This window comes from Pedobacter terrestris, from assembly GCF_052343045.1.
Classification (GTDB): Bacteria; Bacteroidota; Bacteroidia; order Sphingobacteriales; family Sphingobacteriaceae; genus Pedobacter.
Genome location: NZ_CP180264.1, coordinates 4092816 through 4150486 on the forward strand (window position 1 = coordinate 4092816; position 57671 = coordinate 4150486).

Sequence of the window (57671 nt, forward strand, 5' to 3'; positions counted from 1 at the left end):
CTTCAAAAACAACACATTCATCTGGTTTAAAACCTAATAATTCTGCACCTTTTAAAAATACTTCTGGATCTGGTTTGGATTTGCTCACCATATTTCCATCCACAATTTCATCAAAAAAATGTGCGAGATTGGTACGCTCAAGAATAATGGCCGAGTTTTTACTTGCAGAACCCAAGGCAAGTTTATAACCAGCGTGATGGATAGCGGTTAAAAAATCTACTGTTCCGGGCAGTACTTCTGCCGGTGTCATTTTTGTAATCATATCTACGTACCAGCTGTTTTTAAGTGTGGCCAGTTCGTCTTTTTCGGCATCGGTTTTTTCTACATTTCCCCAAGCCAGAATTTTATTGAGACTTTCTACGCGACTAACGCCTTTAAGTTGTTCGTTTTGTTCTTCTGTAAAATCGAAACCCATGGTGTTGGCCAAACGTTTCCAGGCTTGATAATGATAAACTGCGGTATCTACCAGAACACCATCAAGATCAAAAAGACAAGCTTTTATGTGCGATTGCGGAGTTAACGTATTTGTTGTTTGTTGCATTGTGTATTTTCTTGCGGATAAATCCGGTTTATTCTAGTTTAATTCCAGCACCAAAGTGGTTTTAGCCGGTACTTTAATATTTTCTACAGAAATGGTTTCGTTCGTCATGATATTTCTGGCAGATTTTAAACCTTCAATACTTTCAGCAAACCGATCTGTTGATAGGCTCTTCTCCTTATCTGCGGTATTGGTAATAACCATTACCGTGCCTTTTGCATTTTCGGTAAAGCGGAAGTACACATAGATATCATCCTGAGGTACATATTGCATCAGCTTTCCTTCTTGTAAAGCTGCGCTTTTTTTCCTGAAATTTGCCAATGTCTTTACATAATTAAATGCCTCATTTTCTTGCACATTACGGCCGTTGGCAATGAATTTATTTTCATGATCGCCATTCCATCCTCCAGGGAAATCTGCACGTACCAAACCATCGGGATTGGAATAGTTTTTCATCAGAATTTCTGTTCCGTAATACATTTGAGGAATACCTCTTGTAGTTAGTAAAATGGCCAATCCCATTTTATATTTGCTGAAATCTTCATTAACCATAGAGTAAAAACGACTCATATCGTGGTTATCTAAAAATATGCAATTGTTATTTGGATTTTTATACAGAAAATCTTGAGCTAAGGTTGCATACAATCGGTTGATGCCATCAGTCCAACCTGTTTTTCCATTTAGTGCTTCGAAAATGGCGTCTTTTAAAACGGCGTCAGTTACACCGGGCAAATGGGTATCAAAACCCCGGTTTACGGTATTTCCGCCAGTGAAGAACGCCTGACTCGCTACTGATGAAACCAATGTTTCGCCAAAAATAGACAGGTGTGGAAATTCATCATGCAATTTGATTGCCCAATCTGCCATGTAAGCGCCGTCATTGTAAGGATAAGTATCCAAACGAAGTCCGTCTATACCTGCATATTCAATCCACCAGATGTGGTTTTGCGTTAAATAGTTCTGAACATAAGGATTGGTTTGGTTCAAATCTGGCATAGATGGAACAAACCATCCATCTAACATTTGTTTTTTATCGCTGGCAGATGCATGCGGGTCCATAACCGGCTGATCGCGATAGCTGGTTTGTGTATATTTTGGCCATTGGTTTAACCAACTTTTCATTGGTAGATCTTTATAAAACCAATGTCCGGTGCCAATATGATTGTGCACAATATCTTTAATAACCTTCATCCCTTTGGCATGTACGGCATCTACATATTTTTTGTAAAGTTCATTGGTGCCATAACGCGGATCAATTTTGTAATGATCAGTTACGGCATAACCGTGATAAGAAGCATGCGGCATATCATTTTCGATTTCTGGAGTCATCCACACTGTGGTAACGCCCATTTCTTTCAAATAATCGAGGTGATTGATAACGCCTTGAATGTCTCCGCCGTGGCGGTAATACATGCTGTCGCGGTTTAAGGTTTTTTCGGCTAAGCCTTTTACAATATCGTTGCTTTTATCGCCATTCGAAAAACGATCTGGCATTAAAAGATAAATAAAATCTTTGTTGGATACACCCTGGATTCTGTCTGCGCTATTGTCGCGGTTTTTCAAGGTGTAGTTGTAGTTTGCAATTTTCTTCCCGTTTACACTGAAATTAATCGGGAACGTTCCCGCTTTTGCGGATGAAGAAATTTCTAAATCGAGAAACAAATAATTAGGATTTTCAACTTTGTTGATGTTAACCAATTTAACCCCTGGATAGATTAAGCTTACTGCTGAGGCGGCAATATTTTCGCCATGAATCAGCAATTGTAATTTTGGATTGTGCATTCCGGTAAACCAGAACATCGGCTCTATGCGTTCTAACTTTTGAGCAGAAAGTTTTGTAACACTTACGAGCAAAAAAAGAACGAGTAAAACTTTATCTATCCCGACAAAAGTCTTTAACAGATTTGTTTGAACATTTTTAAAAGAAGAACTGAGCATATTGAAAGGGTTTTGGAATTGCATCATGCTAAACATGTTTAATGATAAAACCCCGCAGGAAAAAATTCCTGCAGGGTAAAATATAAGGATTAGTTTTTAACCATTGTATAGCTACCGCCCGTAACCTTGCTGGTGTTGGTTGCATCTCCGTGAAGTACAGTTAAGGTGATGGTATATGTACCTGCTGTAGTTACTTTAATGTTATCGCCACCCAATGAAAGCGTTGCACCGCCACCTAAGTTAACATCCCAGGCATGGCCAAATCTGAATTTGAATTCACCAACACCAAGTGTAGTTTTTAAGCTGTATGTGGTGTACTTTCCATCATTTACGCCTTTCATATCGGTATCTGCTGTCCAACCACCTGCTGTAGCATCCCCAATTAGAGACCATTCTAAAGGAGCCGCAATGGTAAATGTTTTGGTATTCAGGTTTACAGTAACTTGTTTTACTACCGCTGTTCCTGCATTTAAGTTTCCGCCGGTTGTACTTAACGTACCAGAACCGCCATCGCCATAAGAAAGATCCCAGTTTTTAGCCGGTGTAATTTTGAACTCCAGGTTTCCAGCTGTGAAAGCAATCATACCTGTATAAATTCCATTACTCGATAATGATATTAAACTATCTGCAGTTGCAGGGGTCCAGCCCTGATATGCACCAGGTGCGTAAATCCATGCCGAAGCCAAATATGGTTTTACTGTTAACGTGAGTACATTAGAATAGGTTAAAGCGTTTACCGCGGCACCAGATTTTAAGCGTACTTCCAATTGAGCAGTTTCTCCAACTTTAGCACCAAGAGCTAAAGCCATCACATTAAGTTCACTCACTGTTGGTGCATAAGTGGTTTTAGACACCACAATTTCTCTTGCTGTAGTAAAGTTTTTCCCTTTTAAGTCTATTTGCAAGGTGGTGGTTACCGGTATCACATAACCTGTTGAAGTAGCCAAAGGATAAGTGAAAGTTACCGCAGCATTTGCGCCTGTAGCTTGTGTAAGGGTTAGCGTTGTTGCAGATGCGGTAAGTGTTCCTGCAGGTGCAACATTACTTACCACCTGGGTTTCATCTTTCTTGCAAGACCAAAGCGAAGTGCTCATTAGCCCGATAACAAGTGTTTTGTAAAATATAGATTTCATCTGATTTATAATCTAAAAATTAATAACCTGTGTTTTGTACCAAATTCGGGTTGGCAATTAAATCTGCCTGCGGAATTGGGTATAAGTTGCGGTATGCCGGCACATTTGCTCCTGCTTTTACGCCCCCTTTAAATGCCCATAAATACGTTGAACCGGTAAATTTTCCGTAACGGATTAAATCTGTACGGCGATGACCTTCCCAATACAACTCGCGGCCACGCTCATCTAAATAAAAATCTGTAGTTAAAGCCGCAGCAACAACGTTACCAGATGTATTTCCGTAAGCACGGGTACGTAAAGCATTAACATACGTTAAAGCTAAAGCAGCGCTACCGCCAGAACCGCCGCGTGCAACAGCTTCTCCATAAATTAAATACTGCTCTGCCAAACGGAAAATTGCAAAATCCAAAGAACTGAACGTTCCGTTTAAAGATGCTGAAGTAACACCTGCCGAAGTTTTGTTTTTAAATTTAGTTACTTTCAAACCATCTGCCGGATCAGTAACATCATCAATTGCAGCTTTAGATCCGAAGAATACACCGCGTTTATCTAAAGTACCTGTTGTATTTGGAAACAGGGCAGGCAAATTTGCACGTGTACGGTTTCCGGTCCAGCCGCCACTTGGCACACCATAATCTGCCGCTACCATACCTTGACTGGCAAAAATTGCCGCATTAATCAAGAAAGTTGTACCACCATAATTGGTTCCATTTACACCATCATAATTGATGGTCAGGATGTTTTCTGTATTGTTCAGATTGTTATCCGAACGGAATAAATTGTCATAGCTGTTGTTCAAGCTATAGCTTGAAGAAATTACTTTGCTTGAATACGTAATTGCATCTGTATAACGTGCAGTACCTGTATATACTTGTGCATTCAGATACATTCTGGCCAATAAAGACCAATCTGCTGCTTTATCTGCACGGCCATAATCGTTTTGTCTGGCATCAGCCAAATCTGGCTCAATTGCTTTTAGTTCAGATTCTATATAGGTAAACAAAGCTGCACGTGTGGTTTGTTTTGGATTTACTTTACCAATATTGTCATCTTCGGTTACAAATGGCGGATTACCAAAAGCATCCATCAATACCCAATATTGATAAGCACGTAAAAAACGTGCTTCTGCACGGTATCTGGTAATATTTGCAGCATCCGTTCCGGTAATGTTCCTTGAAGCCAGTTTTTCTGGCGTACTCTCGCGAAGAAATTCGTTGCAGATTGTAATTTGAAGTAAACTTCTTGAATACAAACCTCTCAAAAATTGATTATCTACTGCCCACGTTGAATTGTTTAATTCCGGAATCCCAGTATCTCCCCATGCACAAACGGCTTCGTCTGTAGGAAGTTCCTGCGATGTCCAAAACAAACGCAAAAAGTCTGCAAAGCCAGCGTTTAAACCGCCTACATCGCTATTATCTGAACCACTCGGACTGGTTAATGCATAAGTTGCATACAATTTAACCAGAGCCGATTTATAACCCGCTGGCGTTGCGTACACAACATCTGCAGTAACATCATTTGTTGGCGTTAAATTCAATGCATCTTTTTTGCAAGAATTTAGCGACACCATTAAAAGTGCCGATGCCAATATTGTTTTAAATGAACTTTTCATTTTAATATTTTTCTTTAGGAGATATAAAGCAGTTGATTTCCGATTTATATCACACATCATCATTTAACTAAAAGCCAACATTAACACCCAATGAATATGTTCTTGGGCGAGGATACAAACTATAATCAATACCTGAAGTTAGCTCAGGATCTAAACCTTTGTATTTAGACACCACAAATACATTCTGGCAGTTTAAGGACATACGGATATTGGTGTTCGAAGTTTTTGAAATCCGGCCGAAATCGTATGCAATACCCAAATTATCCATTTTTAAGAATGAAGCGTTTTTGATATAATAATCGCTCAGATACTGAGTTGTGGTAAATCCAGTATTTAATAAATCTGCACTTGCATTATTGGTAATACCTTGTGAACTTAAAATATTTGATCTTACGCCGAAGTTTGAAGCTACGTTATCATAGATATAATTCCCTAAGTTGGCACGCAATACCGTATTGACTGACCATTTTTTGTAAGAGAAAGAGGTTGTAAAACCAAAAGTGAAATTTGGATCTGGCGATTTATAAAAATACTGATCGCTTGTATTCACCACTCCATCTCCGTTCAAATCTGCATAAACACCTTCAAGCGGTTTTCCAGAGGCATCATACACTTGTTTGTATACAAAGAACGAACCCGGAATTTGGTTTACTGCATTATATTTCAAGGTAATACCTGTACCGCCAGTAATGTCTCCTGCGCTAACTTTTGATCCCGGATCAGGATTTAATGTAAGATTGGTTACTTTTCTTTTATTGTAAGCCATATTTACGCCAAAATCCCAATGAACATTCTCCGTACTGATTGCGCTGAAATTTAAACTGGCTTCTAAACCACGTACATCCATATTTCCTACGTTTGTGGTTAACAAATTGCTAAAGTTTGTTCCTACCGGAATATTTACTGTACTCAACAAATCTTTAGTTTTTTTGTAATACACATCTACGCTACCATAAATTCTGCCTTTCATAAAACCATAATCTAAACCTGCATTGTAGGTTGTAGTTGTTTCCCATTTCAAGTCAGGATCATAAGCCGCCGGACTGTAGTAGTTATAAAATGTGTTACCAATCTGATATTGACCTGTATTGGTGTTAGCATAATATTTAGACAAATAATCGTAGTTTCCGATACCGTCTTTATTTCCGGTTTGTCCGTAGCTCAAACGAAGTTTCAAATCAGAAAGTACTTTACTGTCTTTCAAGAAATTTTCGCCAATGGCTCTCCAGGTAAAACCTACAGATGGGAAATATCCCCAGCGGTTATTTTCTGCAAACTTAGACGATGCATCTGCGCGCATAGTTCCTGATAAAATATATTTATCGGCCAATGTATAATTGAATCTTCCGTAGTAAGACAACAATTTATTACGCTCTACAGAAAAAGGGAATACTGGCGTAACCAATGCGATGCCTGTACCTGTGTAATTTGTGAAATTATAACCTGTTGTAGCGTTGTCATAGTAACCGTAACCTGCAGTTACATCAAATTTACTTCTGATGCTGGCAGCTGTATGCGAATAGTTTAGATAGAACTCTGAGAATTTATCCGATTCTTTACTTAAAGATCTGGAGAATGAGCCATTGGTTGATGCACTTTGCGCTGCAAATGTTGGTACCCTTACACTGCCGTAGCCTTTAGATACATCGTAACCTAAGTTTAAGTTGGCATGCAACTCTGGTAAGAAATGGAAAGAATAATCAAACTTAATGTTACCTACACTTCTTTCTGCCTGGCCGTTGTTATCATTCAATTCCAACAAAGCTAATGGATTACGCGGTGCATTTGGGTTTGGTACAATTGCATCTCCAGTTCCCTGAAGCCACTCAAAATAGTTTCCGTATTTATTTTGTGCATAAATAGGCTGTGTTGGATCAAATTGAATAGCTGCGCCAATTGCACCTTGATTTGCAAAATGTGATTGTGTAATCGCACCTTTCAAATTCAAATCTACTTTCAGGTGATCGTCAAAGAATTTAGGAGAAATAGTAATTGCGCCCGTTCCTCTTTTTAGTTTATCCGTTTTTAACAAACCGTCTTGATCCAAGTAGCCTGCAGAAACGCGATATGGCACACCATGAAATGAACCAGCTAAGCTCAAATTATTGTCTGTAGTGAAGGCATTTTGATAAATTGCATCTTGCCAGTCTGTATTTGCAGTTCCTAACAATGCGCGTTGTGCGGCAGATCCATTTGCATTCACGTAATCGCGAACCTGATCTGCAGAAAGTACATTTACCTTACGTGCAACTGTTGCAATGGAATTTGTGGTACTGAAATTAATTACTGGAGCACCCGAAGAACCTTTTTTGGTTGTAATCAAAATTACACCGTTCGATGCTCTTGAACCGTAAATTGCAGTCGCATTTGCATCTTTTAATACTGTAAAGGTCTCAATATCATTCGGATTGATTAATGATAAAGGGCTTGGTGCATTGTTAATCGTATTTCCACTAAAAGGAACCCCATCAATAACGATTAATGGATCGTTACTTGCATTTAAAGAAGCCCCACCGCGAATACGAATGGTAGAACCTACACCAGGCTGGCCGCTATTTGATGTGATGTTCACACCCGCAACTTTTCCTTGGATCAATTGATCTGGCGTTGTGATTACACCTTTTTGAAAATCTTTAGCACTTACTGTTGTGATAGATCCGGTTAAATTTTTCTTTTCGGCTGTACCGTAACCAATTACGACAACCTCATTTAGTTTTTGTGCATCTGGCACCAGACTCACATTTGCTACCGCGTTTGCAGATACAGCAACTGTTTGTTCTAAGGTTTGGTAACCAATAAAGCTCACAACAATCGTTATAGAGCCATTTTGCAAACTTGCAATCTTGTACATTCCACTTACATCGGTTGATGTACTTCTGGTGGTACCTTTCACCATAACAGAAGCGCCGGGTAAGGGTTGCCCGGTTTCATCAAGCACCTTACCAGACACCGATCCGGTTTGGGCTTTTACGATTAACGCTGCAAAAACCAACAGCACTAAAAGTCCCTGTTTTAACAGGTAAAATACTTTCATATTCGAAGCTCTTTTAAGTATAAAAATTTGGTTAAATATTATTGTGATTTACACATAGGACTAATTTACAGCAGGAAATTATATTTCAAAATTTATTTAAAAAATAAATTTTGAAAGCAAAATCAATCTCCACTTTTAACGAAAATTTAACATGAAACGCAAAAAAATCGGCATTTAAAAAAGCCCATAAAAACAAACAAAGCACTGTTTTTTAACAAATTACAAATAAAAAGCAATATATTTAAGTGTATTTTTTACACTAAGTCAAATTTATCCGGTTTTTCGGGAACGTTCCCGAAAAAAAGCAATCGAAATCAATCGAAATTTCGGGAACGTTCCCGAAATGAAGGGCAAATTCTGCGTATTTTACACTAAGTGAAGGAATTTTTTGAAAATTTTTAAGCGAAAAAACAGTCGGTTTTTTGCCCTTTGTCCTACCTATTTTTCAGACCTGAAAGTAGAATTTCTGGGGATAATCCGCGACGATAAAACCAATTCTTTTCCGCGGTTTTTATCGGCTGCGCCGTCCAAAATTTCGAACAACATTTTTGCCGCAGCTTCGCCTAATGCAGTTGCAGGTTGCGTGATGGTTGTAAGCGAAGGATTAAGTAATGGTGCAATCTCCAAACTGGAAAAACTAATGACTTTCAAATCGTCCGGAATAGAAATATTCAGTTCGTAGCACGCGTAATAGGTAGCGAAGGCCAAACGTTCTACAGAAGTAAATACACCATCTGGTTTCAATTCCGTTAACGCCTGTTTAATAATCATGCTGTTTTCTTCATAACTATTGCTACAGTCTACAATCAGGTTCTCCTGAAAAGCAATTCCATGTGCAGCGAGGGCATCAATATAACCTTGCATGCGGGTTTTACCAATAGAAAGGCTCTTGTTCACCACAAGATATGCGATTTCACGGCAACCTTGTTCTATCAAATGTGCGGTTGCGGCATAACTACTATCGTAGTCATTTGTAATTACGCGTGGTGTTTCAATATCCTCATAAACCCTATCAAAGAAAACTAAGGGAAGTCTTTTCGTCCCAAATTTATTCAGGTAATTGTGGTCGTTGGCTTCACCAGATACAGACATAATAATTCCATCGGCTCTGCCATTATGCAGTAAACGAATAAAATTTACTTCTTTTTTATAATCGTCGTCTGTTACGTAAATCAGAATGTGATAACCATGCTCACGGGCTACACGCTCAATTCCATGAATGGCCTGTGAAAAATAGTTGTTGGCCAACTCAGGTACAATGATGGCGATGGTTTTACTTTTCTGCTCGCGCAGGTTACTGGCGTAGTGGTTGGGTTGGTAATTAAGTTCTTTGGCTTTAGCTAAAATCCTTTCTTTGGTTGATGGATTAATGTCACTATTGTCCCTGAACGCACGCGAAATGGTTGATGTAGATAAGCGTAACGCTTCCGCTAATTTCTTAATATTGATGCTATCCATTACCGTACAACCAGAGGCTTTAATTGGCCGCTAATATAAGCGATATAACTTTGATATAGGAAAAACAAATTTTCTAAATACATAAAAGATTAAAAACCAATTAGAAGTCTGCTTTGTTGTACAAAGCAAAAATTGCTTTTACGCTCGGAAAAGAATTATTTTTTTTGAAACAAAAAGGGCGAATTGCGTATTTATACTGATATACAAATGACCATCTTTGCTTCAAACAATTAGAACAGCTTATGGCTTAGACTTTACTTTTACGATGAATAAAAAAATACTCATTGCCGATGATGACGAAGGGATTGTTGATGCAGTTACAATGATTTTAGAAGTTATGGGCTACCATGTCGATTTTACGTACGATGGCGGAACTGTACTCGAAGCCGTTAAAAATAAACCCGATTTAATTCTTTTGGATATTTGGATGAGCGGGCACGATGGGCGCGATATTTGCCGCCTTTTGAAAAATGACCCTACATATCGCGAAATTCCGGTGCTGATGATTTCTGCAAGTAAAGACATCAGACAATCTGCAATGGACGCTGGAGCGAATGATTTTATGGAAAAACCTTTTGAAATGGAATCTCTCTTAAATAAAGTAGACCACTTGCTCAACTAATTTTGGTTTAAGGTTTTTTAAAATAGATTTTCTCTGGTATAGATTTAAATACAAACGCTGTAACGTGGCACAACCACAATTTGTGTTTTTTAATTTCGCCCTGGTAATATTCTAGCAGATAGTCGCCGCCACCGCCGAGATTTTCTTCACGGACGTAAACCAATTCCAAAACATCTGCATCTTCCAAATGTTCATCGGCCATTATAAGTTCGCATTTTTCGCCATTTTTCGATACCCAATCCAGCAATATATCTGCGCCTTCTACCATTTGCAAATCAGCCTCATCGCCGCCCCATTCCGGAATATCGGCATACCATTCTCCTTTTGTATTTTTATAAAAGCGGATAGATCTCGTCATACTGTAAAGAAAAAAATTCTTCTTCAATAATGAGGATAAAAATGACGAAATTTATTTTTCTAACATGCCTGACATCCCAAAAAACATTCACAGAAAAATTATCCACGTAGATATGGATGCATTTTATGCATCTGTAGAACAGCGAGATTTCCCTGAATACCGCGGAAAACCGCTGGTGGTTGGCGGGAAACCGGATAGTCGTGGCGTTGTGGCAACAGCAAGTTATGAAGCTCGGCAGTTTGGAATCCGCTCCGCCATGTCTAGCAATAAGGCGTATCAGCTTTGTCCGTCTGCGATATTTGTATATCCGCGGTTTGATGCATATTCTACCGCGTCAAAAGCCATTAGAGAAATTTTTAGCAGATATACAGATTTGATTGAGCCCTTATCTCTTGATGAAGCTTTTCTGGATGTTACCGAAGATAAACTGGGCATTGGCTCTGCAATAGAAATTGCGCAATCTATTAAAGATACCATCAAAAACGAACTGAATCTAACTGCATCGGCTGGGGTTTCGATCAATAAATTTGTAGCAAAAGTAGCATCTGATATGAATAAACCGGATGGTTTAACCTTTATTGGCCCGTCAAAAATTAAATCTTTCATGGAGAAACTTCCGGTTGAAAAATTTTTCGGTGTAGGTAAAGTTACTGCGGCAAAAATGAAGGCGATGCAGATTTTTACAGGTGCCGATCTCAAAAAACTGACAGAAGACCAACTTATTGCACAATTCGGCAAATCGGGTACATTTTATTATCGAATTGTACGTGGAATTGATGAAAGACCAGTTCGAGCCAATCGAGAAGCAAAATCTGTGGGCGCAGAAGATACCATGTCTGAAGATACAAATGATCTGGGCACAATGCATCAGTTGCTGATGCAAATTAGCAATACCGTGGCACAGCGATTAAAAAAACACCAATTGGCCGGAAAAACCATCACGCTCAAAATCAAATTTGCTGATTTTAAAATTATCACCAGAAGCAAATCTTTTCCTCAGCCCATGGATGACCAGGAAAGCATTTTTAAAGAAGCGGTACAATTGCTGGAAGATTCAAACCTTGGCCATGCGGAAGTGCGCTTACTCGGCATTACTTTATCGCGTTTCTACGACGACCTAAAAACGGACATTGCAAGCAGCCAGCAACTCGAATTTGATTTCTAGGCAAACGCATTAATTTTCTTTTGCCACAAGATACATCGGATCTTCCTCTATATTAACTTCGATAATGCTTTCGGCATCTTTCAGTAAACGTTTGCAGTCGTTACTCAGATGCTTCAACACAAGTTTTTTACCCGATTGGCTGTATTTTTCTGTGAGCCTGTTTAGTGCGTCAATACCAGACATATCAAAAACCCGACTGTCTTTAAAATCAATCACAACCTCCGCGGGATCGTTCTGAATATCAAAAAGATCATTAAAATTTTTCACCGATCCAAAAAATAATGGCCCCGATAAAGCATAAATTTTTAAACCATCTGGCAAGATGTTTTGGTTTACCCGAATATGTTTAGCGCTTTCCCAAGCGAAAATTAAGGCTGAAATAATAATTCCAATTAAAACAGCAAGTGCCAAATTGTGCAACCAAACCGTAATAACCGCAACCAAAATGCCCGTTATGATATCTTTTAAAGGCATTTTATTGATGACTTTAAAACTCATCCACTCAAAAGTACCAATGGCAACCATCATCATTACACCAACTAAAGCCGCCATGGGCACACGTTCTATTACGGGTGCACCTATTAAAATAATGGCTAATATGGTTATTGCAGCCACAATGCCCGATAATCTTGCTCTTGCTCCGGCAGATAAGTTGACTAATGTTTGTGCAATCATCGGGCATCCGCCCATACCGCCAAAAAACCCATTTAAGGTGTTTGCAATACCTTGTGCTATACTTTCCCGGTTTCCATTTCCTTTGGTCTGGGTAATTTCATCAACCAGATTTAAAGTAAGTAAACCTTCGGTAAGGCCAACGCCGGCCATAATCAATCCGTACGGAAGTACAATTATAAATGCATCAGTTGTGAAGGGAATTTGTGGCAAGTGAAATGACGGAAAGCCGCCGCTTACCGCAGCAATATCGCGCACGAGTTTGGTGTGGATACCAAATACAAAAACAACTAAAAAAACAACTATAATGGCAACCAGCGATGCAGGAATGGCTTTTGTAAACTTTGGTAAAACCACTACAATGGCAATAGTTAAAGCCACCAACGCAAGCATAATATACAACGTACTTCCGCTAATCCATTCTACTTGACCGTTAACAATGGTTTTAAACTGTTCAAGCTGCGACATGAATATAATGACCGCCAAACCATTTACAAAACCAAACATTACCGGTTGCGGCACCAGCCGAATGAAGCGTGCCAGTTTAAAAATGCCTACTAAAACCTGAATGGCACCTGCAACGGCAACCGCCGCAAATACATATTCAATGCCGTGACTTTTCATTAGCGCAATCAGCACAACAACAGTTGCACCGGCTCCGCCAGAAACCAAGCCTGGCCGCCCACCCAAAACTGCAGTTACCAAACCCATAATAAAGGCTGCGTACAAACCTACCAATGGAGGTAAACCTGCCAGAATAGCAAAAGACAATGATTCTGGAATCATCGTCATGGCTACGGTTAAGCCTGCCAGAATCTCAACTTTATAATTGATCTTTTTCGAGAAATCGAAAAGGTTTAGTAAGGGAGTCATAATGTTGTTTAAAGGTGCAAATATCCGATTTTATCCCGCAAAACTAGGATTCCCCGTTTTTAAATTTGATTAAACGAAAAACGCTTCACCTTTTTAGGGTGAAGCGCCTTAAAGCTGCGAAACAAAATCTATTCCTGATATACATTTAGTACCAGAGAATCTACAGACATGGCCGTAAAAATGCCCAAACCATTGGTTACGTTGGTTGCCGGATTGGTTAAATTGAGCGAGCTTGTACTGCTACTGTTTACAATATTGTTGTATTCTGCATTTACGCGATACAAATACGTGGTGTAAAAGCCAGAAAAAGTAAATGTCATGGCAGAAGTTGAATAAGAAGTTACCTGACCGAGATAAAATTCCAAATCGCGGTAACTGTCTCTTCGCCCAAAGCCACTGCCGATCCGGTTTGGTGTATTGTCTTGATTGGCAAATACTAAAAGATAGTTGTCATTGCTGGCCATTGTCCAACTGAAAACTACCGGAGTAAAAGTAGTGGTTGTGGTAGACGTTGGATCTGGATCTGGTACCGCCTGATTGTAAGAAGACGAAAGAAAATTAATCGGTTTCGGCGGTACAATTGTTTGCGCAGAAATGGTTTTGCCATTGTATTCAAAAGTCATGGTCATGGTTGCATTTTCGGTGATGAAATTGCGATCGCTGTAATAATAGTAACCTGTACTGCTTTCTGATAATGTAACCGTTTGTGTACCGTTTGAAACACGAATGGTGAGTCCCTTAATAGTTGCACCGTAAGTTGTGGTATCCAATAAGCCTTTTTGTTGATAAACACTCATGGTTAATGGTCTGCCCAGCACCAGGTAGGAAACAACCACCGGTCGATCTGCCATAGAATCATCTCCACCATCTTTAGCACAAGATAGAAGTACCGTACTCAGTATAGCAAAGGCCAGAATTATTTTTATGTATCGTTTTATTTCCATTTTAAACTGAGTGTAATGTTTGGTGTAAGACCTAAATAGTTGATGTTTGAAGTAATTACCTGGTTGTTGTAAACCGTATATTCCTTATACCAGATGTTGGTACGGTCATACACATTAAACAGTGAAAAGCTGATGCTTCCGGTTTTACGGCTATCTACTTTTATCAAATCGAGCGTTGCGGCTAAATCTAATCTGTGGTATGCAGGCATACGTTCGGTATTTTTTCCGCTTATAGTCAAATACGTATTTGTAGTGCCGCTGGCATTGTCATAACTGTAACTTGCAATGGGTGCTGAATATGGTTTTCCGGTTGCAAAAATCCATGTTGCAGAAAATGTCCAGTTTCCAACCTTTAGCATATTAACAGATTTAAACTCATTCCGCGCATCTTGATTTGCAGAGAAATAACTCGTTCCGTACGCATCAAATTGGTTTCTTGCTATTCCCATTGTGTAACTTACCCAACCGGTAAACTTTCCGGCTTTTTTCTGTGCCAGAAATTCTACTCCAGAGGTATATCCTTTTCCATTATAAAAATGTTCCTCAAGTGTAGAAGCACCTCGATTCCCGGTTAAGCGTTGCGAATATTCTGTAAGTCCGGTTAAGTTTTTATAATAACCTTCTACATCAAAAAGGTATTTATCAGTTTCATAACTGAAACCCATTATATAATGATCGGCACGGCCTACCGGAATGCTGTTGCCATCAGAAAGTACCCAAAAATCGCGGCTTCCAGCAAGAATATCTTCACGGGTAATCCGGTTCATAAATTGATAAAAACGGCCGGTTGCAGCTTTAAGCGTAAAACGATCTGTTAAAAGATACGATCCTGAAAAACGTGGCTCAAAGTAATACTTCCCGGTTTGATCGTAATATGTACCTCGCCCTCCAATTTTAACCTGTAATTTTTCTACCGGAGAATATTCTGCTTCGCCATAGGCTGATGCAATTAAAGCATTTCTACCCTGATCAATTAAAGTACTGGTATCGTTCTGGCTATATGTATACGTTACATCCTGCGCAGATGCATAACCACCAAATAACCATTTTAATTTATTGCTGGATTGATATTCCCAGTCTGATTTCAGACTCCAATCCTGCAATTTATTGCGTTCTATTGTTCCCGTACTCAATTGAGATTCTGTACCATCATCATTTGTTGTGGTAACGGTGTTGATCCGATCGCGATCACTGTGATAAGTAGAATAACTAAGCAAAGTATTGGAATACAACTTGCTGTCCCATCGTCTGGACCATTTCATACTCGATCCCAAATTGCCATAACTGGTCTGATCTGTAATGCTGGGACCGGTAGAAGTTGTGCTGATAAATGACGGTACACTAATATCCCGGCTATTGTCCAAATTGTCATTCCCCTGGTAAACGCTCCAGGCAATTAAATCTTTTTTGCCCAAACTCACGGTGTATTTTGCGTTCAAATCATAAAAATACGATGCGGGTGTACTTGCTGTCGCGAAACCGCCCATTCCACCGCCAAAACCACCGCCGCCTGTTGCTGTGGTGGTGGTTGTGGTATTAAACTGATTAAAAATTTTATTGTACAAAGGGCCTTGGTAAGATTTTCTGGCCGCAATAAGAAAAGTGCCGTTTGTACCAACCGGGCTTTCGAGATATACATTTGCACTTAAAAAGCTGATATCGCCTGCAAGGTTCCATTCCTTTTTATTTCCTTCTTTTCCGGTAATCTCCGTTACGCTGGATAATCTTCCTCCATATTTGGCAGAAAAACCACCTTTAAACAATTGCACATCTTTTACAGCATTGCTGTTAAATGCACTGAAAAATCCGTATAAGTGATCTACCTGATAAACGGTAAAACCATCAAACAAAACCAGATTCTGATCGGGCGTTCCGCCGCGTACATATGCGCCTGATGAAGATTCATTGCTTGCGCTGATTCCGGGCATTAACTGAAAAGAGCGCAAAATATCTTTCTCACCCAAACTCGGCAATTCTGCAAGTTTAGCCGGCGAAATCTGGAGCACGCTTACTTTCCTTTTATCGGTACTCATAATGCCATCATTTTTCTTACCTTTTATCTGAACTTCTTCTAAGGTATTGCGGGCAATGGATAATGCAACAATGAAGGTTTTGCTTAAATCTATATGTGTCAGATTTAACCGATCTGATAAATAACCAACATATGAGGTTAGCAATACCGCACTATCTGTTGGAATATGCGATAAAGTAAAATATCCATCTGCATTAGTTGTTGCACGGATATTTTGATTTTCGATGCTTACTACCGCACCGGGCAAAGATTCTCCATTAATCTGATCTACAACCCTTCCACTCAGCTGAAAATCTTTAAGTGGTTCTTTTTCTCTTTTAATATCATCCAGTTCATGCGTTTCAATCGTGATGGTTCTCACTTCTGGTACAACTGCTGCCGCGGCGGCTTTACGTTGCAATGCGCGCATTTCATCTGGCGTGCGCACAATATAAATTGTGCCGTCAGGTTCTACCCAGTATTTTAAATCTGCGGGTCTGCAAATGGTTTTCAGCGCAAGATCAAGTGGTTCATTATTAAAATGCTCGGAAATGAGAAATTTCTTCACATAATCCCGGTCAAATATTATTTTCAATTGGTTTGAGGACGCAATGCTATCCAATACAACATCCATAGATGTGGTGAAAAACCCATTTACCTTTACTTTACTCAGCAATTTTTGCTGTGCAAGTACAGGAGAAAACAGGGCGCATAATAAGCACAAGACAAGTATTCTTTTTATCATATAGCGGATAAATTTAGCTGATAAAAGAAGTGCCGTTTAAAATATCGACATACCCAGCCAATTGTGCGATAATCATTCAGTTTTTAGCTACAAAAACCAAAGCCTGCTAAATGAATCCAGACTTGTAGCACAATCACAGACATTCGTAGCCACATTTGGGGTGTTAATCTAAATCTTCGATTTCGGGTTGTACGATTTATTATCTTGCCCGAAAAGAAGATCTCTATAGTGAAACGCATTAACTTATCCATCAGAAAAATACTAATCCAGCCTTGGTTTCATCAAATTATTCCGCTGCTGTTGTGGACTGCATTTTCACTTCTTCCTTTTCTATTTTCGCAAAATGCCATGCCCATTTCTGGCATACACAAAAACTTTGCGCAAGATATGTTTCTACGCAACCTGCTTATCGTTGTGGTATTTTACATTCATTTTTATTTGTTATTTCCTTTAATTAAAAAGCGAAACGGCAAATCCTGGTACAGTTTATTTTTGCTGATTTGTTTTTGCCTGTTCTTTGTTATTTCAGAATATTTGAGACCTAAAGCAGGTTTTATCCCAATGGGAGAAATCAATATGCACGGGCAAAGGCCAGAAAATTCCGTTCAAAAAGCACCGCCATTTCGTTTCTTTTTTATCCTCCCTCCTTTCATTGCCGCCATTTTAAGCAGTTATTGTTATATGCTTCTGCTCAATTTTAATAAGCGGGAAAAAGCGTTGAACGTACGCGAAAATGCACAACTCAAAACCGAACTTAATTTTTTGCGTTCGCAAATCAGTCCACACTTTATGTTTAACGTACTTAACAGTATGGTTTCGCTGGCGCGAAAAAAATCGCCTTTGCTAGAACCATCACTCATCAATATGTCTAGTCTGATGCGCTATATGCTATATGAACGTAATGGCAGCCACATTTTTTTGAATACGGAAGTAGAATATCTGAAAAACTACATCGATTTGCAGTTGCTGCGTTATGGCGATACCGTAAAATTGAATATGTACATCACCGGAAAATTTGAATCGTACAGTATAGAGCCAATGTTGCTCATTCCTTTTGTAGAAAATGCATTTAAACACGGTCTTTCTATGGTAGAAAATCCTTTGATTGATATTTTCCTAACACTGAACAATTCTGCAAACACGCTTCAGTTTGTAGTACTGAATAATATTAGTCCGGTAGAAGATATGAAAGAGACCGCAGCAGAAAGCGAAACCGGAATTGGTTTGCAAAATATACAACGCCGTTTAGAATTGCTCTATCCGAACAAAGCAAAACTGAACATTACACAGAAAGACGATGTGTATAAAGCCGAATTACTAATTAAACTGATATAAATGGATTGCTTGATTGTTGATGATGAAATTTTAGCGGTAGAGCTGGTTGAAGACAACCTGAAGAAAATCCCCTTTTTAAACCATGTGGCATCTTCCAGAAATGCTGCAGATGCATTAAAAATCATTCGGGAGAAACATATCGATCTTATTTTCCTGGATATTAAAATGCCCGGAATCAATGGCTTAGAACTCATTGAAGGTTTGGAAAAACCGCCAATGATTATTCTGATTACGGCATTTGAAAATTATGCTTTAGATGCTTTTAAACTTAACGTTATAGATTATCTGGTAAAACCGGTAACCTTTAGTCGTTTTTTTAGTGCTGTGAATAAAGCTCATGATTTGTTTACGCTTAGGAAACGACCTGTTATTCCCGATACCGGAACTGAAAATCACTTTTTTGTAAACGCCGGTTATTCGCTGATTAAAATCAGGATGTCTGATATTGTCTTTATTGAAGGCCTTAAAGATTATGTAAAAATCCATCTTCTGCAAGATCCTAAGCCAGTAATTACGCGGATTAATCTGAAAGATTTAACTGAAAAACTGCCGCAAAATGAATTTATGCGCATACACAGATCGTTCATTGTATCATTGGATAAAATAGAAGCCGTACAGAAATACCAGATTTTGGTAAACAAAATTGAAATCCCTATCGGAGAATCCTATCGGGATGCTTTGTTAAACTACATTACCGAAAGAAATTTTTAAGTGCCATTGTTCATTGAATCTTCATTTGTGCTATTTATTTTAATAGCATGAATATCTCAAAATCCTTATTTATTTTAGCAGGCATCTTTTTACCTGCATTCGCTTTCGCACAACAAACGGTAAACCCAAGTGGCTTTTCTGTAGCACCGGCATTTGAATTGCTCAGATCTACACATGGAAATGCATTTTATGCGCCCTCAATCAAATTCAATCATCTTTTTAAAAACGGACTTGAACCCGGAATTGGTGTAGAATACGCGACAACGTCCGAACATCATGACAATGGTTTTGTGCTTTACAAATTGCGTTTTGTACCTGTATATGGAAATTTGAAATACAACCTTAAAACCAGTAAAAAGATAAAACCTTATGCAGAAACATCTTTGGGTATTTCGTTTAATAATTATAAAATTGCAGATGAAACCACACCTTTGGCTACATCTGCAGTGCACGAAAAAGGTTTTTATGTATATACAGGTTTTGGCACCAAATACGCGCTTTCATCAAACATAAATACTTACCTCGGTGTTGGCTTCAAAGGATATAAAATGAGCACGAATGATCTCGATATTAATCCGCATGGACTTTCATTTATGCTGGGATTAAACTTTAAATAACATGAATAAACAGTTTACCTTTTTGCTTCTATCTACGCTGCTGTTTAGCAGTTGCGCATTGTTTAAACGCAACCGTATGGTAGATCATAAAGGTATTGAACGCAAAGAATTTAACTTGCCAATTTTCATTTATCCCTCTCGCCAACCCTTAACTAAAAAACTGATTGTATTGCTTTCTGGCGATGGCGGCTGGATTAAATTTGAAGATGAACTGGCTTTAAAACTTGCAGAAAACGGTTTTCAAACCATCGGAATCAATTCCAGAAGTTATTTCTGGGAGCATAAAACCCCTGCAGAAGCTGGAGCGGATTTTACAAAACTCATTCGCAAGTATGCATTGCTATATAAAACAGAAGAAATTTACCTCTGTGGTTATTCTTTCGGTGCAGATGTTTTGCCGTTTATTTACAATCAACTGCCCAACCGGGCCAAAAGGCACATTGTAAGTTTAAGTTTGCTATCGCCATTTGCTACAACAGATTTTATGGTTCATTTTTCAGATCTTACCAATACGGGATCAGACAATTATCCTTACCAGGTAGCAGATGAAGTAAAAAAATTACGCCTTCCGGTATTTTGTTTTTACGGAATTGATGAACAGGAAAAACCCTTAAAAGAAATCTCTAAACCAAATTTTAATTTGAGCTTATTAAAAGGAAACCACCACTACGATCAAACAGAATACGATAAAATTGTATCTGTATTCCTTAACAAATAACCCCTTTATGTTTAAATCATTTCTAACTGCAATTCTGATGACTTTGCCTTTTCTGGGCTTTTCTCAGGATATAAGCAAATTGCCGCTTACTGCCGCAGCAAAACCCAGCGCAAAAAAAATTATTTTTTATTTAAGTGGAGACGGTGGCATGAATAGCTTTTCACAAAAACTGACCGCAGGTATACAGAACAAAAATTTCGCTGTAATCAGTTTAGACAGCCGAAAATATTTTTGGGATCAGAAAACACCAGAAAAAATGGTTCAGGATCTTTCTGCTGCAATTTCCCATTATTTAACCGCATGGAACATAGAGGAATTTTCTATAGTTGGTTACTCATTTGGTGCCGATGCAACATTAATGCTGGCACCTAGATTACCAAAAGATCTTCAGTCTAAGCTTAAATCAATCGTACTGCTTTCTCCTTCTAACGCTACCGATCTGGTCATTAAACTGACCGATATGATGGGTTTTGGCAACAAAGAAGGCAAATACAAGGTACTAGCAGAAAGCAACAAAATTACCCAACCTATTCGCTTTGTTTTTGGGAAAGATGAAGATGCTGCCATTTACAAATCTATTCCAGAACGTAAAAACATCAGCAAAATACAGATTCCGGGTTCGCATAAATTTGATAATGATATAAACAGCGTACTTTCTGCAGTTTCTGAAGGCTTTTAATTAACTGCCTTCAGAAATTCTTTTCAATGCATTGGGTACCTGAAGCAAATGATAATGGTGATGGTATATCAAATATTTCTTTTTCCAACTTGGATAAAACTTTTCTTTATACTTTCTTAATCCTTTAAACTGTGCAAAAGCACGAAGATTTTCATACGCATATTTGATCGTTTTCTGTGTAATATCTACTCCATCTATACCAGATAAAGGCGCTAAACCCATATTTACACTTTGAAAGCCCTGTTCTTTTAAATACAAAAATGTTTTGGCTAAAAGCATATCCAGCACGCCATTTGGTGCGTCTGTTTCTTTACGGATCAAATCATAAGTTGCTTCACCAGGCGCATAATCCGGAATGATATTCAAAAAAGCATATATTTTTTCTTCCTGATCTTCTATTGTCAGTATGGTTTGATTTTTAAGAATACTTTTATCAAAAACACCTTGAGTAAACGCCACTTCTTTCTGGTCAAGCTCGCGCAACCAATTGTCTGATACGGTTTGAAGTTTCTGCAGCAAACCTTCTTTTTGCGGCCCTTCATACACCTTAAAAATAAAACCTTCGCCGCTTAGTCTATTTACTGCGCTACGTGTGGTTTTCATTTTGCCGCCATCTAAAGTAAATGCTGTTAAATTTAAAACGGCTTCTTCTCCTATCGGAATAAATTTTTTCCCTAAGGATTTATACATTTCAAGGGATTCTTCTGGCACACGGTAATAAGCGGCAATGAAACCATTTGCTTCACAACGTTCTTCAAACTTTTGGATCATTATGCGTTTTTCTTCCAGGTTATCTGCTACCGGATCTTCCAGTACAAGCGCAAAATGTCGTGTAATTTTAAAACTGATAAAAGACTTCCTGTCATCGCTAAAATAGATGAACTTATCCGGATAGGTTTTAAAATAATCTAAAGCAGACGAACCTTTTTCATTTAACAATGCATCTGCTTCGGTAAAATCTTCTTCCGAATTATATGGCTTTGAAAAATACGGACGAAGTAAGCTGTATATAATAAACAGAATCACCAATCCACTTGCAATATAGATAGACTGTTCAAAATGTGTCCCAAATTTTGTTCGAGGCTGAAGCGCCTGGTCATCTATAAAGAAAATGACTTTCAGCACCGCCATTACCGACTCGGTAAACTTAAATTCAACCCCGAAATGGCGTTTATCCATAAAATAAAAACCAATTACGCCGTAGGCAAAAACCGCAACAATGGCATATATAAATACCGTGTAACCAATTTTCACAAATTTTGGATGAGGTCTGAGCTTATAATTCCCTCTGGTATAAAATAAGCATGAGCCGGCAATTAATGCAAGAATAGCTTCTTCATAATCTGCCGCTTTTAGTAAGTGCCCAATGATTGAAAATAACGTTAAAGAAAGTGCAACATACCATGCTCTTCGCGAACCCTGAAGCAGAAAAATGCTGACCATAACCAACACCAACCCAAAAACCAGTACAAGCGCATTACTGGTTACGATAAGATCTTCCGGCAGGATATCTTTCACCAACCTTAAACGCGTTGGGATAGACGGCGTGATTGACGAAATAATGTTGACCACGCCTAAAATCAAAATGATAAAAGCAGGCAAAATGCGCAGAATAATACTATCTTTCTTTAGAATAAAGCTGATTACTCCACCGATTAAAGGCAACCAAAACTCGAAAAACCTAAACATTAAGGTAATGGTTGCCGCTGCTACAATAGGAAAACCAAATTGGCCAAGTATAAATGTGAGCGAAACTTCTATCGTTCCCAATCCTCTTAAAAAGGGAGAAGCGATAAGCAGAATCACCATAACAATATATCCAATAATTGCGGCGGGCAAACTGGCTTCGAAACCCAAAGCCAGCATGCAGATATATAAATGAATAATACCGATGAATTCTATCCCAATAGAAACCAGCAAAGTTAACCAGAATTGTTTCCTGTTGATGTGCTCTTCAATCATATCGTCAAATACTGCCGATAATGACGGACGGATTTTAGACAAGTAGGTATAAGCCCAGCCTTTTTTAGAAATGGAATAAACGGCTATGAACAATAATGCGGTAAGCACCAAAAGAAAAAAGAAACTAAGAATTTCCGTAGTGCCAAATTTAGTAAACAACAACGCAACACCAAGTACAGGAATGGCTACGACTACTACGGAAAGTATACCGCAGAAGGCAAAAAGCGTAGACGAAAGATGAATTTTCGATTTCGAAATACCTTCTTCTTCAATTTCTTTCGTAAAAAAAATTAAGGAAGAAAATCCGCCGGCAGGCAAAAAAATGCTGATCAGGTTTCGTTTTAAAAACAGCTTAATGGCGTTCCATAAACTTAAATGAACATTAAGTGCTTTAAAACTGTGCACGTACATTTGTCCTTGCGCTACAATGTATAACGCCGTTAAAAGTATGCCCAAGGCTACATATTCTGTTACGGCAGAATTTAGCTGTGCTTTAATCTGTAAAACTTCAACATGTTGCGCCCGAATAAAAAAGATGGCCATAGCCAGCATAAAAACGGCAAGAAAGAACTGCCAGAAAAATTTATTATAAACCAGGCTCGATATAAAGGTTTTCGCTTTGTGCATATATGATTAATTCCTTCGCAGTCTACCAGACAATTATGAAGTATAAATGAAGATGATTAGTTGGTACTTGTGATTTCACGAATTTATAAAGAACTTCAATAAATCTATCCGAAGAACAGAAAAATAAATACAACTTAACTATTGATTAACACCGCTACACACAAATTTGTGTGCAAACAAACTTTTATATTTTTTTCCGCCTGAATGAAAGGATTAATATTTTTTTTAATTTTTATTGCATTGGTTTCTAATGCTTTTGCACAGAAAAAGCTGATCCGGAAATTGCTTTCTGATGATCAGGATACCACCAGAAAAGCCAGCTTTATGCCCATACCAGTTTTAGGTTATACGCAAGAAACTGGCTTTGAGTTCGGTTTTGGCTTTCTTTTTTCTACTTATGCAGATGCAAAAGACAGCACCAACAGAAGCTCTAATTTTTCTTCTACAAGCTCATATTCTACTAAAAAAACATACAATTTAAGTTTGCTGGGCGATGCCTGGAGCAAAGGAAATACTTACCACGCCATTGCAGAATTGCGTTTTAGAAAAATGCCTTTTAATTTTTACGGACTTGGAAACCATACCGCTCAACATGATCGGGAACAACTGGAGGAGCAACAAATTAAAGCTCAGATAGATCTGGAGCGCACATTTATTCCACATTTTTATACCGGCGTTTCTTTTGATTACGAAAACTACGTGGTGCGGGCAAATAATCCTGATGGTTTGTTTAATCAACGCACCAATATTTTTGGTAAACCTGGCGGTCAGGTCATCTTCTTTGGCGTTTCACAAAGTTATGATACCCGAAATTCAAATAATTATCCCTCACATGGTTTTTTCGGTCGGGTGACTTATCAATACGCGCCTGATTTTTTCGGCGGACAAAACTTTACAGGAAGCCAGTTTGGTGTAAATCTCAGAAACTTCTGGAATCTTGGCGGCAAATTTATTCTCGGTGCGCAAGGCATTTACAAAGGTTTATCTAGCGATCATTATCCTTTCTATTTGCTTCCGCAACTTGGAAATGATGAGATTATGCGCGGTTATTACAATGGAAGATTTAGAGATCGTAATTTTATGGCTGTACAAAGTGAGTTGCGTTATCGGTACAACAGCCGTTTCGGTGCGGTAGTTTTTGTGGCTACCGGAACAGTTTGGGGAAAAAGAACAGACTTCGCTTTTGATTATTTCAAACCCAATTATGGCGCCGGTTTGCGTTACTTTTTCGATCCGGCAAAAGGTTTAAGCGTACGTATGGATTATGGAATTGGCCAGAAATACAAAGGCGAAGAAAGGCAGCAAGGTTTCTACATCAGTTTATCAGAAGCATTTTAATTATAGCATTAAGTATGGTTTATCAGTCGTTCTGGCAATATGTAACACGGATGAACAAATGGCTAATAAATTAATCAAAAAGATATCCGCTATACGCCAAACCTTTTGCAACACTTTTAAAGTTATCGCCAGAGTTAAGCGTAAGATGTGGAAACTTTGTTTTAAATAATTTTTGAATGCTGCCCACCATAGATGTACCGCCGGTAAGAAAAAGACTATCTATATCATGCACAGCAATATTGTGTTGTGCCATAAATTTTTCCAGATATTCTTCAATCCGGGTCACATCCTTTTTCAAAATCTGTTCGTAATCTTCTAACGAGATTTCTTCATCAATATGAATCTCCATATTAGAATATTTAAACGAAGTAGAATTGGTGTTAGAAAGCGAAATCTTTGTTTTCTCTATAGATTGAAAAACAGAATAACCCAAGTTATTTTCTATAAGCGTAATCAGGTTTTTAAATTTGGCATCATTTCCAGAATAATAGTAATAATCCTCTATATCCTTTCTTATCCGTTGGCCGTTAAAAAAGTTCATCTGCTCCCAAGAGCAAATATTTGCAAATAACGATTTTGGCACCGTTAACACTTTCCCTTTGGTTGCTTCATATTGTGTATGCTTACCGAAATAAGGCGTACCTTTTTCCCACATAAATGCCGAATCAAAACTATCACCGCCAATATATATACCTCCTGTAGCCATCATATCGTCTTTCCGGTTTTTACTGCCCACCTTTTCCGGGTCGAGTACCAGGTACGTAAAATCCGTAGTACCGCCACCAAGATCGGCAACCAGAACATTTTCTTTCTTTTGCAATGTTTTTTCGTAAGCGAAGGCAGCTCCAATAGGTTCGAACTGAAAACGGACTTCCGTAAAACCCGCCAGATCTGCGGCTTTACTCAGTCGGTTTTGTGCCAATGTATCTTTCTGAACGTTATCATCATCAAAAAAAACCGGGCGACCAATAATCGCTTTCTGGCAATCTACGCCGGTTAATATATCCGCTCTGGTCTTTAGCTCTTTCAAAATTATAGCAACCAAATCAGAAGCGTTATATCGCCTGTTGTGGATGCGCGTTTCCGTAAAGCTGGTACGCGATAAAATTTGCTTTATAGATTTAATGAACCGACCTTTCATTCCATCGTTTAAATAGGCTTCAATTGCATCCTCACCCACCACAAAATTTTGTCCGTCTGGCGAACTTAGCTGATGAAAAAAATAAATAAGCGAAGGGATTATAATGGTATGTTCAATTTCGCGCGTATCTTCATTGTAAATCGCAAGTGCAGAATTTGTGGTTCCAAAATCTATTCCATATAAAAAGTTTTTCATGGTCTGGTAAATTAAATGGCAAAATTTAGCGGGCGACGAAAGTATGAAAAAATACCGTGGAAATAAAATTTAACCCTGTTAGATTGGCCTTTAAAGCAGATTTTTTATTTCCTTTTTTAGGCCTTTGCCGGCGCAATCGGACCATTAAAAATGGTTCGTCTTCCAGCTAGTCATGAATAGGATCCCACAATTGTTTCGCCTTTTCATTACTTTCTTTTGCCTCAACTTGTGGAAGGGTTTTTGCAAATTTAAATGCTTTTTCGAAGGCATCCCGCTGCTGCGGAAAGGTTTGTTTAACTTGTTGCCCGCACAAATTGACTTCGCGATCTGGAAGAAATACCCAGCGCTTAAAACTGGCATGCAATAAAGAATCGAATAACTCGTAATTAGAATAATTTTTGATGTTTTTTGCCATAGTAGAGACGTTTCACAAACAGTACAGTTTGGGAAAGCCATTTTATCCCACCAGTAATTTTTTTTTTAAAAATTAATTGGAAAACGCTGGTAAAGGGCAAAAGAAAAGCCCCACTATTTAGTGGAGCCTTCTTACAATTAAACTATTGGTGTGTTTTAAGCCATTCTAACCTGCGCTGATCTGGCAGGTGTTTTACTTTGAAATTCTCAAATTTCGCTTCGAATCCTTTCCCATCCGGACTTGCAGCCATTAAACCGATCATTACGGGTGTATTATCTTGCAAAGATGCATTTCTGGTCATGACGTAGTTTTTATCATCAAGTGAATAAAAAATCTCTAATGCATCCAATCTGCGGATTACTTTTATCCAGATAAATGGCGGTACTTTTTCTAGCGGTAAAACGCTCCAATCGCTTTTATCGTGGGTAACCACAGTACTTACATTAAATTTTCCATCTACAAATTCTACTCCGGTTTTGATGTAATTCTTATGGTCGATGCGGATCATCATACCCATTTGATCAAAACGCGCTTTATAATCTCCAATCAGTTTTACTTTCGCTTCAAATTCTCCGCCATAATTAGCATAGAAAAACGGAGCATCATCTACCGTAAATCCATAATGCGAAATGCGCCAATAATCACTGGCTGGTGTAACTTGCATAACCAAACTGTTGTTTTTGATTTGCCATTGTTCGGGCTCATTGAACCATTGCATTTTTTCGAGACTTTGGGCGTTTAACTGAGCGGCAGAAAAAAACAGACATAAGACAAACAGGATTTTTTTCATCATTTCTAATCATTAAGTTCGCAAACTTAAACACCAAGGCCACGAATTTCAATGGTGATTAATAACCATTAAAAAGATTACTATGCGAGATCTGCTCGATATAAAACTTTTCTCTCAATCATTTGATGCGCCACTACACCCGGAGGCCAGGATTGAAAACGGCAAACAAATTGCCCGGATGTATACCAATCTGGAAAACTGTATTAGCGTGCTAAGCGATATGAAGGCACGGAAAAGTTTTATTTTTTATGGAAAAATTGCCGACCAGATTGGTCTTGTACATAAACAAAGTGAAGTAAATTCTATTTGGGAAGACGAATTGCTGAGCCGAATCCATACAGATGATCTACAAAAAAAATACCGCTTAGAGTTTCAGTTTTTTCAGTTGATGAATACGATTGATGCCAGCGAAAGAACGGATTTTCAGGTAATAACAAGATTACGGATTAAAAATAAAGACGGAAAATACAGTTTGATGCGCCATCGTTTACTCTACATCGGTTCTTTCGAGGATGGAAGCGTTTGGCTGGCTTTATGTTTGTATGATATGATTTATGCACATCCGGAGTTTGAAATTCCTCAGGGTATAATCATTAATACCAAAACTGGCGAAGTATTAAATAATGAGCAAAGCCGTTTTTCTGATATATTATCTGAACGGGAAAAAGAAATTCTGCAATTTATTAAACATGGTAAAAGAAGCAAAGAAATTGCAGATCAACTTTCTTTAAGTATCAATACCGTAAACCGGCACCGGCAAAATATTTTTCAAAAACTAAATGTAACCAATGCAATGGAAGCGTGTAAGGTAGCCGAAACAACTGGAATGTATTAAAAACAAAAAACCCACTCGGACGGAGTGGGTTTAGCTTGAATTAGCAAGCTCCTTCTGCTGGGCTCGAACCAGCGACCCTCTGATTAACAGTCAGATGCTCTAACCGGCTGAGCTAAGAAGGAATAACGGTCTTCAATATGTAAACTCTGCTTATAAGCAAAAGTTTGTTTTTTCTCATCAAATCCAGATGAGTTTTGCTCCTTCTGCTGGGCTCGAACCAGCGACCCTCTGATTAACAGTCAGATGCTCTAACCGGCTGAGCTAAGAAGGAATCCGGTTTTCCTAAAACGAGGTTCTTTGCATTTTTAAACTACAAATACCTTGTTCGTTTTGGGAATGCAATATTAGGGCTTTTAAATTATTTATGCAATATTTGCACTGAAAATTTTTAAATAAAAAAGTAATATATAGATATGAGCCTGATAATCATAGGTACTGTAGCTTTCGATGCTATTGAAACACCATTCGGAAAAACGGATAAAATTGTAGGTGGAGCTGCAACTTACGCAAGTTTAGCCGCATCTTACTTCTATAATAAAGCAAAAATTGTGGCTGTAGTGGGCGATGATTTCCATCAATCGGATATCGACATCTTCACAAAACATGGTGTAGACACAGAAGGATTGCAGATCAAAGAAGGTGAAAAGTCGTTTTTCTGGTCGGGAAAATATCATAATGATATGAATAGCCGCGATACATTGATCACAGAATTAAATGTATTGGAAAACTTCGACCCGATTATCCCGGAAAGCTATCAGGATTGTGAGTATTTAATGTTGGGTAATTTAACACCTCAAGTTCAGCAAACGGTAATTAAACGTTTAACAAATCGCCCAAAATTAATCGTTATGGACACCATGAATTTCTGGATGGACATTATGATGGACGATTTACTTGAAACCATTAAAATGGTAGATGTTTTAACCATTAACGATGCTGAAGCCCGTCAACTATCAGGCGAATATTCATTGGTTAAAGCTGCAGAAAAAATTCTGGCTATGGGACCAAAATATCTGATCATTAAAAAAGGCGAACACGGCGCATTGTTGTTCGGAGATGGACAAATTTTCTCTGCACCAGCTTTGCCATTGGCAGAAGTTTTTGATCCAACAGGCGCTGGCGATACATTTGCAGGCGGCTTTATTGGTTATTTAGCCAAAGTGGGTTCAATCAATTTTAACAACATGAAAAATGCAATTATTTACGGCTCTGCCCTTGCATCATTCTGTGTAGAAAAATTCGGTACAGAAAAATTATTAAACTTAACAGACGAAGAAGTTTCAGCGCGCATTCAACAATTTGTGAATTTAAGTGCTTTTACAATCGAAGCTTAGTTCACATTATCTAATAGAAAAAAAGCTGCATCAAAGAAATATGATGCAGCTTTTTTGTGTAAAAACAAAAGATCAGAACCCTACAGCAGCGGGCTGTTTTCCTCTTAAATTGATAACGGTTCTGCTAATTACAGGTTGTAAAGCAATTAAAACGATACTGAATAAACAGAGTAAAGCGATAATTTCATAATAACTGACGCAGAATTGTAAAAAGGTCTGTTTTTGTACCGCTTTATTCAATAATCCTACCGCAGCTTTATTGGCTAAATCTGGCGTCATTCCCCGGCCAACCAATGCGCTTTCATAGATTTTTAACCGGCCTGGCACGCTGAAATCTAAAAAAGATATCCGATCGCGGAGTGCATCATTATGTCTGCCTTTGAAATACAATTGAAAATAATTGATACAGGCCAAACTTAAACTAAATGTAGAAAAACGAACCAGAATCCCCACGGAAGATGCAGACTGGCTAAATTTTTCTGGTACGGATGACATGATAAACATTACTATTGGCGACATAACCATCCCCGCGCCCATTCCTTGTAAAAACAAAGGAAAATAGAAATTACTTGTTCCGGCTTCGCTTGCAAACAGCAAACACATCCACAAAAAGAAAACAAAAAGAAGAACAAAACCAGATATCCATAAAATGCGCAAATGTTTTTGTTTGATTAGAAACCGGATGGCTACAACAGATCCGAAAATCACACCCAAAATATTGAAAAACATAATTTCGTTGGCGTGCAAAGAATCCATCCCCAACACATTTATAAAATACGATGTGGTTAAACCAAACGCCCCTCTTATAATATACAGGATAATCAAAAAGACGATTCCAACAGCAAAATTGCGCGATTTAAAAACTTCCAAATCTACTGAAGGTCGTTTTAAACTTAGCTGTCTGAAGATAGATACCAGAGCCAGAAAAACAACTCCTGCAATAGACCAAACAATACCGGAATCTTCTAACCAGTCTTTTTCCTGTCCGTAAATTAATACGAAAGCAATCAATATCAACATCGTTGCAAATAGAAAAAAGCTAGACCAATCTAATTTATACAGTGGTGTTTTTGGAATGATGTGAATGCGTTTCATTACAATAAACAGCAAAAAAGTGCTCGGTATAAAACAAAATATAATTGCTTTGTACAAAATGTTGTACTCATAATTTTCAACTATCGGCACAGAGAAAAGTGCGGTAATTGGCGATACACATAAAATCATTCCATAAAAAATAGTATAACCTGTTTCTTTAGCGTGCTCAGTTTTTAAGCGGCTAAACAACAGATTGAGTGAAATGCTGGTTAAACCACAATTTACAATGCCTTGCAAAAAACGCAGAATAAAAATTAATGAAATGTCTCTGGTTTGATAACACCAATAGGTGATCAGAATTTCGAGCAGAATACAAATGATCAGATAATCTTTGGTAACAACTCTGGAAAAAAACCTTCTCTCTACTACCGCAAAACTGGCAACAGCAGCATAAAACATCAGCATCGAAAATTGAATATCAGATGGTTTTGCGCCGTAAAAGCCAACCGCAGCAATACTGTCTGCAGTAGAAATAGCAAAAAGCAAAACGGACGACAACAACACAGCAAAAATACTTGCGGTAACAAGCCATTTGGGCGCCCAACTTTTAAATATTATGTCAGAATTATTCATGACTGCTTTCTCTTTTTACACGTACAACAGCGCTCATACCTGCGCTAAGTTTATCCATGTCTTTATCTTCAAGATGAATGCGTACCGGTATCCTTTGGGCAATCTTAACAAAATTGCCGGTAGAATTATCTGGCGGAAGCAAAGAGAATCTTGATCCTGTAGCACCAGAAAGAGATTCAATTTCACCAACAAATTGCTTGTCCGGGAAAGCATCAACCTCAACATTTACTTTCTCTCCAATATACAATCTGTCAATCTGCGTTTCTTTAAAATTTGCAATGACCCATTTGCCCGCACTGCGATCTACAATGTAGGCAATGGTTTGGCCAGTTTGAACCAATTGACCATCTTGTATTGTTCTACGTCCCATTTTACCGTTATACGGCGCAACAATTACAGTGTATGAAGCATTCAAATCGTTCCGTTTTACTACAGCTTCGCGCCTTTTAATTTCAGATTTTAATACATCGCTCTGCGCTTTAATATCATTGGTTCTGGAAATTGCAGCAGTATAATCTTCTTTTGCAGCCTGATATTCGGCTTCTGCAACCTGCAGCATACTTTGTATATTTTCCAGCTGCTGTCTGGTGGCAGATTCTGCGTCAAATAATTTTTTATAGCGGTCAAACTCTTCCTGTTGTTTCCAAAGTTTAGCTTTAGCGGCCGCAATTTTAGCCTGTGCAACTGCTGCATTACTTTCTGCTGTACGGATATTGCTTTGCTGAACAGATATCTGTGCTTTCGCATTCAGTAAAGATGCCGCCGCCTCATCTTGTTGTACGGCATAATCATCGTCATCAATCAACAATAATGTGTCGCCTTTTTTAACTTCCTGGTTTTCTTCAAACCGAACTTCTTTAATGTAACCACTTACACGCGCAGTAACCGGATTTATATATTCGTCTACCTGCGCATCATTGGTTTCTTCATATTTCATGTAACCCAGAACGGTGGCTCCGCCCCAGAATAAGAGTACAACCAAAACAATTAATGCGATAACAGTTGTAACTCTACTGATCAAAATATCAGATTTACTTTGTTGTTTAGTGTTCATTTTATAAGTTTCCTACAGCTTTTTGTAATTGGTAATATTGTAATTTGGCGTTTACTTGCGCCGTTGTAAGTTCAAATTTAGATTGCAGCAATTGTGTTTCTGCATCTAACAAATCAGTAAGTAAAGACAACTGATTGAAGTATGTATTTTGAACAATACGATAACTTTCTGTTGCTTGTTTGATGTTTTCTTCGGCAACCTGAATGCGCTGAACAGATTCTTTGTATCGGATATATTCCTCCTGAATTTCCTGGCGGATATTGTCTTTCACATCTTCATCTTCAACCTCCATTTGTTTCACCCTGATTTGTGCTTCTTTAACTTTATGCTGGTTGGTATACCACGATGAAATCGGAATTTTGAGCTTCAAACCGGCCATACCATTACTGTATAGCGCTAAAGAATATGGGTAAAACTGGATTTGAGGATAGGCATATGCATATTCTGCAAAGAAACCCAGTGTAGGCAGTAAATTCGCTTTTACTTGTTTTAGTTTAAGTTTACTAAGCGATTGCTCTTTTTCTGAAGCTTGAATTTTGAACGACGATTTTGCCTCAAGCAAATAATCATCCATTTGTTTTAAAACTACAGCATCTGTTTCCTGATCGGATATTTCTGGATTTAGCCCAGCATTATCTGGCCGGCCAATCAGAATATTAAGTTTTTGTGTCGCAATGCGGATGCTGTTCTCAATTTCTGTGCGCAACATTTTCTGTTTTGATAAGCGCAATTCTGCCCTTAAAACATCGCTTTTTAAAACGGTTCCGTTTTTATATAACTGGTTAATTTCTGCCAGTTGTTTTTCGCGGTCGCGGATGTCTTGCTCCAGCAAAGATTTATAAGAAATATTCCGATACACATCATAAAAATATACCGCAGCACTATAATGGATTTCTTGTTTGCTTTGCTTTTTTTGTACATCGCTCAATTCTGCTTCAACTTTAGATGCAGCAATTTCGGTATTGGTTTTGCCGCCATTGTATAAATTCAGATACGCATCTGCACCAACTTTGTAATATTTTGATACAACAGGATATTGCGACGGCGTATGAAACAAACCGTTTTCATAAATCGGCAGCGGAAAAACATGTGCCTTTGTGCCTTCTGCTGCAAGTTCTGGCAAACGTTCTGCTTTACTTACTTTAATGTGTGCAGTACTGGCTTCTACATTAAGATTTTGCATCTGAAGCTTTTTGCTGTTGCTATCGGCAAGTATCCAAATCTCGTTTAAACTGATTTTTTCTGGATCTGGATGACTTTGTGCGTGCGTAATAATCGATGATAAAAGAAAGGGCACACACACCCAAAACATTCTTTTATTCTTTATAGAGTTCATAACTAAAATTTAATACTGCAAATTTCGCCAGAGATTCGTTTCTTTGTTTTATCTAAAGAGACATATATTTATTCAAACCAGCCAAATGATAAAAGTTAGCAACGAAGACCTTTTATTTGCAATAGATGAAAATCCAGAAACAATGTATGTTTGGCACAGCCGGTTTGAAGATCGTTTTCAAGACCACACTCATTTAAAAGGCCAGCTCACTTATGTAGAGGGCGGCATTATATTTTTATACACCAAAGAGAAATCTTATTTCTTACCGGCAAGGCACTATGTATGGATTCCGGCAGGCGTAGAACACCATTTACAACACAGATATCAATCTGCAATTGTCCGCAATATTTATTTCGATACCGCAACAGATGATGAAAATCCTTTTTACAAACAAATTGGGATTTATCCGGTAAATAACCTCCTGTTAGAGATGTTTTTATATTCTGAACAGTGGAATGGAAACATTACACCAGAAACCAAAGAATATGATTTCCTGAATACACTGAAAAATATTCTGCCAGTGGTCAGTCAGCATCCTTTACCCATTTCATTGCCCACTACAGAAAACCAGCGCATTCGCCCAACATTGAAACACATTATTGATCATCTTTCTGATGATATGCTAAGTTTGGAAAGTGTAGGAAAGGCAACAGGTTTTTCTGAACGTACTTTATCCAGATTGTTTCAATCTACTTTAAATGTTTCCTTTTTTCAATACCTGAAACTGGCCAGAATGATCAAAGCGATGGAGAAATTGCTGGAAACAGACTTAACGATCAGCGAAATTGCTTACGCAGTCGGTTATAACAGCATTTCATCCTTCAGCAATACTTTTTATAAAATGGTTGGGAAAAGACCTTCAGAATTTAAAGAATTGAAACAGTCTACACTTACAAAAATCAACCTGGTATAACTAAACGCGCGATGGGTATAAATTTTTCAAATACTATTTCAGTATGCGGCGCATCCGCAAGTTCTGCCGTTAGATCTTGCCCGGCCCAATGTTCATAATGTTTGCCGTTTCGCCATAAACGGCTTTCGGTTACGTCATAAATCAAACCTTTGTAGGCTATCCAAATTTGCGGTTTATCTTGTCCGTTTCTTAGTGCAAGTTGCTGTTTGGTATATTCCGGAAGCGCGTTCATTTAGCAGATTTTCCTTTAAAATATTCATACAAATAAACGTTCATTAAAAGTAAGCTCATCAAATAAAAATGATCTTCAAAAGGGATAGTTCCAATGCGTACACCAATATTTTGCGCATCATTATAGCGCACTATAGGAATAGATGTGAGCAAACCATTTACAATATAAAAAGGAATTAAAGAAACTGCATACGCGCGGTAAAACCGATACATGAAGCGATATGTTTGATTAATATATTCTACAAAAAGTAAAACCGCGAAAAGAAAGGCGAAATTAATTACAGAGTACCATTTGTCGTACGCAAAAAACAAAACGGCAATACTAAGTCCGAGGAATAAATTACTTACTGCCAGACTGTATTTCTGAAGAAGATTTTTTGGGAAGTATACATTCAGACATTCATATATAAATATACAAGCATAAGGCACCGTTAAAAAGAAAAGCATTTCTTCTAATGGTAAACCCCATAATGAAATGCCGGTAATATAAGCTGAATTGAACGACCAGACATTCAGTTTTGTAAACAATAAATCCCAAACCAGAAACACCGCTCCGGTAAGTAAAATTGCAGGAAGAACGAACTTCCATTTGCTGAAGAAATGAACTTTTTTATCGAAAGATAAAACAAGCGGAAAAAAAATCACTGCTATATTGATCAGTAAGTAAGTATAGTTCATTTAGATATATTTTTGGAATATTTTAACTTCTGCAGGTGTACAGCGTTTACTATCGATCATAAATTTGGCTACATTTTTTATCAGGGTTTTATCTGCAAGGCCAAAATTTTGCTGTTGGTAATGTTTCACAATTTCTTCCCGATCTTCTGCAAGCTCTTTACTGAAACCCAGAAATGAAGGCGTAAAATGCTCGATCGAGAAACGCATAAAACGAATTTCCATATTTTCAGAATCCATTTCGATTGCCTTTTTCATTGTTTTAAGCGATCTACTCACGTACTTGATTTTAGTATAAGGATTCCAGGCGTGTTTGGCTTTCAATGCCTCTAATGTACCGGTGTATGCAGTAATCAGTGCTGTTTTATCCTTAAGTTTATCCAATCTGAAAAGAAGCGAGTCTGTGAGTTTAGAATTTTCTACTGCCTTAACCAGATCCAGTTTTAAAACTGCAACTTCTTTAACCGATAATTGTGCTTTCGCCACGCCGAGTGAACACATTAAACCGACTATAAATACCTTAATTCTGAACATGGGCAGCAAAGGTAATTAAAACATATTGCTTATTAAAAGAGAGATTAAACGTCACTTTCCAAAACAAAAAACGCCCCGGAATTGCTTCCGGAGCGTTGAGTTATTGATTAAGTTATTTTAGATTTTACGCACTTTACCAGAGCCTATAACTGTTTTTTCTACCGTTGCATTGCCGCTATAATTTACATTACCAGAACCGCTGATGGTGGCTTCAATTTTTCTGTCTGCCTTGATGTTTACTCCGCCAGAACCGCTGATGGTTGTAGACAAATCACTAACCGTAAATCCTTTGCCATTAAAATTTCCAGAGCCGCTAATTACAATATCGGCATCAACTGCACCGCCTGTAAACAATAAACTTCCTGATCCGCTAATTACGCCGCTAAAATCGCGGGTATCCACGTTGGCTTTAATTGATCCTGACCCACTCAAAGTTGCTACAAAAGATTTTGCCTGAATGCTACCATTTACGGTAATGCTTCCATTGCCGCTCATAGTTAAGTTGGTTAAACTTTTTGCAGTTACGTAGGCAACAATTTTAACGTTTTCATATTTTTTTGACCAGCTTTTCCAACTGTTTTCCGGACGGATAATTAGAATATTTTCTTTCACTTCAGTAATTAAAGTAGAAATTGCTTCTTTATCGCCTTCAAATCTGCAACTTTCTTTACTACCTAAGGTGATAATAACGGTAATTGGTCCGCCTGCGGCAACACCATGAAAGTTTTTAACGTCTCTTTCATCACCAAAATGCTTTGAAGCACTAAGAGAAATCTGATTGTTTGCATGTGCAATAAGGTTTGATCCTAAACCCAATGCGATAAATAAAAAGGTGAATAGTTTTTTCATATGAATAGCTGTTTTTGAGTATGTAATTTCTTTATTAGACAACGCGCTTATTAAAAAGTTGCACATCAAATAAATTTTAAGAGATTTTTTTGAGCAGGATTAAAAATGCAGGGTCATAATCAAAATCAGCAGCGGTTATATCTTCTCCAACTTTAACTGTTTTCCAGGTATTGTTCGGTTTTATCCATGAAAATTTTCCTTTTTGCAGTTTAACTTTTACAGGCATTTCAAATCCCTCTACAATATTTGTCCATCTGTATTTTAGGTTTCCATCTTTAAGCTCATATTCCAATGTAGGGATTAATGTAGTTCTGAGATATTGATCAAAAATTTTATCGAGTTTAAGTCCGCTTTGTTTGGCAATATAATCTTCAATTTGTTTCGTAGTTACCGTTTGATGGTAAAATGTTTTGTTCAAACCCCGAAGAATTTGTCTGAATTTTTCGTCGTTATCTATTAACTGGCGGATGGTGTGCACCAGACTCGCACCTTTTGGATACATATCGCCAGAACCTTCTTTATTTACGCCATACGGACCAATAACCCGAACATCATTTTTAATAATTTTCTGCAAACCAATTGCATATTCATTGCCCGCATCTTTACTTTCTGTACATTCTGTAAATAAAACTTCAGAATAGTTTGTAAATCCTTCATGAATCCACATATCGGCAATGTCTTTTGATGTAATATTATTTCCAAACCATTCGTGTCCGCTTTCATGAATGGTAATAAAATCCCATTTCAACCCGTGGCCGGTTCCGCTCAAATCTCTTCCCAGATAACCTTTTTTAAATTGATTGCCATATGCAACAGCACTTTGATGTTCCATACCCAAATGTGGTGCCTGTACCAGTTTGTATCCATCTTCATACCAGGGATATGGACCAAACCAATGTTCAAAACAGTTTAGCATTGGTTTTACATCAGCATCCCAATGCGGGCGCGCTTTTGCACTATCGGTTTGCAATGCCCAGTAATCAATCGATAATTTACCTTTTTCTCCTTTGACAGAATCTTGCCAATGTGCATATTTCCCAATGTAAAAGGTTACATCATAGTTATTAATCGGATTGGCAACAAACCAGTTATATTGCTTTTTGTTATTTGCTTTTTCTACTACGCTGCGCAGTCTTCCATTAGAAATTTCCTGCAGAGTTTTCGGAACAGTAATACTGATCATCATGCTGTCTACTTCATCACTTTGATGATCTTTATTTGGCCACCAGCAACTCGCGCCAAATCCCTGGCAAGCCACAGAAGCCCAGGGGTTTCCGGCTTCATCTGTTTTGAATATAAAACCTCCATCCCAAGGTGGACGATTGGCAATAACCGGCTGGCCAGAGTAAAAAACAGTAAATTTTTCTTTGGTTCCTTTTTTAATATTTTTTGGGAAGGAAACAAATACCGCATTCAACTCGCGTTCAAAAGGGAGATTTTTACCATGAAAAACAACTTTTTCAATCTGCAGATTACTAAACAAATCAAACTGAAGTTTGGAAAAATCTTGTGTGGCGGTAAATGCAAACTCATTACTTCCATTTATAGATTTCTGGTCCAGATCAATCGTCACGTCCAAATGATAAAACTTAATATCGTAACAGGTCCGTAGTGGTGTAAGTGTTCCGCGCAAACTGTCTGCTCTGGAATTTTCCTGGTTTTTACCAAGAATTTGGGCTTTAGAGGTCAAAATGCCTGCAATTAAAGCGAAAATAAGAAATAATTTTTTCATGGTTAATGTATTCGGAAACATCTAAAGCACACACAAAACTACAAAATTTAAGGTTTGTTTATGCTGAGATTAAGCAAGTTGAAGTTTTCGAGATTAGCGGCAACAATGCGGTGAGAAACAGCCTGATTTAGGATAAGAGGATTCAGTAAAATTATACTGAACACCTGGCAAAAGATCATATGTTAAGCTCAAAATAGTGCCCAACGGGTGTTTATAAACCAGAGTTAGACAACATATATCTAACTCTAGTTTTTATTGTTTTTTACTTTAAAACAGAAATGGTAACGGAAGAACTGTTATTTACATCGTGAAAAATTCTTTGCGTAGCTTTTTGGAAATCTTGCGGCTCTGCCTGATAAATATCCATAAATTTTTGCGGATTGCGATCGGCCAGCGGAAACCATGAATTTTGAATTTGGATCATAATTTTATGGCCCTTCTTAAATGTGTGCGCTACATCAGGAAGTGGATAATTTACTTTCGTAGTAACACCAGGTTCAAATGCTTCAGGTTTTTCGAAACTATTGCGGTATTTTCCGCGCATAATTTCTCCTCGTACCAACATTTGATAACCGCCCATAATCAGGTTTTTCGGATTTGGTGTTGGGTTTGGCGCATCTTCAGGATACACATCAATTAGTTTTACCACGTAATCTGCATCTGTTCCTGTTGTGGATACGACCAAATTGGCCAGTACCGGGCCTGTAATTGTAATGTCTTCCATTAGTGCATCAGTTTGATAACTTTTAACATCCGGGCGGCGCGAAGCAAAACGCTGATCGTCTATCATATACTCGCGGGTACGTCTCGCCTGGATTCCATCCTGATAAGGAACCGGATGATTTGGATCGCTCACGTATTCATCCCAACTATCCGTACGGCCAACTTTTTCAAAAGCAAGCTTCCCGTTAGGCTGAAGATATAAGTTTTTGGTTTCTGTATCTTTTGGCGGCCAGGTATCAAATTTCTTCCATTCGTTGCTACCGGTTACAAAAATATTGGCTTCTGCAGCATCAAAATCGCCTTCACCTTTAAGGTAATGTTTAAAGAATGGCAACTCATATTTTTCCTGATAATCCAAGCTGGTATTGCGGCCAAAAGGAATATCGCCAAAAGAAGAACCATCGCTTCTCACCCATCCGCCGTGAAACCACGGGCCTGCAACAAGAATATTGTTGCTTTTCGGATTTTGCTTTTCTATAGCTTTATATGTTGCGAAAGTACCATAAGCGTCTTCGGCATCAAAAAAACCACCAACTACCATAACAGCAGGCTTAACGTTGTTCAGATGAGGTAAAATCAGGCGCGATTTCCAAAAAGTATCGAGGTTTGGATGTGCAAATAAACTGTTCCAGAATTTGATGCTATCGGCAAAATATCTGTCTTTAAGATTTTTTACAGAACCAGCTTCGAGGTAAAACCGATAATTATCTTGAATTGGGAAGTTGAAACCTTTCGGGCCTTTATCTGGTGTAATTGGTTTTGGACGAGGAACACCAAAACTGCTCATAAAACTAAAAGCATCCATTAAAAATAATGTTCCGCGGTGGTGAAAATCATCGCCAATAAACCAATCTGTTACGGGCGCTTGCGGCGAAACTGCTTTTAAAGCTGGGTGCGCGTTTGGCAAAGACGTGGTTGAATAAAAACCTGGATAGGAAATTCCGTAAATACCGGCTTTACCATTGTTATTTTTTATGTTCTTAACCAACCAATCTATGGTATCATATGTGTCTGTACTTTCGTCTATTGCATTTTTGCCTTTTTGGGTTGTTTGTGGGCGAATGTCTTCGAAATTTCCTTCGCTCATCCATCGTCCTCTTACATCCTGATAAACGAAAATAAAACCTTCACGCATCATCGCCGGGAAATTACCCAAACTCGTTTTGTATTTATCTTCTCCGTAAGGTGCAACCGTATAAGGTGTTCTGTTAATCAAAAAAGGAAATTTCTTTCCATTCTCTTTAGGGATATAAATTGATGTAAACAATTTAATGCCATCCCGCATCGGAATTTGGCGTTCAATCTTGGTGTAATGTGCTTTGACATAAGCGGAATCTGTTTGTTGGGCAAACAATTCACTTGAAAAGCATACAAAAAATAAAAGACTCAGGGCTTTTGCAAACTTCATTCGTTTAGGTTTTAAGAGAATAAAAATTAAAGATACTGCATTAAGTATAGATTAGAAAAGACTGTCTGGTAAAAGGTTTGTTAGCTTTTCTGACGGTTTAGTCAGCATAATATCAGAATTTAGTTAAAATTGACTTACTGATAAGGGATTGGATAATCTTTTGCTCTCTTTTATCGTCATATATACAATTGACTTAAACACGAAATAATGAACAAGTTACTCAATAAAGGATTGGTTGTAATGGGTATTGCAATCACTTTAACAGCTTTCAATATAGAACAGGTTTCTGCACAAAGAGGTGGCCGCGGAGGCGGAGGTTCATCAGGAGGAGGACGTTCGGGTGGTTCACGGACTATGTCTTCACCTTCAAGAAGCAGCGGTACAATGTCCCGTTCTTCTGCACCATCTGCCAATCGTATTGCACAGGCACCTGGCAGAAGCAGTTATAATACAGGCAATCGAGTAAGCCGGGCTCCGCAGGGAAATTACAATTATAACAGATCGGGCTATCGATCAGTATATGGAAGAAATGGATATGTTTATCGGCCCGGATATTCCCGTGGATATTACAGACCATACTACAATTATTTTAATTTTTACAGACCTTACCTAGGTTTCCAAATTGGCGTATTGCCTTATGGGTATTATCCGTTTTATTTTGGAAATTATCAATATTACTATTCTGATGGATTATTTTATCAGCAAAACGAACAACAGTATGAAGTTGTAGCACCGCCGCTTGGTGCACAGTTACCAAATTTGCCTGAAGGTACAACTCCTGTTACCATCAATGGAATTGAATACTACGAATACAAAGGAGTTTATTATACCCAAACCACAGACAGCAGCGGAAATCAGGTTTATGTTGTTGCCGGGAAAGATGGCGTTTTGAATACTCAGGACGGTACAGCGCCAACCTACAATATTGGCGACATTATTACGACACTACCTGAAGGATGCAGGGAAGTAACCATAAAAAATGAAAAATACTTTGTTTCTCCAGATGATGTATACTACGAAGAGGTTGTTAGTGGAACAAATATTACTTACAGAGTAATTGGAAAACTTTTTTAATAACTTCTCGTACAGATAACCTTGTTTAAGCCGGCTTGATAAAATCAAGACGGCTTTTTTATCGGCTCAAATCCCTATTTTTGTTCAAAAAATATTGTTTTGATCAAGATATCTTTCAAAATTGCTATCCTTCCTGCCCTATTTGCGATCAGCCTAAGCAGCTGCTCAGTTAGAAAACAAAACGTTAAACATTCTGCAACAGAAACCAGTATTTCAGCAATTCACTTTCTGGATGAATACATCGTTCCACTAAATGTAAATTTCCAAAATACAATTGTCGGCGGACTTTCTGGAATTGACTACGACCGCAAGAATAACCTTTATTATCTGATCAGCGATGATCCTTCGCAGTTTAGTCCGGCGCGATTATACACCTCAAAAATCAAGATTTCCAACAATAAAATTGACACGATTCTATTTACGTCGGTAATTCCCATTTTACAACAAAACGGAAAGCAATATCCGAAACTCGGTACAGACAAAACAGTAAAAGCCGATGGCGAATCGATTCGGTTAAATCCGATCAACAATACTTTAATCTGGAGTAACGAAGGCGAACGGCTTTTTAAAAACGGCGATTCGATAATCATCCAGCCAGCGCTGACTTTTATCACTCCCGAAGGAAAATTTATCGATACCATTCCACTTCCTAAAGGTTTTCATTTTAGCAAATCTGAAAATGGCCCCAGAAAAAATGCACTATTTGAAGGTGTGACGTTTGCCGATGACTATAAAACACTTTACGCCAGTTTGGAAGAGCCCAGATTTGAAGATGGTCCACCAGCGTCTTTTGGTTTTGATAAAGCCTTAACGCGAATTCTAAAATTTGATGTTAAAAGCAAGAAAAATACCGCGCAATACGCCTACAATCTAGGCGAATTACCGGTTAAACCAACTGTAGATATAGATTGGAATATAAATGGAATTTCAGAAATTCTGGCCATTAATGACCATGAACTTTTGGTAATGGAGCGCGCCTGGGCTAAAGGAACAGACGACCATAGTTTCATAAAATTGTTTCTCGTAGACTTAAACGGCGCGGAAAATGAAATAAACAACCCTTCGTTCATCAACAAAGCACCTAAACCTCTGGTTAAAAAATTGCTTTTCGATTTCGACACCATTAATTTACATATTGATAATTTTGAAGGCGTTACTTTTGGACCAGATTTATCCAACGGACATAAAACGCTGATTTTTTGTGCCGATAACAATTTCGGGAAAACCCAAACCCAACAGTTTTTCCTTTTTGAAGTAATGCCCTAGCGATAAGTCCAAATGAATAAAATTAAAGCACTACTGTTTGACCTCGACGGAACATTGATTGATTCCGAAGCTTTCCATTTTGATTGCTGGAATGCATTTCTATCCGAATACAATGTTTCATTGACTTTTCCAGACTGGATTGCCAATTACTCCGGAATCCCGATGCCGGTAAATGCGCAAACCATTTTACGTAAGTACAAGCTGGAAACCACGCTTGAAGATATTATCGCAAAACGAGAAAAGTTGACCATGGATCGGCTAAATACTGTAGACATTAAATTAATGCCTTACGTAGCAGAATTTCTGGAGTATTTTTATACTAAGGGATTATTAATGGCAATCGTAACTGCCAGTCCAACAAACGTTCTGGAAGTGATTTTAAAGCGCAATGGATTAGCCAAATATTTCACTACTTACGTAACGCGAACAGATGTGCAAAAAAGCAAACCAGATCCAGAGAGTTATAATCTTTGTATCGAAAAAATTCAAATTGATAAGGCAGATTGTATAGTGTTTGAAGATACAATAAATGGTATAAAAGCTGCTGTTGCCGCAAATATTACATGTTTTGCCATTCAAAATAACATACGCGAACATCAGAAACTAAAAGTTGCAGATCAGTTATTTTTAAATTTTGAACATGCCCGGAATTACATTATCCAAAACCACTTAATCGATTAGGAGATAGCGTATTTTTACCTGTTTATGTCTTTTTAGGGTTCCAATTTACCTTTTACCTTAAACCTTTTTTCCCTACATTTGAAACAATAAAAATTCTCAAGAAATTATGCAATACGACGTCGTTGTTATCGGTTCAGGGCCGGGTGGTTATGTTGGTGCAATTCGTTGCGCCCAGTTAGGATTAAAAACTGCTGTTATCGAAAAATATAAAACTTATGGAGGTACCTGCTTAAACGTTGGTTGTATTCCTTCTAAAGCCTTGTTAGATTCATCTGAACATTTCCACAATGCAGCCCATACGTTCACCACGCATGGAATTAACCTTAAAGATTTAAAGGTTGACATGAAACAAATGATCGCCCGTAAAGACGATGTTGTAGCTCAGAACACTGCGGGTATCACGTATTTATTCAAGAAAAATAAAATCGATGCTTTTGAAGGTGTTGGTTCTTTTGTAGATAAAAACACCATTCTGATTACGAAAGAAGATGGTACAACAGAAACACTTTCTGCAAAAAATGTAATTATTGCAACAGGTTCAAAACCTACAGCTTTACCTTTCCTACCAATTGATAAAAAAAGAATCATCACTTCTACAGAAGCTTTAAATATTAAAGAAGTACCAAAATCAATGGTGGTTATTGGTGGTGGAGTTATCGGTTTAGAATTAGGTTCGGTATATGCGCGCTTAGGTACAAAAGTATCAGTAGTAGAATTTTTGCCATCCATTATCGGTACTATGGATGCTGGTTTGGGTAAAGAACTTCAACGCGTGTTGAAAAAATCTTTAGGCATGGAATTCTATATGGGACATAAAGTAACCGGAGCAACCACAAAAGGCAAAACCGTTACCGTTACTGCAGAAACACCAAAAGGCGAAACCATTTCTTTAGATGCAGATTATTGCATTGTTGCTGTTGGCCGTACTGCGTACACTGAAGGTTTAGGCTTAGATAAAATTGGCATTACAGTAGAAGAAAGAGGGAAGAAAATTCCGGTAAATGAACATCTTGAAACTTCAGTTAAAGGTGTTTATGCCATTGGCGATGTAATTACAGGTGCAATGTTGGCGCACAAAGCTGAAGATGAAGGTACTTATGTTGCAGAAAGCATTGCCGGACAAAAACCGCACATCAACTATAACCTGATCCCTGGCGTAGTATATACTTGGCCAGAAGTTGCTTCTGTTGGCCAAACTGAAGAGCAACTAAAAGAAAAAGGTGTTAAGTATAAAGCAGGTTCTTTCCCATTCAAAGCAAGCGGACGTGCAAAAGCAAGTATGGATACAGATGGCTTCATTAAAGTATTGGCAGATGCTACAACTGATGAAGTTTTAGGTGTACATATGATTGGCCCTCGTGCAGCAGACATGATTGCCGAAGCGGTTATCGCAATGGAATTCCGAGCATCTGCAGAAGATATTGCCAGAACTTGTCATGCCCATCCAACCTATACGGAAGCTTTGAAAGAAGCCGCATTAGCAGCCACAGAAAACAGAGCAATTCATATTTAAACAATACAGTTGGCTTTGTCCAATCTTAATAAAATTAAGCCGGTAATTTGGTTGCCGGCTTTTTTTGTTTGCATGTATTTTGCAAATTACTTCTTCCAATCTTCTTTGAACGGAGTTTCCTTGCTCATAAAATAAAAAGCTTATATTGCCGATGTAAACTTTAGGGGTGCCTTCTATACAGTTGGCTGAGAATATACCCTCATAACCTGATCCGGATTATACCGGCGTAGGAAATAGTTCTATCTGCAAATCGCAGTGTCAAGTGCTTTCGGCATTTGGAAGACTCCCCTAAAGCAAAATTTAGAAACTATGGAGTCTATTATTATTCAAAATCTTCAAAAACTACGGCAACAAAATCCTTTGGTGCACAGCATTACCAATTACGTGGTAATGAACAATACCGCAAATGCGTTGCTCGCTTTAGGGGCTTCCCCTTTAATGGCCCATGCCCATCCAGAAATCGATGACATTGTTCAAATTTCCGGAGCGTTGGTTGTAAATATTGGCACTTTAGATGAATATTGGGCAGAAAGCATGAAAATGGCTGCTGCACATGCACATAAAATAAAAAGACGGTGGATATTAGATCCTGTTGGTGCGGGCGCAAGTCTTTACCGTGACTCCGTTTTGAAAGAATTGCTTCAATTTAAGCCAGATGCAATTCGTGGCAATGCTTCAGAAATTATGGCTTTAGCCAATGTAACCCTTCAATCTAAAGGGGTAGACAGCACGCATAATTCTACAGAAGCATTAAAGTCGGCCATTTGGCTCGCTCAACAAAACCAGACAATTGTATGTATTTCCGGAGCGATAGATTTTGTAACCGACGGAACAAAAACGGTACAAATTGAAAATGGGAGTCCGTTAATGGCAAAGGTTACCGGAATGGGCTGTACAGCTACTGCAATTATCGGCGCTTGCATTGCCGTTTCAGAAACGACAATGGATGGTGTAATTTCTGCAACGGCAATTATGGCCATTGCCGGAGAAATGGCGGCAGAAAAAGCGGGTGCGCCAGGTACCTTTCAAGTCGAGTTTTATAATGCACTCTACAACATAACCGAAGGAGACATTCGCAACAAACTAAAAGTACAATGATCGACTTTAAGCATAGGCTCTACCTGGTAACCGATGAAAAAGCCTGTTTAAACCGCGATTTCTTTTGGGTAATAGAACAGGCATTAAAAGGCGGTGTGGATTTGGTTCAAATCAGAGAAAAGCAACTGTCAACAGCAGATTTTACAGAAAAAGCACTCAGATTAAAAGATCTTTGCGAGCGCTATCAGGTTCCGCTTTTGGTTAATGATAATGTAGAAGTTGCCAAAAATATTGAAGCATTTGGTTTACACATTGGACAAAGTGATATGCCCATTTCAGAAGCTGAATCTGCATTGGGGAGAGAAAAACCAATAGGATTATCTGTAGAACTGATGGAACACCTTACAGATTTTGCCATTCATCAAGCCTGGTATTTGGGCATCAGCCCGATTTTTTCTACACCTACCAAAACAGATACTTATGCAGAATGGGGTTTAGAAGGATTAAAAGCCGTACGTGCTAAAACAAATAAACCTTTAGTGGCCATTGGAAATATCAAGCTTCATAATGTAGGCCTTGCCATTTCTCACGGTGCCGATGCCGCAGCCGTCGTTTCAGAAATCTGCTCAGCAAAAGATCCGGCGAAAGCGGCAGAACTTCTCAGAAATCAAATTGAAAAACACCTTCACAGCAAATGAAATACATATCTGTTTTAACCATTGCAGGATCCGATAGCGGCGGCGGTGCCGGCATTCAGGCCGATTTAAAAACCTTCTCTGCATTGGGCTGCTTCGGCACTTCGGCAATTACCGCAATTACCGCACAAAATACCCTCGGCGTACAATCTGTTCATAGCGTGCCACCAGAAATGATAAGCGATCAGATTAAAGCGGTACTAGACGATTTGAAACCCGCCGCAATAAAAATAGGAATGATCAATCGGCCAGAAGTAACCAACATCATCAGAGCGCAACTACTTACTTATCCCGGTGTTCCGGTAATCTTAGATCCTGTGATGATCTCAACAAGTGGGCATCGACTTATAGAACCCGAAACCGTACAACTACTTATTCAAAACCTCTTCCCATTGGTAGCGTTGGTTACCCCAAATATTGATGAAGCCGAAATACTGGCCGACATGGAAATCAATGACGTAGACGATATGGTTTTAGCCGGGGAAAAAATTGTTGGCCTAGGTGCAAAGGCTGTATTGCTTAAAGGTGGGCATTTATCTGGACCTATTGTTTCCGACATACTCATTCAAGAGAAAAAACAACCTACAATTCTGAAAAGTGCCTGGATAGAAACAAAAAACCTGCACGGAACCGGCTGTACCTTATCATCTGCAATTGCAGCTGAAATGGCTAAAGGACATGAACTACTGGAAGCAGTTAAACGAGCAAAAAAATATATTGCATCTGCAATTCAAAACGGCAGCGAAACCAAAACCGGAAATGGAAATGGCCCGTTAAATCATTTTTTCAACCCTCAAAAATTAATTATACAATGAAGTGGAGTACAGAAGCCTGGAATAAAATTACACCAGTTTACGATAAAATAATCGCCATGCCTTTCAATCAGGAATTGAGCAATGGCAGCCTCGATAAAAGCAAATTCATATTCTATCTGGCTCAAGATGCCTATTATCTTTTAGCGTTTGGCCGCACTTTAAATGCAATTGCAGCCAAGCTTACACAAGCAGAACATGTACTCATGTACAATGGTTTTGCCGCCGGCGCCATTGCAGCAGAGCGCAGTTTACACGAAAGTTATTTTGCAGAGTTTGGGATTCATGAAATTATTACGCCATCACCTTCTACACTTTTATATACCAACTATATTCTTAACCAAGCCGCTTACGCAAATGTAGAAGTTGCACTTGCCGCAGTTTTACCATGTTTTTGGATATATAAAGCTGTAGGCGATTATATTTTAAAACAACAAAGTGGAGATGAAAATCCGTACAAAAGATGGATTGATATGTATGCAGGCGAAGATTTCGCAGTATCGGTACAGCGAGCAATTAATTTTACGGATCTTATAGCAGAAAGCGCTGCAGAAAGTTTACGTCAATCCATGTTCCAAGCTTTTGAAATGGCTACAAAAATGGAATGGATGTTTTGGGATAGTGCCTATCAAAAGGAACCGTGGAAAATTTAAAAAACTTGTGTTTAAACTAGAGATAACCGTCAGAAATTTGCAAATATTCCAGATAAATTGAAATAATTACCTGTATTTCCGATTGATTTGAAGACATTTGCAAATTCTTATATAAACAACACACATTGGAAGAACATCAGGCAACCCAAGAATCCCTAGAAAAGCCATCAATACCTTTAAAAAGCAGTGCCAACCGCATTCGTTTGGCTGTTGCATTGTTCTATTTCGGGCAAGGAATTTCTTTTGCTTCATGGGCCAGCCGCATTCCGGATATTAAGCATACACTTAATCTTTCTGATGGCCAGCTTGGCAGTATTCTACTTGCGCTTCCTTTGGGCCAGCTGTGTACCATGCCTATTTCCGGGCGTCTGGTTACCAAGTACGGAAGTAAAGCGATTCTGACCATTACAGCTCCGCTTTATGTACTGGCACTTACCAATTTAGGATTGGCAACATCTTCATGGATGTTATTCGCTTTTCTGTTTCTGTTCGGTGTAATTGGCAACATGTGTAATATTGCCGTAAATACACAGGGTGTAGAAGCCGAAAAAATATTCGGCAGACCAATTATGACATCTTTTCACGGAGCCTGGAGTATTGCAGGGTTCTCTGGTGCACTGATTGGATTATTAATGATCAATCTCCATACTTCACCTTTTCATCACTTCTGGGTAATTACTGTACTAATATGGATCAATGTTTTTTTCAACTATAAACACCTGGTGCCAGGTAAAGGCGCTGCCACAACAGAACGCAAAAAACTGTTTGTGATGCCAGAAGGTATGCTGTTGCAATTGGGCATTATTGGTTTTTGCAGCATGGCTACAGAAGGTGCCATGTTTGATTGGAGCGGTGTATATTTTAAAGAAATTGTAAAAGCCCCAACACAACTCGTTATACTTGGTTACACTTCTTTTATGATTATGATGGCAACCGGTCGTTTTATCGGCGATGCTGTTATCGTAAAATTAGGCCGAAAAAGAACCATTCAATCCAGCGGTTTAATTATTTCTATCGGCATGTTTATCTCAGTATTGTTTCCATATGTTGTACCCTCAACCATCGGTTTTATGCTGGTTGGTATCGGTGTATCAAGTATTGTACCTACCGTTTACAGTGTTGCCGGCAAAAATGGAAAAGTGGCTCCGGGTATTGCCATTGCCATTGTATCCAGTGTAAGTTACCTCGGTTTCTTAATGGGACCACCACTAATTGGTTACATTTCAGAATTATCAAGTTTAAGATATTCTTATGCCGTAATTGGTTGTTTTGGTATTTTGGTGAGTTTGCTTGTTGCAAAAATAAAGGCCATCGCGTAGCTATTCTTTCTTGATCAATCCAAATTCTTTCAGGGTTTTAATCGCCAACTCAATCAGCCTGAGGTTTTCATCCTGATGGCCATGTTGTACTTCTACATTGATGTATGGAATATTCTTTTGCATGGCATAGATGGATAAAGAACCGTCATTTGAGGCGAATTTAGATTGCAGAATTACATTTACATTTTCCTTTTTTAAACTGGAAAACAAGCGTGGCTCTGTTACATAAATCAAATCATCGCCATCCATTTCAAAGTTAATATATACAGAATCGGCTACGCTTGATAATTCGTACCCGGGAAGGTAGGATGAAATTCCGAAACCGCCATCGGCATTATTATGCAAGGTTAAAATATAACCCAATGAATCTGGATTGTAGAAATTTAAAATCTGTTTACCAGCTTTTAAAATCTCCTGCTCAATATCAGTAGAACTAAACCGATCTTTTTTCAACTTGGTTTTCACTCCAAATTCTGTATAAATCGCATTCGGATCGATACGATACTGATCGTCCATATACGTAAATTCATAATCTCTCACGCTCCCGTATTGGCTATCAATCAATTCTCCTCCACTCCATCGAATATAATCGAAACCAGCTTTTACGCCCGTGTCTTCATTATCATGGATTACCAAAAAACGTACGCCATTTGGTTTATAGCTGTATTTAACCAAATTAACGTCGAGATCTGAAATATGGATAAATGAAGAATCGGTTGTCATTGCCGTGAAAACAGGAGGATGTTGCGCTTTTGCGAAAAAAGACAGTGCGATTAAAACAATCGGTAATAGCAATTTAAACATAATCATAGAGACAAGCCAAGCCTTTTTTTGTTTGGTTGGGCGGTTTAATATTGCGAAAGCCAATACAAAAAAAAGGCCACCTTTGCAGGCGGCCTCATGATTATTCTTATTTTGGGTTTAATGATCCAAATCCCACTCATGAACATCTTTATGATCATAAGGTTCTGCCATCAACTCATCAATGGTTTTTTCTTTCTTATTAAAACCTAACCTGTCCAACATACTATCAAACAGTTGGTAAATTACCGGAACCACAACCAATGTAAGGAACAAAGAGCTGGTTAAACCGCCAATAATAACCCAAGCCAAACCGTTTTTCCATTCTGCACCTGCACCACTGGCTAAAGCGATTGGAAGCATACCGAAAACCATGGCAATGGTTGTCATCAGAATCGGCCGCAAACGTGCATGGTTGGCAAGAATTAAGGCTTCGCGCGTAGTTTTTCCTTCTGCTTTAAGTTGGTTGGTAAAATCGACCAGGATGATCGCATTTTTGGCCACCAATCCCATCAGCATAATTAATCCCAAAATGGTGAAGATACCGATAGAGTTGTTGGTTAATGCCAATGCCAGCAAAGCTCCAATTACCGCAAGCGGAAGCGAGAACATTACCACCAAAGGATAAATAAAACTATCGTATAAGGCCACCATAATTAGATAAACCAATACAATCGATGCAAGTAAGGCAATACCGAGCGTTCCAAAACCTTCACTTTGGTTTTCCTGATCCCCAGCCCAAAGGTAACTTACACCAATAGGTTTTTTTAGTTTTCCATCAGCCTGAAGCTTTTCAAGCTGATCCTGAAATTCGGCAACGATTGTTCCTGTTGGCCGACCGATAGATTGTGCTTTTACAGAAACCGAAGTGGATTTATCTCGGCGTTCTAACTGACTTGGGCCAGAACCTTCTGTAATGGTTGCAAACTGCGACAATTTAACCTGTTGGCCGCCGCTATTTACAAAAATCAGGTTTCTTACATCGTCAATATCTTTTCTGTTGAAATCCTGGTACTGAATATTAATATCGTATTCGTATTCACCTTTTCGGTATTTACCATCGGTATTACCGCTAAAAGCAGTTTGCATAGTAGAACCAACCGTTTGCAAGGTTAATCCTAAAGCAGACATTTTATCGCGATCTACCTGAACATTAATTTCTGGTGTACCTTTTTCTACAGACAATTTAATTTCTGTTGCTCCAGAAATACCCGCGAGAACTTTTTGCGCACCTTCTGCATATTTAAGCGCACTATCCAAATCTGAACCCATAACAACAAGTTCTATTGGCGCGTTTTCTGCAATTCCCAAAATACTAATCGGAACGGTCTTAACTTTTGCACCTACAAGTTCTTTAGCTAAAGCCCGACTAATCTTAGTTGCATAAATATCTGAAGATACACCTTCACGTTCTTTACGCTCGACAAGTTTTACATTAATTTCTGACTTATATGCCGTTGCCTGAGTACCACCAAAATCTCCACTGGCCTGACCAACAGTTGTGATCAGTTGTGTAATTTCTTTCTGTTTGCTCAAAAATGCTTCAGCACGTTGTGTATATGCGTTAGTTTGCTCAAGAGATGCATCTTTAGGAAGTTCTACCTGAACTAAAAATTCTCCTTTATCGGATTTAGGGAAAAACTCAGATCCGATAAAACCGGCGCCAAGCAATCCGCAGGAACTTAAAAACATGATAAAAACCAACAGAAGCGTTAAGAATTTATGTTCTAAAGACCAGGTTAAAATTCCGGTAATCCAGTTGGTAAATTTTTTCAGTTGTTTCTCAAACCACAAAATAAAACGGCCGAAAAGATTTTTTCCGGTAATTCTTTCCAGTTTACCGAAGCGAGAGAAGATTAACGGAACAATGGTAAATGATGCAACTAACGACAGCAAAGTAGCTATAATTACTACGATACAGAACTGACGTAAGATGTTAGATACCAAGCCAGAACTTACTGCAATTGGGAAGAACACCACCACAATTACAAAAGTGATGGATACTACGGTAAAACCGATTTCTCGTGTCGCATCAGATGCCGCACGAACTTTGTTTTTCCCCATTTCCATATGGCGCTGAATATTTTCCAAAACCACAATAGCATCATCCACAAGAATACCTACAACAAGTGATAAGCCCAAAAGCGACATCAAATTCAAAGTAAATCCGAACAGACTAATTCCGATAAATGTTGCAATTAGCGAAACCGGGATAGATACCATTACAATAACCGCATTCCGCAAACTATGTAAGAAAAACAACATTACAAAAGCTACGAGAACTACAGCCAGAATTAAATCATGGATTACCGCATCTGCAGATTCTAAGGTAAAAATGGAACTGTCGTTTACCACTTTAATATCTAATTTGTTTGCCTTATACTCTACCTTTAACTGGTCGATAATTTTGTGAACACCTTTACTCACCTCAACCGCGTTGGCATCGCTTTGCTTAATAATCTGAATTGCAATTGCGCCTTGTCTGTTGATACGTGCCAGTTTTTCGGTTTCTTTCTGTGCATCTTGCACATCGGCAACATCACCTAAACGAATTTGTGCACCATCTTTACTGGTTGTCAATACCAGGTTGCGGAGTTCTTCAATACTTCTGTATTTACCAGATAAACGAATCAATACATCAGAATTTTTAGTTTTTACGCTACCGGTAGGGAAATCAAGATTGGAGGTTAAAATCATCTGTTGTACCTGAGGCACAGAAAGATTATAACCCTGCAAACGATCGGCATCTAAAGACACCTGAATTTCACGTTCTGAACCACCAATCAAGTTCACTTGTGCAATACCACTTACCCTCGAAATCACTGGAGCAATACGTTTATCTATTAAATCATAGAACGTAATATCGTCCATATTTGCAGAAGCAGACATGGTAATTACCGGCAAATCATCTAAAGAGAATTTACTGAGTGATGGTGTTTTTACATCTTCCGGCAAATCTGCAAGAATGGCATTCACTTTACGTTGCGCATCATTTAAAGCGATATCGATATTGGCTTTATCGGTTAAAGTGATGGTAACGGTTGATAAACTTTCATAAGAAACCGCATTCAGTTTCTTAATATTTTCCATAGAAGATACCGCATCTTCAATTTTTTTGGTTACGGTATTTTCCACCTCATTGGGTGAAGCTCCAGGGTATATTGTGGAGATGGATACTACGTTGTTGGAGAACTTTGGTAAAAGCTCATAGCCCAACGAGAAGTAACTTAGTAAGCCCAGCAATGTAAGTGCGGTAAAAACCACAATTACCAGTGATGGCCTTTTTATAGATATGTCTGTTATCTTCATTGTTTTCTTTTATGTCGTAAACATTACGATGATGAACCTAAGCTTATTTTACAGGAGTAACCGGAGTACCATCTGCCAGGTTGATCTGGCCACTGGTAATTACCGTTTCACCTTCTTTCAAGCCATCCAAAACTTCTACACTTTCGCCCAGAATACGGCCAGTAACTACCTTGCGGATTTTTGAAGTATTGCTGGATTTATCCAAAACGAATACCTGGTTACTACTTACACTACCCACAAATGAAGTGCGTGGAATAAGAATACTTGGTGCTTGTTTCGGAAATTCAAATACTGCTGTTCCGTACATACCTGCTCTTAAACTATTTTTTTCGTTATTTGTAACCTCAACTTCTACCGGGAAATTTAATGTCGCATCTGCTTTCGCCGCGATAAAAGTTACTTTACCAGAGAATTTCTCATCCGGAAAAACATTGGAACGGATACTGATCTGATTGCCAACTTTAAGATTTGCAACCTGACCTTCATTTACATTAACTTTCAGTTTTAGCTTAGATACATCAACCAATTCAAACAACTGAGTTCCTTGTGCTGTAACAAAGGCACCAACTTCTATATATCTTTTGTTCACGATTCCGTTGATTGGAGATTTGATGTTTGCATCGCTCGATTTACGTTGAGATGCCTGCAAACGCAGCTTAGCATTACGGGTTGCTAATTTTGCCTGATCAAGCTGTTGTTGCGTTACGCCTCCCGTTTCATATGAACTTTGATATCTGGCTTCGTCACGAACCGCATTTTGATATGTAGCTTCTGCGGTTTCTCTATCGGTATTGATAATTTCTGCATCTAAATGCGCTAAAACCTGTCCTTTACTTACACGTGCACCTTCATCCACATAAATTGCAGAAATACGTCCGGCGTTTTCAGATAAAAAATTAAGTTCTTGTTTTGGAACGAAATTACCGTTAGCACTAAAATCAAGGCTAGGTACTTTCTTTTCTACTGTTGCAATACGAACGGCAACCGCACCGCTACCTTCGGCAATGAAAGCAGTTTTCGCATCGTTTTTTTTCTTGTTGTTGCTTAATACATAAGCAATTGCCCCAAGTGCAACTACAACTACAACAATTATGATAATTACTTTTTTCATGTCTATTCTACTAGCGATTTAATATTTCCGTTTGATTTTATTACTTGTATTTCGGCAACTTTATAGTTTAATAAAGCTTGATTATAACTGTTTTGTGCCTGCGTTAATGAATTTTCTGTTTCTAGCAAATCCGTTAATGATGCCAGGCCGTTGTTGTAGTTGTTTTGTGTACTCTTGTAAATTTCAAGGGCCAGATCAGCATTTTTACGTTGAGCATTAATGGTATTAAAGCTATTACGCAACTGGATTTTTGCATTTTCATAGGCTACGTTCAAAGAGTTTGTCGTATTGATTCGATCTTCATCTGCTTTTCTCAAATCAACATCTGCCTGTCTTATTTTAGACCGGGTTAAAAACCCATTGAAAATTGGGAAACGAAGCGTTAATCCAATTGCAGATGCACCATAACCAATCGCCCCATTTCTGGTATTCAAATAGTCGAAACCGTTGGCCTGACTGGCATACGTATAATTTCCGCTAAGCGATAAAGTTGGGTAATATTCTGAAACGTAGGCTTTGCGCTGAAGTTGAAGAAGTTTTTTATTGATGTCTAATAACTTAATTTCTGTTCTACCGGCTAATGCAATAGAATCTGCAAGCTGAGGCAAAGTTTTCACTTCTGTCAACTCTTCTTTAGGCAATACAATCGCGTTAGCTACTGGCATGCCCATAGAAAATTTCAACTGATTTTCTAGTTGGGTAATGGCATTTAACGTCTGCTCTCTTTGTGTAGTAAGATTGGTTAAATTTACATTAATCCGGTCTACATCAATTTTGCGGGCCAAACCATTTTTATATTGTACGCCAACAATATTTTGCACCACTTTTACATTTTTGATGTTGGTATCAATTACGTTTAGCTGCTCCCGATTGACCAAAACCTGATAATAGTTGTTTGCAACCATTTCAATAACCTGTTCATCAGTGTACTGAGCATTCAGATTGTAATAGGTTTCGCTTGATTTTGCGGCCTGCAAACCTGTAAAAACCTGCTGATTGAACAATTGCTGTTGCAATTGTACGCCAGCGTTTGAATTCCAGGTTTGTCCGAATTTCAGGGTTTGTAATTGTCCGCCGAAATCTACTACCTGCTGCCCGATAATGGGATTATAAGTTAAGCCAGAGGTTGCCACTACTTGGGGTAATGCCTGCGCCCTTACTTCTTCAACTTTGTAACGGCCATTCTCAATATCGAGCCTGGCTTTACGCACGTTGGTATTATTCTGCAGCGCATAATTCAACGCATCTTTAAGCGTGAGTTTTTGCTGAGCAGAGACCAAATTTGGCAAAATGATGCTGCAAATTAGCAATAGCACCACATTTACCCGTCTTACTATAGGCATAATTATGTGTTTTTGTTTATAGGGTTCTTATCGTTTTACTGTTAAAAACAGTTGTCTGCTGGTTTGTAAAAAATGCTATTGTGTACTTTTCAATCCACGTGCAAAAATAGTTGACAGGTCTTTTTGCTTTTGGGTCATTTTGTTTAATGTTTTCTTATCGGGAAAAATATCCTTACCGGTTTCCATAATACACATCGTTGTCAAGCCCATTAAACTCTCGATATACAATTCTGCAATGTGCCTCATATTATCGTGCTCTATCTCTCCCTTAACTTTTGCATTAGAAAATATCTCGGCGAAAAAAGACTTTTCTACATCTTTCATACTGTGCAGTTTAGTTTTCATTACTTCATCATTCAACAAATCAGGAATGCCTTCTGCAATACGCAACATATAATATTTCTGAAAAAAAGTATTGCGCACATCAATCGTACTAAACAGCACATTCTCCAGTGTTTGTTCTGCATTGTACTTTTTCTTCAGGAGTTCGAAATAATCATTAAATACCTTTTCGATTACACCAAGAATTAAACTCTTTTTATCCGGGAAATAATAGTACAATGAAGGCTTAGAGACAGAAAGATCTTCTGCGATATCATTCATCGTGGTTTTATTGATTCCAAAATGCGTAAAGCGCTTTATCGCACCTTCAATAATTTGCTCTCGCTTTTTATCGGCTACAATCATTTTACTTTTCTACTATCTGACTTTTTTAATATTTTAGTCAAAAGTAGTACTTCATAAGTTATTGTTCACAGCGTTTATCGATCCAAATTAAATACTGACATTAAAATGACATAAAAATGCTTTCTTATTGGTTTTTACCTCTTTATAAACAATATATTTCGACAATGAATGTAATTCTATCTGCAACAACTCTGATCGTCACCATTATTATTATGGAATGCCTTTCATGGTTTATCCACAAATATTTGTTTCATGGACCCCTTTGGTTTATACATAAATCACACCATCAACACACACATTCAACGTTTGAATTGAACGATGTATTCGCAGTCTTTTTTGCCGCGGTATCTTTATATCTGATGTATATTGATCGATTTAACTTCGGATACCTCTTTTTTATTGGATTAGGTATTACCGGATATGGGCTTATTTATTTTATAGTT

49 protein-coding genes, 2 tRNA genes and 1 riboswitch (2 of these 52 cut by a window edge) are annotated in these 57671 nt (G+C 38.3%); of the genes, 21 read left to right on the plus strand and 30 right to left on the minus strand.

Annotated features, from left to right (window positions below; genetic code table 11):
• The 6 genes from pgmB to ACJVDH_RS17465 all read right to left on the minus strand — a co-directional run.
• On the minus strand, positions 1–541 hold the 5' portion of the coding sequence (gene pgmB / locus ACJVDH_RS17440; protein ID WP_443944679.1) for a beta-phosphoglucomutase. Its footprint begins 140 nt before the window's first position; only the first 541 of its 681 coding nucleotides appear in the window; it begins with the start codon at positions 539–541; its stop codon lies beyond the left edge, outside the window.
• A 33-nt stretch (positions 542–574) separates the two neighbouring features.
• Positions 575–2503, minus strand: coding sequence for a glycoside hydrolase family 13 protein (locus ACJVDH_RS17445; protein ID WP_443944680.1), 1929 nt, complete (start codon positions 2501–2503; stop codon positions 575–577).
• Positions 2504–2565: 62 nt separating this feature from the next.
• A complete protein-coding gene (locus tag ACJVDH_RS17450; protein WP_443944681.1) occupies positions 2566–3609 on the minus strand; it encodes a SusE domain-containing protein in 1044 nt (347 codons plus the stop codon).
• A 19-nt stretch (positions 3610–3628) separates the two neighbouring features.
• Positions 3629–5224, minus strand: a complete 1596-nt coding sequence (locus ACJVDH_RS17455) for a RagB/SusD family nutrient uptake outer membrane protein (RefSeq protein ID WP_443944682.1) — start codon at positions 5222–5224, stop codon at positions 3629–3631.
• A 67-nt stretch (positions 5225–5291) separates the two neighbouring features.
• The gene (locus ACJVDH_RS17460; RefSeq protein WP_443944683.1) at positions 5292–8258 is read right to left on the minus strand and encodes a SusC/RagA family TonB-linked outer membrane protein; all 2967 of its coding nucleotides are present in this window, start codon (positions 8256–8258) and stop codon (positions 5292–5294) included.
• Positions 8259–8696: 438 nt separating this feature from the next.
• Positions 8697–9716: a LacI family DNA-binding transcriptional regulator gene (locus tag ACJVDH_RS17465; RefSeq protein WP_443944684.1), complete on the minus strand. Its 1020-nt coding sequence runs from the start codon at positions 9714–9716 to the stop codon at positions 8697–8699.
• Between the two features lie 265 nt (positions 9717–9981).
• Between ACJVDH_RS17465 and ACJVDH_RS17470 the strand changes: the two genes are divergently transcribed.
• On the plus strand, positions 9982–10338 hold the full coding sequence (locus ACJVDH_RS17470) for a response regulator (RefSeq protein WP_443944685.1): 357 nt from the start codon (positions 9982–9984) through the stop codon (positions 10336–10338).
• A gap of 7 nt (positions 10339–10345) precedes the next feature.
• Here the strand turns inward: ACJVDH_RS17470 and ACJVDH_RS17475 are convergent, their stop codons facing one another.
• On the minus strand, positions 10346–10696 hold the full coding sequence (locus ACJVDH_RS17475) for a DUF6717 family protein (RefSeq protein WP_443944686.1): 351 nt from the start codon (positions 10694–10696) through the stop codon (positions 10346–10348).
• A 64-nt stretch (positions 10697–10760) separates the two neighbouring features.
• Between ACJVDH_RS17475 and dinB the strand changes: the two genes are divergently transcribed.
• Positions 10761–11861, plus strand: coding sequence for a DNA polymerase IV (dinB, locus tag ACJVDH_RS17480; protein WP_443944687.1), 1101 nt, complete (start codon positions 10761–10763; stop codon positions 11859–11861).
• 9 nt (positions 11862–11870) lie between these two features.
• Here the strand turns inward: dinB and ACJVDH_RS17485 are convergent, their stop codons facing one another.
• From ACJVDH_RS17485 to ACJVDH_RS17495, 3 genes are all read right to left on the minus strand, one after another.
• A complete protein-coding gene (locus ACJVDH_RS17485; protein WP_443944688.1) occupies positions 11871–13406 on the minus strand; it encodes a SulP family inorganic anion transporter in 1536 nt (511 codons plus the stop codon).
• Positions 13407–13534: 128 nt separating this feature from the next.
• Complete coding sequence (locus ACJVDH_RS17490) at positions 13535–14350, minus strand: hypothetical protein (RefSeq protein WP_443944689.1); 816 nt, start codon at positions 14348–14350, stop codon at positions 13535–13537.
• Positions 14341–17106, minus strand: coding sequence for a TonB-dependent receptor (locus tag ACJVDH_RS17495; protein WP_443944690.1), 2766 nt, complete (start codon positions 17104–17106; stop codon positions 14341–14343). The genes ACJVDH_RS17490 and ACJVDH_RS17495 overlap by 10 nt, the downstream gene beginning before the upstream one ends.
• A 228-nt stretch (positions 17107–17334) precedes the next feature.
• On the opposite strand from ACJVDH_RS17495, the gene ACJVDH_RS17500 reads away from it, so the two are divergent.
• From ACJVDH_RS17500 to ACJVDH_RS17520, 5 genes are read left to right on the plus strand one after another with little or no spacing between them, the layout of a single operon-like run.
• Positions 17335–18441 (plus strand): sensor histidine kinase, encoded by a 1107-nt coding sequence (locus ACJVDH_RS17500; protein WP_443944691.1) that lies wholly within the window; start codon positions 17335–17337, stop codon positions 18439–18441.
• Positions 18442–19152 carry a LytR/AlgR family response regulator transcription factor gene (locus tag ACJVDH_RS17505; protein ID WP_443944692.1) on the plus strand — a complete coding sequence of 237 codons (711 nt, stop codon included), beginning with the start codon at positions 18442–18444 and terminating at the stop codon, positions 19150–19152.
• A 47-nt stretch (positions 19153–19199) separates the two neighbouring features.
• Positions 19200–19769 (plus strand): outer membrane beta-barrel protein, encoded by a 570-nt coding sequence (locus tag ACJVDH_RS17510; protein WP_443944693.1) that lies wholly within the window; start codon positions 19200–19202, stop codon positions 19767–19769.
• A gap of 1 nt (position 19770) precedes the next feature.
• Positions 19771–20487, plus strand: coding sequence for an AcvB/VirJ family lysyl-phosphatidylglycerol hydrolase (locus ACJVDH_RS17515; protein ID WP_443944694.1), 717 nt, complete (start codon positions 19771–19773; stop codon positions 20485–20487).
• A 7-nt stretch (positions 20488–20494) separates the two neighbouring features.
• Positions 20495–21166, plus strand: a complete 672-nt coding sequence (locus ACJVDH_RS17520; RefSeq protein WP_443944695.1) for an AcvB/VirJ family lysyl-phosphatidylglycerol hydrolase — start codon at positions 20495–20497, stop codon at positions 21164–21166.
• Here the strand turns inward: ACJVDH_RS17520 and ACJVDH_RS17525 are convergent, their stop codons facing one another.
• A complete protein-coding gene (locus ACJVDH_RS17525) occupies positions 21167–23755 on the minus strand; it encodes a phosphatidylglycerol lysyltransferase domain-containing protein (RefSeq protein ID WP_443944696.1) in 2589 nt (862 codons plus the stop codon).
• A 204-nt stretch (positions 23756–23959) separates the two neighbouring features.
• On the opposite strand from ACJVDH_RS17525, the gene ACJVDH_RS17530 reads away from it, so the two are divergent.
• Positions 23960–25093 (plus strand): polymerase, encoded by a 1134-nt coding sequence (locus tag ACJVDH_RS17530; RefSeq protein ID WP_443944697.1) that lies wholly within the window; start codon positions 23960–23962, stop codon positions 25091–25093.
• Positions 25094–25163: 70 nt separating this feature from the next.
• Here ACJVDH_RS17530 and ACJVDH_RS17535 read toward each other — a convergent pair whose 3' ends face one another.
• The 3 genes from ACJVDH_RS17535 to ACJVDH_RS17545 form a co-directional block, all read right to left on the minus strand.
• Positions 25164–26429 carry an Hsp70 family protein gene (locus ACJVDH_RS17535; protein ID WP_443944698.1) on the minus strand — a complete coding sequence of 422 codons (1266 nt, stop codon included), beginning with the start codon at positions 26427–26429 and terminating at the stop codon, positions 25164–25166.
• A gap of 166 nt (positions 26430–26595) precedes the next feature.
• Positions 26596–26844 carry a hypothetical protein gene (locus tag ACJVDH_RS17540; RefSeq protein WP_443944699.1) on the minus strand — a complete coding sequence of 83 codons (249 nt, stop codon included), beginning with the start codon at positions 26842–26844 and terminating at the stop codon, positions 26596–26598.
• 142 nt (positions 26845–26986) lie between these two features.
• Positions 26987–27637 (minus strand): DUF1349 domain-containing protein, encoded by a 651-nt coding sequence (locus ACJVDH_RS17545; protein WP_443944700.1) that lies wholly within the window; start codon positions 27635–27637, stop codon positions 26987–26989.
• Between the two features lie 79 nt (positions 27638–27716).
• Between ACJVDH_RS17545 and ACJVDH_RS17550 the strand changes: the two genes are divergently transcribed.
• Positions 27717–28469, plus strand: coding sequence for a response regulator transcription factor (locus ACJVDH_RS17550; protein WP_443944701.1), 753 nt, complete (start codon positions 27717–27719; stop codon positions 28467–28469).
• A 48-nt stretch (positions 28470–28517) separates the two neighbouring features.
• Here ACJVDH_RS17550 and ACJVDH_RS17555 read toward each other — a convergent pair.
• Both ACJVDH_RS17555 and ACJVDH_RS17560 read right to left on the minus strand, forming a co-directional pair.
• Positions 28518–28591, minus strand: a tRNA-Asn gene (locus ACJVDH_RS17555).
• A gap of 75 nt (positions 28592–28666) precedes the next feature.
• Positions 28667–28740: transfer RNA gene (locus ACJVDH_RS17560), tRNA-Asn, on the minus strand.
• A gap of 142 nt (positions 28741–28882) precedes the next feature.
• Here ACJVDH_RS17560 and ACJVDH_RS17565 point away from each other — a divergent pair.
• The gene (locus ACJVDH_RS17565; protein WP_443944702.1) at positions 28883–29803 is read left to right on the plus strand and encodes a PfkB family carbohydrate kinase; all 921 of its coding nucleotides are present in this window, start codon (positions 28883–28885) and stop codon (positions 29801–29803) included.
• Between the two features lie 72 nt (positions 29804–29875).
• Here the strand turns inward: ACJVDH_RS17565 and ACJVDH_RS17570 are convergent, their stop codons facing one another.
• The 3 genes from ACJVDH_RS17570 to ACJVDH_RS17580 are packed head-to-tail and all read right to left on the minus strand — an operon-like array spanning position 29876 to position 33861.
• Positions 29876–31471, minus strand: coding sequence for an MFS transporter (locus ACJVDH_RS17570; RefSeq protein WP_443944703.1), 1596 nt, complete (start codon positions 31469–31471; stop codon positions 29876–29878).
• The gene (locus ACJVDH_RS17575) at positions 31464–32525 is read right to left on the minus strand and encodes an HlyD family secretion protein (protein WP_443944704.1); all 1062 of its coding nucleotides are present in this window, start codon (positions 32523–32525) and stop codon (positions 31464–31466) included. Before ACJVDH_RS17575 ends, ACJVDH_RS17570 begins: the two co-directional genes overlap by 8 nt.
• Before the next feature lies 1 nt (position 32526).
• The gene (locus ACJVDH_RS17580; RefSeq protein ID WP_443944705.1) at positions 32527–33861 is read right to left on the minus strand and encodes a TolC family protein; all 1335 of its coding nucleotides are present in this window, start codon (positions 33859–33861) and stop codon (positions 32527–32529) included.
• A gap of 85 nt (positions 33862–33946) precedes the next feature.
• On the opposite strand from ACJVDH_RS17580, the gene ACJVDH_RS17585 reads away from it, so the two are divergent.
• A complete protein-coding gene (locus ACJVDH_RS17585; RefSeq protein WP_443944706.1) occupies positions 33947–34774 on the plus strand; it encodes a helix-turn-helix domain-containing protein in 828 nt (275 codons plus the stop codon).
• On the opposite strand, the gene ACJVDH_RS17590 is transcribed toward ACJVDH_RS17585, so the two are convergent.
• The 6 genes from ACJVDH_RS17590 to ACJVDH_RS17615 all read right to left on the minus strand — a co-directional run bounded on the left by ACJVDH_RS17590 (position 34761) and on the right by ACJVDH_RS17615 (position 40926).
• The gene (locus tag ACJVDH_RS17590) at positions 34761–35006 is read right to left on the minus strand and encodes a cytochrome b5 domain-containing protein (RefSeq protein ID WP_443944707.1); all 246 of its coding nucleotides are present in this window, start codon (positions 35004–35006) and stop codon (positions 34761–34763) included. The two genes, ACJVDH_RS17585 and ACJVDH_RS17590, sit on opposite strands and share 14 nt — an antisense overlap.
• A complete protein-coding gene (locus tag ACJVDH_RS17595) occupies positions 35003–35683 on the minus strand; it encodes a lycopene cyclase domain-containing protein (RefSeq protein WP_443944708.1) in 681 nt (226 codons plus the stop codon). The genes ACJVDH_RS17590 and ACJVDH_RS17595 overlap by 4 nt, the downstream gene beginning before the upstream one ends.
• On the minus strand, positions 35684–36214 hold the full coding sequence (locus ACJVDH_RS17600) for a hypothetical protein (protein WP_443944709.1): 531 nt from the start codon (positions 36212–36214) through the stop codon (positions 35684–35686). It lies immediately after the preceding gene.
• A 117-nt stretch (positions 36215–36331) separates the two neighbouring features.
• The gene (locus tag ACJVDH_RS17605) at positions 36332–37063 is read right to left on the minus strand and encodes a head GIN domain-containing protein (protein ID WP_443944710.1); all 732 of its coding nucleotides are present in this window, start codon (positions 37061–37063) and stop codon (positions 36332–36334) included.
• Positions 37064–37139: 76 nt separating this feature from the next.
• Positions 37140–38795, minus strand: a complete 1656-nt coding sequence (locus ACJVDH_RS17610) for a M1 family metallopeptidase (RefSeq protein WP_443944711.1) — start codon at positions 38793–38795, stop codon at positions 37140–37142.
• Between the two features lie 262 nt (positions 38796–39057).
• Positions 39058–40926 (minus strand): CocE/NonD family hydrolase, encoded by a 1869-nt coding sequence (locus ACJVDH_RS17615; RefSeq protein ID WP_443944712.1) that lies wholly within the window; start codon positions 40924–40926, stop codon positions 39058–39060.
• 207 nt (positions 40927–41133) lie between these two features.
• Here ACJVDH_RS17615 and ACJVDH_RS17620 point away from each other — a divergent pair, with 207 nt between their 5' ends.
• The 9 genes from ACJVDH_RS17620 to ACJVDH_RS17660 all read left to right on the plus strand — a co-directional run bounded on the left by ACJVDH_RS17620 (position 41134) and on the right by ACJVDH_RS17660 (position 49977).
• Positions 41134–42000: a DUF6515 family protein gene (locus ACJVDH_RS17620; RefSeq protein WP_443944713.1), complete on the plus strand. Its 867-nt coding sequence runs from the start codon at positions 41134–41136 to the stop codon at positions 41998–42000.
• A 99-nt stretch (positions 42001–42099) separates the two neighbouring features.
• A complete protein-coding gene (locus ACJVDH_RS17625; protein ID WP_443944714.1) occupies positions 42100–43266 on the plus strand; it encodes an esterase-like activity of phytase family protein in 1167 nt (388 codons plus the stop codon).
• A gap of 12 nt (positions 43267–43278) precedes the next feature.
• Positions 43279–43947, plus strand: coding sequence for an HAD family hydrolase (locus ACJVDH_RS17630; RefSeq protein ID WP_443944715.1), 669 nt, complete (start codon positions 43279–43281; stop codon positions 43945–43947).
• Positions 43948–44053: 106 nt separating this feature from the next.
• On the plus strand, positions 44054–45460 hold the full coding sequence (gene lpdA / locus ACJVDH_RS17635) for a dihydrolipoyl dehydrogenase (protein ID WP_443944716.1): 1407 nt from the start codon (positions 44054–44056) through the stop codon (positions 45458–45460).
• A 152-nt stretch (positions 45461–45612) separates the two neighbouring features.
• Positions 45613–45710: riboswitch (TPP riboswitch) on the plus strand.
• Positions 45711–45769: 59 nt separating this feature from the next.
• Positions 45770–46558, plus strand: a complete 789-nt coding sequence (gene thiM, locus ACJVDH_RS17640) for a hydroxyethylthiazole kinase (RefSeq protein WP_443944717.1) — start codon at positions 45770–45772, stop codon at positions 46556–46558.
• Complete coding sequence (gene thiE, locus ACJVDH_RS17645) at positions 46555–47196, plus strand: thiamine phosphate synthase (RefSeq protein ID WP_443944718.1); 642 nt, start codon at positions 46555–46557, stop codon at positions 47194–47196. Before thiM ends, thiE begins: the two co-directional genes overlap by 4 nt.
• Positions 47193–48008, plus strand: a complete 816-nt coding sequence (thiD, locus tag ACJVDH_RS17650; RefSeq protein ID WP_443944719.1) for a bifunctional hydroxymethylpyrimidine kinase/phosphomethylpyrimidine kinase — start codon at positions 47193–47195, stop codon at positions 48006–48008. Before thiE ends, thiD begins: the two co-directional genes overlap by 4 nt.
• Positions 48005–48658: a TenA family protein gene (locus ACJVDH_RS17655; protein WP_443944720.1), complete on the plus strand. Its 654-nt coding sequence runs from the start codon at positions 48005–48007 to the stop codon at positions 48656–48658. Before thiD ends, ACJVDH_RS17655 begins: the two co-directional genes overlap by 4 nt.
• A 125-nt stretch (positions 48659–48783) precedes the next feature.
• Positions 48784–49977 carry an MFS transporter gene (locus ACJVDH_RS17660; protein WP_443944721.1) on the plus strand — a complete coding sequence of 398 codons (1194 nt, stop codon included), beginning with the start codon at positions 48784–48786 and terminating at the stop codon, positions 49975–49977.
• Here ACJVDH_RS17660 and ACJVDH_RS17665 read toward each other — a convergent pair whose 3' ends face one another.
• The 5 genes from ACJVDH_RS17665 to ACJVDH_RS17685 form a co-directional block, all read right to left on the minus strand.
• The gene (locus ACJVDH_RS17665; RefSeq protein WP_443944722.1) at positions 49978–50781 is read right to left on the minus strand and encodes a hypothetical protein; all 804 of its coding nucleotides are present in this window, start codon (positions 50779–50781) and stop codon (positions 49978–49980) included. It abuts the gene before it with no gap.
• A gap of 117 nt (positions 50782–50898) precedes the next feature.
• A complete protein-coding gene (locus ACJVDH_RS17670; protein WP_443944723.1) occupies positions 50899–54087 on the minus strand; it encodes an efflux RND transporter permease subunit in 3189 nt (1062 codons plus the stop codon).
• 43 nt (positions 54088–54130) lie between these two features.
• Entirely contained in the window at positions 54131–55198 is a 1068-nt protein-coding gene (locus tag ACJVDH_RS17675; RefSeq protein ID WP_443944724.1) for an efflux RND transporter periplasmic adaptor subunit, read from the minus strand.
• Positions 55199–55200: 2 nt separating this feature from the next.
• Positions 55201–56541, minus strand: coding sequence for a TolC family protein (locus ACJVDH_RS17680; RefSeq protein WP_443944725.1), 1341 nt, complete (start codon positions 56539–56541; stop codon positions 55201–55203).
• 75 nt (positions 56542–56616) lie between these two features.
• Positions 56617–57228, minus strand: coding sequence for a TetR/AcrR family transcriptional regulator (locus ACJVDH_RS17685; RefSeq protein WP_443944726.1), 612 nt, complete (start codon positions 57226–57228; stop codon positions 56617–56619).
• 164 nt (positions 57229–57392) lie between these two features.
• Here ACJVDH_RS17685 and ACJVDH_RS17690 point away from each other — a divergent pair, with 164 nt between their 5' ends.
• Positions 57393–57671, plus strand: the 5' portion of a protein-coding gene (locus ACJVDH_RS17690; protein WP_443944727.1) for a sterol desaturase family protein. 189 nt of this gene lie beyond the right edge of the window; the window shows 279 of its 468 coding nt (coding positions 1–279); the start codon lies at positions 57393–57395; the stop codon falls past the right edge of the window.

Excerpts from the sequence above, each read along its gene's own strand:
- ACJVDH_RS17620 (WP_443944713.1), top strand. The coding sequence starts at position 41,134 with ATGAACAAGTTACTCAATAAAGGATTGGTTGTAATGGGTATTGCAATC.
- ACJVDH_RS17545 (WP_443944700.1), bottom strand. The coding sequence starts at position 27,637 with ATGATGAAAAAAATCCTGTTTGTCTTATGTCTGTTTTTTTCTGCCGCT.
- ACJVDH_RS17680 (WP_443944725.1), bottom strand. The coding sequence starts at position 56,541 with ATGCCTATAGTAAGACGGGTAAATGTGGTGCTATTGCTAATTTGCAGC.
- lpdA (WP_443944716.1), top strand. The coding sequence starts at position 44,054 with ATGCAATACGACGTCGTTGTTATCGGTTCAGGGCCGGGTGGTTATGTT.
- ACJVDH_RS17460 (WP_443944683.1), bottom strand. The coding sequence starts at position 8,258 with ATGAAAGTATTTTACCTGTTAAAACAGGGACTTTTAGTGCTGTTGGTT.
- ACJVDH_RS17685 (WP_443944726.1), bottom strand. The coding sequence starts at position 57,228 with ATGATTGTAGCCGATAAAAAGCGAGAGCAAATTATTGAAGGTGCGATA.
- ACJVDH_RS17550 (WP_443944701.1), top strand. The coding sequence starts at position 27,717 with ATGCGAGATCTGCTCGATATAAAACTTTTCTCTCAATCATTTGATGCG.
- ACJVDH_RS17605 (WP_443944710.1), bottom strand. The coding sequence starts at position 37,063 with ATGAAAAAACTATTCACCTTTTTATTTATCGCATTGGGTTTAGGATCA.
- ACJVDH_RS17495 (WP_443944690.1), bottom strand. The coding sequence starts at position 17,106 with ATGATAAAAAGAATACTTGTCTTGTGCTTATTATGCGCCCTGTTTTCT.
- ACJVDH_RS17590 (WP_443944707.1), bottom strand. The coding sequence starts at position 35,006 with ATGAACGCGCTTCCGGAATATACCAAACAGCAACTTGCACTAAGAAAC.
- ACJVDH_RS17530 (WP_443944697.1), top strand. The coding sequence starts at position 23,960 with ATGAAAGGATTAATATTTTTTTTAATTTTTATTGCATTGGTTTCTAAT.
- ACJVDH_RS17515 (WP_443944694.1), top strand. The coding sequence starts at position 19,771 with ATGAATAAACAGTTTACCTTTTTGCTTCTATCTACGCTGCTGTTTAGC.
- dinB (WP_443944687.1), top strand. The coding sequence starts at position 10,761 with ATGCCTGACATCCCAAAAAACATTCACAGAAAAATTATCCACGTAGAT.
- ACJVDH_RS17475 (WP_443944686.1), bottom strand. The coding sequence starts at position 10,696 with ATGACGAGATCTATCCGCTTTTATAAAAATACAAAAGGAGAATGGTAT.
- ACJVDH_RS17525 (WP_443944696.1), bottom strand. The coding sequence starts at position 23,755 with ATGCACAAAGCGAAAACCTTTATATCGAGCCTGGTTTATAATAAATTT.
- ACJVDH_RS17585 (WP_443944706.1), top strand. The coding sequence starts at position 33,947 with ATGATAAAAGTTAGCAACGAAGACCTTTTATTTGCAATAGATGAAAAT.
- ACJVDH_RS17570 (WP_443944703.1), bottom strand. The coding sequence starts at position 31,471 with ATGAATAATTCTGACATAATATTTAAAAGTTGGGCGCCCAAATGGCTT.
- ACJVDH_RS17565 (WP_443944702.1), top strand. The coding sequence starts at position 28,883 with ATGAGCCTGATAATCATAGGTACTGTAGCTTTCGATGCTATTGAAACA.
- ACJVDH_RS17675 (WP_443944724.1), bottom strand. The coding sequence starts at position 55,198 with ATGAAAAAAGTAATTATCATAATTGTTGTAGTTGTAGTTGCACTTGGG.
- ACJVDH_RS17505 (WP_443944692.1), top strand. The coding sequence starts at position 18,442 with ATGGATTGCTTGATTGTTGATGATGAAATTTTAGCGGTAGAGCTGGTT.
- ACJVDH_RS17595 (WP_443944708.1), bottom strand. The coding sequence starts at position 35,683 with ATGAACTATACTTACTTACTGATCAATATAGCAGTGATTTTTTTTCCG.
- ACJVDH_RS17575 (WP_443944704.1), bottom strand. The coding sequence starts at position 32,525 with ATGAACACTAAACAACAAAGTAAATCTGATATTTTGATCAGTAGAGTT.
- ACJVDH_RS17580 (WP_443944705.1), bottom strand. The coding sequence starts at position 33,861 with ATGAACTCTATAAAGAATAAAAGAATGTTTTGGGTGTGTGTGCCCTTT.
- ACJVDH_RS17670 (WP_443944723.1), bottom strand. The coding sequence starts at position 54,087 with ATGAAGATAACAGACATATCTATAAAAAGGCCATCACTGGTAATTGTG.
- ACJVDH_RS17630 (WP_443944715.1), top strand. The coding sequence starts at position 43,279 with ATGAATAAAATTAAAGCACTACTGTTTGACCTCGACGGAACATTGATT.
- ACJVDH_RS17520 (WP_443944695.1), top strand. The coding sequence starts at position 20,495 with ATGTTTAAATCATTTCTAACTGCAATTCTGATGACTTTGCCTTTTCTG.
- ACJVDH_RS17535 (WP_443944698.1), bottom strand. The coding sequence starts at position 26,429 with ATGAAAAACTTTTTATATGGAATAGATTTTGGAACCACAAATTCTGCA.
- ACJVDH_RS17455 (WP_443944682.1), bottom strand. The coding sequence starts at position 5,224 with ATGAAAAGTTCATTTAAAACAATATTGGCATCGGCACTTTTAATGGTG.
- ACJVDH_RS17615 (WP_443944712.1), bottom strand. The coding sequence starts at position 40,926 with ATGAAGTTTGCAAAAGCCCTGAGTCTTTTATTTTTTGTATGCTTTTCA.
- thiE (WP_443944718.1), top strand. The coding sequence starts at position 46,555 with ATGATCGACTTTAAGCATAGGCTCTACCTGGTAACCGATGAAAAAGCC.
- ACJVDH_RS17465 (WP_443944684.1), bottom strand. The coding sequence starts at position 9,716 with ATGGATAGCATCAATATTAAGAAATTAGCGGAAGCGTTACGCTTATCT.
- ACJVDH_RS17610 (WP_443944711.1), bottom strand. The coding sequence starts at position 38,795 with ATGAAAAAATTATTTCTTATTTTCGCTTTAATTGCAGGCATTTTGACC.
- ACJVDH_RS17540 (WP_443944699.1), bottom strand. The coding sequence starts at position 26,844 with ATGGCAAAAAACATCAAAAATTATTCTAATTACGAGTTATTCGATTCT.
- ACJVDH_RS17510 (WP_443944693.1), top strand. The coding sequence starts at position 19,200 with ATGAATATCTCAAAATCCTTATTTATTTTAGCAGGCATCTTTTTACCT.
- ACJVDH_RS17655 (WP_443944720.1), top strand. The coding sequence starts at position 48,005 with ATGAAGTGGAGTACAGAAGCCTGGAATAAAATTACACCAGTTTACGAT.
- ACJVDH_RS17470 (WP_443944685.1), top strand. The coding sequence starts at position 9,982 with ATGAATAAAAAAATACTCATTGCCGATGATGACGAAGGGATTGTTGAT.
- ACJVDH_RS17490 (WP_443944689.1), bottom strand. The coding sequence starts at position 14,350 with ATGGAAATAAAACGATACATAAAAATAATTCTGGCCTTTGCTATACTG.
- ACJVDH_RS17485 (WP_443944688.1), bottom strand. The coding sequence starts at position 13,406 with ATGACTCCCTTACTAAACCTTTTCGATTTCTCGAAAAAGATCAATTAT.
- ACJVDH_RS17665 (WP_443944722.1), bottom strand. The coding sequence starts at position 50,781 with ATGTTTAAATTGCTATTACCGATTGTTTTAATCGCACTGTCTTTTTTC.
- ACJVDH_RS17450 (WP_443944681.1), bottom strand. The coding sequence starts at position 3,609 with ATGAAATCTATATTTTACAAAACACTTGTTATCGGGCTAATGAGCACT.
- ACJVDH_RS17445 (WP_443944680.1), bottom strand. The coding sequence starts at position 2,503 with ATGATGCAATTCCAAAACCCTTTCAATATGCTCAGTTCTTCTTTTAAA.
- ACJVDH_RS17600 (WP_443944709.1), bottom strand. The coding sequence starts at position 36,214 with ATGTTCAGAATTAAGGTATTTATAGTCGGTTTAATGTGTTCACTCGGC.
- thiD (WP_443944719.1), top strand. The coding sequence starts at position 47,193 with ATGAAATACATATCTGTTTTAACCATTGCAGGATCCGATAGCGGCGGC.
- thiM (WP_443944717.1), top strand. The coding sequence starts at position 45,770 with ATGGAGTCTATTATTATTCAAAATCTTCAAAAACTACGGCAACAAAAT.